The organism is Bradyrhizobium australafricanum, assembly GCF_020329495.1.
Classification (GTDB): domain Bacteria; phylum Pseudomonadota; class Alphaproteobacteria; order Rhizobiales; family Xanthobacteraceae; genus Bradyrhizobium; species Bradyrhizobium australafricanum.
In genome coordinates this window covers 1-57,671 of record NZ_JAGKJL010000041.1, presented here as the reverse complement: position 1 = coordinate 57,671, position 57,671 = coordinate 1, and the positions used below count along the sequence as shown (strand labels likewise).

Sequence of the window (57,671 nt, the reverse complement as noted above, 5' to 3'; positions counted from 1 at the left end):
CAAGCACAGACGGCGGCGGCGGTGGCGGCGGGATTGCGTGATTTTCGCGCCGGCGTGCGGCTTGCCGGCGTCGTCCTCAATCGCGTCGCGAGCGCACGGCATGAAGCCCTGGTGCGCAATGCCATGGCAGGCGCGGGCATCCCGGTGTTGGGATCGCTGCCGCGCCACGCCGAGATCGCCTTGCCGAAGCGTCATCTCGGACTGGTGCAGGCCGAAGAGCAGGCTCAGATCGACGGTCTGATTGACGAAGCCGCGCGCTTCGTCGCCGAGCATGTCGATCTCGACGCCGTGCTGCGCTCGGCGCGCGTTTGGTCGCCGCAATCCGCCGTGCCCAGCCTGGACATCACGCTGCCCGGCCAGCGCATCGCGCTGGCGCGCGACGCCGCATTCTCGTTCGTCTATCCGCACATGCTGGAAGCCTGGCGCGCGGCCGGCGCTGAGATCGTGACGTTCTCGCCGCTTGCCGACGAAGGCCCCGACGCGGACGCCGATGTGTGCTGGCTGCCCGGCGGCTATCCCGAACTGCATGCCGGCCGGCTTGCGGCCAACAGGCGATTTCTCGGGCAGCTCCGCGCCTTCGCCGAGACGCGGCCGGTGCATGGCGAATGCGGCGGCTACATGGTGCTGGGCACCGCGTTGACCGATGCTGACGGCGTGCGCCACGAGATGGCGGGCTTGCTCGGCCTTGAGACGAGCTATGCCAAGCGCCGCATGCATCTGGGCTACCGGCTCGCCGAGCTTGCCGCACCGATGCCCGGCCACGGCCCGGGCGCACGCCTGCGCGGCCACGAGTTTCACTATTCGACGATCATCGCGCAGCCCGACACGCCGCTCGCGGTGGTGCGTGATGCGACCGGTACGATCGTTGCGGAGACCGGATCGCGGCGCGGCTGTGCGACGGGTACATTCTTCCATCTGATTGCGGAGGACCGGTGAGCGGATTCGTTTCCTTCGTCTCGGCCGGTCCCGGCGATCCCGAGCTCCTGACCATGAAGGGAGCAACGCGGCTGCGCGAGGCCGATGTGGTGCTCTATGACGATCTTGCCTCGGGCGCGATCCTCGATCTCGCGCGCTCCGGCGCCAATCTCGTCGCGGTCGGCAAGCGTGCCGGCCGCCTGTCGGCGAAGCAGCACCATGTCAGCCGGCTGCTGGTCGATTATGCCGCCGCCGGCGTGCGGGTGGTGCGGCTGAAATCCGGTGACGCCGGCATTTTTGGGCGGCTCGAGGAGGAGATCGAAGCGCTGCGCGCGGCCGGCATCGGCTACGAGATCATTCCCGGCGTGACCTCGGCCTCGGTTGCCGCCGCGCAGGCCGGCATCCCGCTGACGCGCCGGCTGACCTCGCGCCGGGTCCAGTTCGTCACCGGCGCCGATGTGACGGGCGAACTGCCCGCGGACTTGAACTGGGCGGCGCTGGCCGATCCGGAAGCGACCACCGTCGTCTATATGGGGCGGCGGACCTTCCCGGCATTGGCCGCAAGGCTGATCGCGCATGGCCTCGCGCCCGACACGCCCGCACTGCTGGCGGAATCGCTCGGCCACGCCGACGAGCGGCTGCTTCGCACCACGATCGCAGCGCTGGCCGAACAGCTCACGCATGCCGGCGCGGCCACGGCGGCTGCCGTTATTCTGTTCGGCGCGCTGGCGCCGGAACGAGGGTGACGCGGCCATGTTGACGCTGTCCCTGATCGGCATCGGTTGTGGTGATCCCCGGCAGCTCACTTTCGCTGCGACCGCCGCGATCAATGCCGCCGACCTGATCCTGATCCCGCGCAAGGGGACGGCGAAGTCGGATCTCGCCGAGTTGCGTCGCACCATCTGCGCGGAAGCGTTGAGCAACGACGGCACACGCATTGCCGAGTTCGACCTGCCGGTGCGTGACGCCGGCGAAGAGGATTATCGCAAGGGCGTGGACGATTGGCACGATGCGATCGCCGCGACGTGGTCGCAGGAAATCGCGCGCCATCTCGGCAGGGAGGGACGCGTCGCCCTGCTGATCTGGGGCGATCCCTCGCTCTACGATTCGAGCCTGCGGATTGCGCGACGGCTCGATCCGTTGCCATCGATCGAGGTGATCCCGGGCATCACGTCGATCCAGGCGCTGTGCGCGGCGCATGCGCTGCCGCTCAACGAGATCGGCGAGCCGTTCCTCGTCACGACCGGCCGACGGCTGCGCGAAGGCGGTTGGCCGCCCGGCGTCGACACCGTGGTCGTGATGCTCGACGGCGGCGCCGCCTTCCAGACGCTGGATCCTGCCGGGCTGCAAATCTGGTGGGGCGCCTATCTCGGCATGCCCGATCAGATCATCATGGCGGGAGAACTGGCAGAGGTCGGCCCTCGCATCGTCGCCGCGCGACGCGAGGCACGTGAGCGGCACGGCTGGATCATGGATAGCTATGTCCTGAAGCGGAAATCGTGATCCAGATTTTGCTCCGGCATTCCATGCAGCGGGGCCGCTAGGTCTTCAACCCGCGAATCGAGGGTTGGATGGTCAGGCGGTAGGCGACGAGCCTGTCGCCATCGAACTGCTCGAGGGTCGTCTCGCAAACCGGGCAGCGATACTCGCCCTCACTTCCTGACCTGGATGCCAGCTCAAGGCGTCGGAATCCAGCCCCGCAACGCGGGCATGTGACGTCGTCCTTCTTCATCAACTCACCCCAGAACAACACCGGCGCTCCTTTTTAGCGCAGACCGCGCGGCGGAACTATGTTCATGGCCGGAGAGCTACCGGATCATTCGTGCATGGAAGCGGCGGTGCGTCGTCGAGCGGGCGACAGCGAAGCCGACGCGCGGAGCACGTGGCCGCAACGCATTATGCAAGTTCGGCAATGGGTTATGGCTCGGCCTTAAAGAGCAAGGGCCGCCGGACCCGTGCAACAATGGTGACTGCCATGTCGTTGTGTTCGAGAGAGATGCTGCGTCTGCTCAATACAACGCGCGATCGCCGGCACGCCCGAGGCCCACCGGCGATCAATCGCGATCAGCTATTGCCTGATCAGACGAACCACGTCCTGTCGCAGCAGGTAGAGCGAGACGGCGAGCAGAACGACGTCCTTCATCAGGAACGGCACGTTACCGGTCATCGCGGGGAAGCCACCGGCGGCAACGTCCCAGCCATCGGGCATGAACGGGATGATGGTGACCGTCGCGATGAAGGTGCCTGTCGAGCCGAGGGCGCCGAGCACGCCGAGCCGCTTGTCCCAGAAGCCCGCGAGCAGCAGCGAACCGAACGTCCACTCTGAGGCGCCAAGGAAGTAGCTGGCGCCGGCGTGGCCGAACGCTGGGTACAGCCACCAGATCAGCGGCCCGTTGCTGATGAACGGGACCAGCCGTTCGAACTCGTACGGAAACCACTTCTGGTAACCGAAGAACAGAAACATGATCACCATCGCGGCCCGGACGATGTGATAGTCGAGATCCGCCGCCAGCAGGCCGGACCTGTCGAGCGCGCGGACAAGCGGATTTTGTGTGGTGTTGGCAAGCGTGGTCATGGTCGTGATCCTTTCGCGTGACATCGCTCGGTCGCTTCAGGCGACTGCCGGGAAGTCGATGTCGGTGTCGTTGATGCGGTTGAAGACGTTGGTGAAGACCGTGGTCGCAAACGCCAGGCTGATCTCGACCAGCTGCGCGTCGCTGTAGCCGGCGGACTTGATCGCGGCGAAATCCTCGTCGCTGACGGTGCCGCTCGACTGCGCAAGCTTGCCGACGAAATGCACGAGCGCATCGCGCTTGGCGTCACCGGTCGGCGCGCCGTCGCGGATCTGCTTGAGCACATCGGCATTCACGCCGGCGAGCCTGGCGAGATGCGAATGCGCGGCGACACAATAATCGCAGCCGCCGGCTGCGCTGATCACGAGCTTGACGACCTCCAGGTCGCGCCGGGGCAGGCTGCCGCCGGTCAGCACGGCATCGGCCGCGAGGATCGACTTGAGCGCGGCCGGACCGTGGGCCGCAATCGCCGCGTAGGTGTTCGGGACGGCGCCGATCGCCTTCTTGATCTGGGCGTAGATCTGGCCCGACGGGCCGGTATCGGTTTCGAGATTGGGGGTTGAGAGACGAGACATGGTGGCACTCCTTGTTCGGGGCGGTGAACGATTGCGGAGTGACATTAGGATCGAGATTTGAGACATTGAATGTTCATATTGCTCGTTTATATGCTCAATCGTCTCAAGTGCTGCTTCAGGGGAATTTGGCTATGGATTGGCTGAGCCGGCTGTTCGAGATGATGCCGGTGCGCGGGCGGCTCGACCTGCGCTGCAGCTACAGCGTCCCCTGGCGCATCGAGCAGGGACCGGGTGTAACCAGTGAAATCCCCTATCATGCGGTGCTTGCCGGCTCGGCGATCCTGGACGACGCCGCGGGCGGACGGCCGTTGCTGCTGAAGGCTGGCGACATCCTCCTGCTTCCTGGCAACCCGCGACACGTGATGCACGATGGCAGCGGGGCGACACCGCTGCCGGCGCGCAACCGGGCGGCGGAGAATTTCACGATCAGCGAAAACCTCGGATCGGACGAACGGCTTGACCTGTTGTGCGGGCACTTCGCGATTGCACCGCCACACGACCGTCTGTTGCGCGGTTATCTTCCGCCGCGTCTTGTCGTGCATGCAGGCACGCGTGCGGGAAAGGGAACGGCTGCGCAGCTCGCCGGCCTCGTGTCGCTGATGCGCAGCGAAACGGCCGACGATCATTTGGGCGGCCACGCCATGCTGAATGCGCTGTCCACGGCAATGTTCGCGCTTGTGCTGCGGCTTGCCAGCGAGACCGATGCAACGTCACGGGGACTTCTCGCCCTGGTCGGTGATCCCAGGCTCGCGCCGGCCGTGGTCGCCATGTTCAAGGAGCCCGCGCGCGCGTGGTCGCTGCCGGAGCTCGCACGGCTTTGCAACATGTCGCGCGCGACGCTGGCGCGGCAGTTCCAGGACAAGCTCGGGCGATCGGCCAGCGATCTGCTCACCGATATCAGGATGACGCTTGCGGCGAACGAGTTGAAGGGATCATCGCTTTCGACCGGCGCCGTGGCAGAGATGGTCGGATATCAATCGGAGGCCGCCTTTCAGCGCGCCTTCAAGAGCCACATGGGCGTGACGCCGGCGCAGTGGCGAAAGACGCAGCACTCCGGGGAGGATGTGTTGGCCGGCGTCGGCGCGCCCGCCGATCCGGAGGGGAGTACGCCGGCCGCACATGCCTAGCCTGCGAGAGGAAAGCGGCCGATGGTCACTCGCCACCGGCCAGTCTGCGCGCTGTCATGCTTTCACGGTCGCCTGCTGGAGGACAGCGATCATGTCCTCGGGCTCGGGTCGGCGGGTATAGTCGGGGTTGACTTCGGAGTAGAGGATCACGCCGTCTCGTCCGATGACGTAGCGGGCCGGCATCGGCAGCGTCCAGCTCGGATCGTCGTTGAACGTCGGCAGATCGTTCTTCAGCTGCTTGTAGAGCTCGACCAGATAGTCGGGCAGGTGGAAGCGCAGTCCGAAGGCCTCGCCGACCTGACCCTTCACGTCGGACAGGATCGGGAAGGAGAGCTTGTTCTGGCGCACCGACTTGCGGCTGTTCGGCGCGGTCTGCGGCGACATCGCGACCAGCGCAGCGCCGTATCTATCGAATTCCGGCTTGGCCGCCTCGAGTGCCTGCAGCTCCATGTTGCAATATGGGCACCAGACGCCGCGGTAGAAGCTGAGCACCAGCGGGCCGCGCTTCAACAGATCGGTCGAGTTGACGATGTTGCCCTCGGGATCGCGGAGCGAGAAGGCGGGGGCGACATCGCCCGCCTTCCTGGCGCGCTGGGCGGCACCGGATGCGATCAGCTCCGCGGTGGCGCGGTGCATGATATCGATGACTGGTCGCGGAACGTTGTAGGGCGGCTTTCCGGCTTCGAAATCGGCCTTGAAAGCGTCGAGCCTGGCTTGCAGCGACATGACGGTTCTCCTTGGCTTCTGCGTGGTGGACGGCGGAGCCGTCCGGTTTGTTGAACTCACACGCAGGAAGCTAAAGGAGATGGCCACGTCGGGTAGCGCTGCCGTCCGACTAGCGCTTATTCCTGTCCAGAATAAGCATCGACCGCTTCAAGCGACCGATGACGCGTCATGCATTGAAGCCGCGCTCGAAGAAGCTCACGAATGCGCGTGCCTTGGCGGTCGCTGCACGTCCGGTCGGAAGCACGGCCCAGAGATCGAGGGCTGGGAGGCTCCATTCCCGCAGGACCGTGCGCACGATGCCCGATTTGAGCTCCGGGGTGAACATCCATTCCGATGCGATCGCGAGCCCGGCATCGGCGAGCACCGCAGCACGGACGCCTTCGGCTGCGGTCACCCGCAATCGGCTCCGCACGGTGACGGCCAATTCGGTACTTTCACGTTGAAAGGACCACACGCTACCCTCGCGAAGATAGACGACGGCCTGATGCCGGCTCAGTTCGCTTGGTGTCGACGGCGTGCCGGCGCGGTCGAAATAGGCAGGCGTGCCCAGCACGAAGCGCTGGCATCGCGCGATACGGCGCACGGTCAGCGTCGAATCCGTCATCTTGCCCATCCGAAGCGCGACATCGATGCCCTCCTGGACGAGGTCGATCTGGCGGTCATCGAGCACGACCTCGAGCTCCAGATCGGGATGCTGCGCGAGAAACCTCGGCAGCATCGGAATGAGATGGATGCGAGCGAAGGTGACGGCCGCGCAGACCCGCAATCGGCCCTTGAGGCCGGCCCCGGCGCCACGCGCCGCGAGTTCGGCTTCCGCAGCCTCTTCCAGCGCGCGCCGGGCACGCTCGAGATATCCAAGCCCCGCTTCCGTCGGCGTGAGGCCATGGGTCGAGCGGGTCAGCAGCTTGACCCCGAGAAACTCCTCGAGCTGCGCGACCGATTTCGAGACCGCCGGCTGGCCCACGCGAAGCTGCCGCGCTGCGCCGGAGAACGAGCCGGTCTCGACCACCCGCACGAATGTCTCCATCGCCGCCAGACGATCCATGCATATTCTCCGCGGGAATGAACGTGTCAGCCTATCCTGTCACGGTCTGGGGCGATTGGCCATGTCAGGACGTGTCCCGGGGCGGTGGAGGCAGCAGGCTAGGATTTGCGATGCCTTGCGTTGACCGCGATCGCGGCGGCGGCGGTGCGGTTCTCGACGCCGAGCTTGGCGTAGATCTGCTCGAGGTGCTTGTCGACGGTGCGCGGGCTGAGGCCGAGGATCTGCGCGATGTCGCGGTTGGTCTTGCCCTTGGAGAGCCAGGACAGCACCTCGCCCTCGCGGGTGGTCAGGCCGAGCTCGCTGGAGAACTCGGCCGGCATGTCGCCGCTGGTGTCCTTGGCCAGCCGCAGCAGGAATTCGTTGGGGCCGAGTTTGCCCATATATTGCAGCCGAAGCTGCTCGTTGCCGGGGAACGACGCCATGGTCGCGGTCTTCGATCCGGTCTTGCCTTTCTGCGCCTGTTCGAGCCATTGCGGCATCGGATCCGGCAGCACGAAATTGTCGGCGGCGTCGGCGAGCGTATCCGACAGCAGTCGCTGTGCCTGCGGCGTCGCCCACAGCAGCGCGCCGGCGCTGTTCACGGCGAGCAGATAGCGGCCGGAGACGTCGAGCGCCGCGCGGGCGCTTTGCGTCATCCGCGCATTGGCGAGATGGACCCGGATGCGCGCCAGCATCTCCTCGACCACGATCGGCTTCGTCACATAATCGACGCCGCCGGCCTCCAGCCCGCGCACGATGTGCTCGGTCTCGGCGAGCCCCGTCATGAAGATGATCGGCACGCCGTCGAGCCCGGCATCGCGCTTCAGCCGCTTGCAGGTCTCGAAACCGTCCATGCCGGGCATCACGGCATCCAGCAGCACGATATCGGGCGTGATCTGTTCGACGATGCGCATCGCGGAGGCCCCGTCAAGCGCGACCATCACGGTCATGCCGGCGCCGTCGAGCGCGTCGGTGAGCAGGCGCAACGTCTCGGGTGAGTCGTCGACGACGAGCGCGACGTCGCGCTTCTTCTGTTCAATGGTCATAGCTGTGCAATGTCTTCAACGTCGCCATATATTGATCGAGATCGAACCGGTCGATCAGCGTGCGCATCTGGCCGACGAAGTCGGCATGTTCGGGACACTCATTGCCGATCTCGTCGAGCTTGAGCTGGATCGCCCTGACATAGCCGAGCTGGCCAAGGCTGATCAGCTCTTCGACATATTTCACCGGCGGCCGCGAACCGCTCTCGGGCTTCCATTGCGGGGGCGGGGCCGGCTCGGCCTCATACTGCCACTCGATCTTGAGCAACTGGCGGATGGTCTCGAGCAGCCGCGGGATGTCGATCGGCTTCATCAGGTAGCCGTCATGGAATGGTTGCGCCAGCGGCGCGCCATGGGCCTCCAGCGCGCTCGCCGAGATCATCAGGATCCGTGCCTGGTGATGGCCTTCGGAGCGCAGGGTTTCGGCGACCGTCCAGCCGTCCATGCCCGCCATCGAGATGTCGAGCAGGAACAGGTCGGGGCGGCAATGCTGTGCGAGGGCAAGGCAGCCCGGTCCGTCCGGTGCGCTGAGCAGGATGAAGCTGAGCGGCGTCAGGATCTCGCGCAACAGGTCGCGATGGGTCGGGTCGTCGTCGGTGATCAGGATGGTCTTGCGCGGACCGTGATAGCCGTACACGGCAGCATCGACCGGCGCATCGCGCCGCGGATTGGTGACCTCCGACAGCAGCAGCTTGACGCGGAACGTGCTGCCGGTGCCGACCGTGCTCAAAACCTTGATGTCGCCGCCCATCACACCCGCGAGCAGGCGGCTGATGGTGAGGCCAAGCCCGGTGCCGGTCTGCGGCTGGCTGACACCGAGCGCGCCGCGCTCGAACGGCGCGAAGATCCGCTCGAGATCGTCGGGCTGGATCCCGGGTCCGGTATCGATCACCTCGAACTCTGCGACCGGGCTGCGGTAATGCACCACGAACTGCACCTGGCCGGATTGCGTGAACTTGATCGCATTCGACAGCAGGTTGATCAGGATCTGCCGCAGCCGCTTCTCGTCGGCATAGACGACGACGGGCAGCACGGCCGGCCGTTTGAACACGAAGTCGATGCCCTTTGCTGCGGCTTGCAGGCGGAACATGCCGACCAGCTGCTCGAGGAAATCGTTCAACCGCACTTCGTCGCGCGACAAATAGAGGCGGCCGGCCTCGATCTTGGAGATATCGAGGATGCCGTCGATCAGCCCCGACAGATGATCGGCGCTGCGGCGGACCACGCGCACTTGCTCGCGCGGCCGCACCTGCAGGCTATCGTCCTGCTCCAGCAATTGCGCGTAGCCGGAGATCGCATTCAGCGGCGAGCGAAGCTCGTGGCTGAGGCCCACGACGTACCGGCTCTTGGCGAGATTGGCCGATTCCGCGACCTCCTTGGCGCGCTGCAGTTCGGCATCGGTGCGTTTGTGGGCGTCGATCTCCTGGATCAGCAGCGTGGTCTGCCGCCGCGTTTCCGCTTCCGCGGCGCGCCGGCTCTGTTGCGCCAGCACGAACAGCCAGGCGACGACGCCGATGATCAGGGTCAGCGCAAAGAACACCTTCCAGAGCACGTCGGCCAGCAATTCGTTGGCATGCACGGCTGCCGTGGTCTGCAGGTAGATCAGGCCGAGCACCAACGCCACGAGGCCGGCCGAGACGGCGAACACGCCGAGATAATGCCCAAGCTGCGAGTTGATGCGGGCATAGATCGGCTGCGGCATCACCTTGCCCAGCGCGTCCGAGACCTGTGCGCCGATCCGGCCATGCGGCTTGCAGAGGTCATGGCAGCGTGCGTCGAGCGAGCAGCACAGTGAGCAGATCGGGCCGGCATAGGCGGGGCAGGAAGCCATGTCCTCGGGCTCGAACGCATGCTCGCAGATACAGCACTGGATCGATTCAATGTTCTGCCAGCTCCGCTTCGGCTTGCGCGCGATGTAGTACTTGCCGTCGGTGGCCCAGGCGATCAGGGGAGCCGTGACGAACGCGACCGCAAGCGCAACGAAGGCCGACAGCGCCTTCGCGGTCGGGCCGAACAGGCCGTAGAACGCGCTGATCGAGACCACGGTGGCGATCGTCATCGCGCCGACGCCGACCGGATTGATATCGCAGAGATGGGCGCGCTTGAACTCGATGTGCTGCGGACGCAGGCCGAGCGGCTTATTAACGACGAGATCGGCCACCAGCGCGCCGACCCAGGCGATCGCGACGTTGGAGTAGAGCGCAAGCGTCTGCTCCAGCGCCTTGTAGACGCCGATCTCCATCAGCAGCAGCGCGACGACGACATTGAACACCAGCCACACCACGCGGCCGGGATGCGAGTGGGTGAGGCGGGAGAAGAAGTTCGACCAGGCGATCGAGCCGGCATAGGCGTTGGTGACGTTGATCTTGACCTGCGACAGGATCACGAATGTCCCGGTCAGCGCCATTGCCAGATCCGGCTGCGACAGCACGTAGCGGAAGGCTTCGAGATACATGTTGGCCGGCTCGGCCGCGTGCTCGGCCGAGACGCCGTGGCTGAGCGCGAAGAAGGCGAGGAACGAGCCGGCCAGCAGCTTGAGCGCGCCGAGCACAATCCAGCCGGGACCGGCGCTCAGCAGCGCGATCCACCAGGCCTTGCGCGAGGTGCGGCGGTCGCGCGGCAGAAAGCGCAGGAAGTCGACCTGCTCGCCGATCTGCGCCACCAGCGCAAACACGACGGAGGCCGCGGTGCCGAACAGCAGCAGGTCGAGATTCCCTGCGGGATCGCCGTGATCGCCGGCGAATTTGCGCCATTCGGTGAAGGAATGCGGATTGGCCCAGGCGATCGCCGCGAACGGCATGATGTGGAGGACGATCCACAGCGGCTGGGTCCAGAGCTGGAAGCGGCTGATCAGCGTGATGCCGTAGATGACCAGCGGAATGATCACGACTGCGCTGATCAAATAGCCGATCGGCCGCGGGATGCCGAAGCACATGTCGAGCGCGCTGGCCAGGATCACGGCCTCGATCGCGAAGAAGATGAAGGTGAAGGAGGCGTAGATCAGCGAGGTGATGGTCGAGCCGATATAGCCGAAGCCGGCGCCGCGGGTCAGCAGATCGATGTCGATGCCGCTTTTCGCGGCATGGTAGGCGATCGGCAGCCCGCAGAGGAAGATGATGACGCTGACGACCAGGATCGCGGCGGAGGCATTCATCGCGCCATAGTTCAGCGTGATGGTGCCGCCGATCGCCTCAAGCGCGAGGAAGGAGATCGCGCCGAGCGCGGTGTTGGCGACGCGGGCGGCGGACCAGCGCCGCGCGCTCTTGGCGGTAAAGCGCAGCGCGTAGTCTTCCAGCGTCTGGTTGGCGACCCATTGATTGTACTGGCGCCTGACGCGGTCTATCCGCTGCCGCCCTGCCACTCGTTTGAACTCCTGGTCCACGATGCGCTGATCGCGGGCAAATCCCGTACCAAAAACCTACGTCGCTATTTTGCGGTGCAGTATACGCGATCTCACGTATCAGTGCGCTGCACAAAAGTGAGCAATCCTCGCCTGATCAATAAGCGTTCTCGAACCAGATGGGGTGCTCATGTCAGACGAACCAAAACCAGGCCTGAAGTCTCCGCTCCGGCGCAAGCTCTTGATGGGAATGGCGGCATTGCCGGCCGTTTCGATGCTGGGCCGTCCGGCATTTGCCGACGTCCCTGCAACCTCTGCGGTCAACACCACGGGTCTTGCAGTCACCGATAGCGAAGTCACGGTCGGCATCCTGCACTCCGTGACCGGCACCATGGCGATCTCCGAGACCGGGTCGGTCGAGGCCGAGAAGCTCGCGATCGAGCAGATCAATGCCGCCGGCGGCGTGCTCGGCCGCAAGATCAAGTTCATCCAGGAAGACGGCGCCAGCGACTGGCCGACCTTCGCGGAAAAGGCCAAGAAGCTGCTGGTCAACGACAAATGCGCGGCCGTAATGGGCTGCTGGACCTCGGCCTCGCGCAAGGCGGTGCTGCCGGTGTTCGAGCAGTACAACGGCATGCTGTACTACCCGACCTTCTATGAAGGCCTCGAGCAGTCCAAGAACGTGATCTACACCGGGCAGGAGGCGACCCAGCAGATCATCGCCGGTCTCGACTGGGTCAACAAGACCAAGGGCGCCAAGAGCTTCTACCTGCTCGGCTCGGACTACATCTGGCCGCGCACCTCGAACAAGATCGCGCGCAAGCACATCGAGAACCATCTGCAGGGCTGCAAGGTGGTCGGCGAGGAATACTTCCCGCTCGGCTCGACCCAGTTCAACTCGGTCATCAACAAGATCAAGCTGACCAAGCCCGACGTGATCTACGCGATCATCGTCGGCGGCTCGAACGTCGCATTCTACAAGCAGCTCAAGGCGGCCGGCATCGACCTGTCCAAGCAGACGCTGCTTACGATCTCGGTGACTGAAGACGAGATCGATGGTATCGGCGGCGAGAACATCGCCGGCGCCTATGCCTGCATGAAGTACTTCCAGTCGCTCGACAATCCGAACAACAAGGCCTTCGTGCCCGCATTCAAGAAGATGTGGGGCGAGAAGACGGTGATCGGCGACGTCACCCAGGCTGCCTATCTCGGTCCATGGCTGTGGAAGTTGACGGTTGAGAAGGCCGGCTCCTTCGACATCGACAAGGTGGCGGCCGCATCGCCCGGCGTCGAGTTCAAGGGCGCGCCGGAAGGTTACGTCCGGATCCACGAGAACCATCACCTCTGGTCGAAGACCCGCGTCGGACGCGCCAAGGCCGATGGCCAGTATGAGCTGATCTACGAGACCGCCGATCTCGTCGAGCCGGATCCGTTCCCCAAGGGCTACCAGTGAGCCAGTAGCCCGCATGAGCCAACGGGTCGCGCGAACGCGCGCCCGATGACAGGCTCAGCGATATGCGGGACCGTCCCGGGTATCGCACCTTCTCACCCGGGCTACGAAGCTCCACAACGCATCGCGGCGTAGACGTCATCGTCCACGCCACGGAACGAGCGTCGCTTGACCGGCGGCGCGTGCCCCTTGGAATGACGGAGGACCAGATGTTCGGCGACTATTCGATCAGCGATCTCGGCGCCATCCTCGCGATGCAGGGATTTGCCGGGCTCATCCTGTTCTCCGTCTATGTGCTGATGGCGCTGGGGCTTGCCATCATCTTCGGCCAGATGGGCGTCATCAACATGGCCCATGGCGAGTTCATGATCCTGGGGGCGTACGTCACCTGGATGACGTCGAACGCCGTGCAGCACGTCGCGCCCTGGCTGTTCCCCGGTTACTTCTTCATCGCAATGATCCTCGCGTTCATTGCGTCAGGCGCGCTCGGCATGCTGGTCGAGTGGGCGCTGATACGCCATCTCTACAAGCGTCCGCTCGACACGCTGCTGGCGACCTGGGGCCTCAGCCTGATCCTGCAGCAGGCCTATCGTTCGGTCTTCGGCGCGCGCGAGGTCGGCGTCGAACTGCCGGAATGGATGATGGGCTCCTGGCAGGCGACCGATTCCATCCAGATTCCGATCAACGGCATGTTCGTGATGGCGCTGACCATCCTGATCACGATCGCGGTCGCCTATGTGCTGTTCTGGTCAAGCTGGGGCAAGCAGGTACGCGCCGTGGTGCAGAACCGCGTGATGGCGGGCGCCGTCGGCATCAATACCGAGAAGGTCGATCGTTACACCTTTGGCCTCGGCTGCGGCATCGCCGGGATCGCCGGCTCGGCCTTCACCATGATCGGCTCGACCGGGCCGACCGCCGGCCAGCTTTACATCGTCGACACCTTCCTGGTGGTCGTGTTCGGCGGCGCCGCCTCGCTGTTCGGCACCATCGCCTCCGCCTTCTCGATCTCGCAGACCCAATCGACGCTGGAATTCTTCCTGTCGGGATCGATGGCCAAGGTGATCACGCTGCTGACGATCGTCGCGATCCTGATGGTGCGTCCGCAGGGGCTCTTCGCGCTCAAGGTCCGCAAATAAGAACAAGCAGGCTGGTCATGATCATCAACTCGCGCTTTTTCAATCGCTCCGAACTGCTCGGCTTCCTTGCGCTCGCGGTGCTGCTGTTTCTCATCCTGCCGCTGTCGCTCGATATCTTCCGCCTCAACCTGGTCGCCAAATATCTGACCTACGCCTTCGTCGGGATCGGCCTCGTGCTGTGCTGGGGCTATGGCGGCATCCTGAGCCTGGGGCAGGGCGTGTTCTTCGGCCTCGGCGGCTACTGCATGGCGATGTACCTGAAGCTCGAGGCGTCCACGGTCGCGAACACCAAGATCCAGTCGACGCCGGGCATTCCCGATTTCATGGATTGGAACCAGCTCACCTCGCTGCCTTTCTTCTGGAAGCCGTTTCACAGCTTCCCGGTCACGCTGCTGGCGATCTTGCTGGTTCCCGCGGTCTTCGCGCTGATCATCGGTGCCGCGATGTTCAAACGTCGGGTCGGCGGCGTGTACTTTGCCATCATCACGCAAGCGATCGCCGCGATCCTCACTATTCTGATTGTCGGGCAGCAAGGCTATACCGGCGGCATCAACGGCATTACCGACTTGCGCACGCTGCACGGCTGGGACATCCGCACCGATCACGCCAAGTTCATTCTGTATTTCGTCGAGGTTGTGCTGCTGTTCGGTTGCATCTGCGCCGCGCAGTACATCCGCCTGACAAAACTCGGGCGCATCCTGGTGGCAATGCGGGAGCAGGAGGATCGCGTGCGCTTCTCCGGTTACAGCGTCGCCAACTTCAAGATCTTCGCGTTCTGCGCCGCGGCGGTGTTCGCTGCGATCGGCGGCGCCATGTTCACGCTCGAGGTCGGCTTCATGTCGCCATCCTTCGTCGGCATCGTGCCGTCGATCGAGATGGTGATCTACACCGCGGTCGGCGGCCGGATGTCGATCTTCGGCGCAGTCTGGGGCGCGCTGCTGGTCAATTTCGCCAAGACCAGCCTCTCGGAGTCCTTCCCGCAGCTCTGGCTGTTTGGCCTCGGCGCGCTGTTCATCGCGGTCGTGCTCGCTTTCCCGAACGGGCTGTCCGGCATCTGGGCGGACCACGTCCAGCCGCGCATCGATCGCCTGCTGGCATCGCGCAAATCGAAATCGGCGGCCGGCCTGATCGCCGACGGCGCACCGGCCGAGTGAGGAGGGATCATCATGCTCGTCGGCCATCAGCCCAAGGACTTCCTGCTCGCGGTCTCCGGTCTCACTGTGTCGTTCGACGGCTTCAAGGCCGTGAACGATCTCTCCTTCTATGTCGAGGAGAACGAGATCCGCGTCATCATCGGCCCGAACGGCGCCGGCAAGACCACGGTGCTCGACCTGATCTGCGGCAAGACCAGGGCGACGTCAGGCTCGATCCAGTTCCGCGGCCAGGAGCTGACCAGGTTGCGCGAGAACGAGATCGTGCAAGCCGGGGTGGGGCGCAAGTTCCAGACGCCGTCGGTGTTCGAGGATCTCACCGTGTTCGAGAACCTCGAGATTTCCTTCCCGCGCGGCCGCACCGTGTTCGGCTCGCTGACCTTCCAGCGCGACGACACCGTCAGGCAGCGGGTCGAGGAGGTCGCCGAGATGATCTTCCTGAAGGATCGCCTCAACACGTTTGCCGACCAGCTGAGCCACGGCCAGAAGCAATGGCTCGAGATCGGCATGCTGCTGATCCAGGATCCGGACCTCTTGATGCTCGACGAGCCGGTCGCCGGCATGAGCGTGTCCGAGCGCGCCAAGACAGCCGAGCTGCTCAACCGCATCATCAAGGACCGTTCGGTGCTGGTGATCGAGCACGACATGAAGTTCGTCGAGGACATCGCGCACAAGGTCACGGTGCTGCACCAGGGACAGATCCTGTCCGAGGGGACGATGGAGCACGTCAAGAACGATCCGAAAGTCATCGAAGTGTATTTGGGCCACTGAGGAACTGGGACGATGCTGGCAATCAATGATCTTCACGTCGCCTACGGCCAGAGCGAGGTGCTGCACGGCCTCAACGTCTCGGTGGCACCCAACGAGATCGTCGCGATCATGGGCCGCAACGGCATGGGCAAGACCACGTTGATGAAGTCGCTGATGGGCATCCTGCCGGCCAAGAGCGGCAAGGTGACCATGGACGGCACCGAGCTCGGTGCGATGAAGAGCTACGAGCGGGTGGCGAAGGGTCTCGCCTACGTGCCGCAGGGCCGCATGATCTTCTCAACCATGACCGTCAAGGAGAACATCGAGACCGGGCTCGTGGTGTCAGGCGGCTCCGAGGTGCCGGGCGATATCTACGAACTGTTTCCGGTGCTGCTCGAGATGAAGGGCCGCCGCGGCGGCAATCTCTCGGGTGGACAGCAGCAGCAGCTCGCGATCGCCCGCGCGCTGGCGACCAAGCCGAAGGTGCTGCTGCTGGACGAGCCGACCGAAGGCATCCAGCCGTCGATCATCAAGGATATGGCGCGCACCCTGAAGCGGATCCGCGACGAGCGCGGGCTGTCGATCGTGGTCTCCGAACAGGTCCTGAGCTTCGCGCTCGACATCGCCGACCGCGTGCTCGTTATCGAGAACGGGGAGATCGTCCGCGACGATCCACGCGCCAGCGTCGATGCCGCGCAGATTTCCAAGTACTTGTCCGTCTAACTATCAGTAACCCAAGGGGAGCAATGCGATGCCAGATACACTGATCAAGGTCGACCTCAGCAAATCGGCCTATGAAAACGACAAGATCCACAATCGCTGGCATCCCGAGGTTCCGATCGTCGAGTGGGTCAGTCCCGGCGACGACTTCATCATCGAGACCGTCGACTGGACCGGCGGCTTCATCAAGAACAACGATTCAGCCGACGACGTGCGCGATATCGATCTGTCGATCGTGCACTTCCTGTCCGGCCCGATCGGCGTCAAGGGCGCCGAGCCCGGCGATCTCCTCGTCGTCGACCTGCTCGACGTTGGTCCGTTGAAGGAGAGTCTGTGGGGCTTCAATGGCTTCTTCTCCAAGCAGAATGGCGGCGGCTTCCTCACCGACCATTTCCCGCTGGCACAGAAGTCGATCTGGGACATCAAGGGCCTCTACACCTCGTCGCGGCACATTCCCGGCGTCAACTTCGCCGGCCTGATCCATCCCGGCCTGATCGGCTGTCTGCCCGATGCCAAGATGCTGGCGGCCTGGAACAAGCGCGAAGCCGAGCTGATCGCGACCAACCCGACCCGCGTGCCGGGCCTTGCCAACCCGCCGTTCGCGCCCACCGCGCATGCCGGCCAGGCCAAGGGCGACGTCAAAGCCAAGATCGGCCTCGAGGGCGCCCGCACCGTGCCGCCGCGCGAGCATGGCGGCAATTGCGACATCAAGGATTTGTCGCGCGGCTCGAAGATCTACTTCCCGGTCTATGTGCCGGGCGGCGGCCTCTCGATGGGCGATCTGCATTTCAGCCAGGGTGACGGCGAGATCACCTTCTGCGGCGCGATCGAAATGGCCGGCTGGCTGCACATCAAGGTCGACCTCATCAAGGACGGCGTTTCGAAATACGGCATCAAGAACCCCGTGTTCAAGCCGTCGCCGATCACGCCGAACTACAAGGACTATCTGATCTTCGAGGGCATCTCGGTCGACGAGGCCGGCAAGCAGCACTATCTCGACGTCCACATCGCCTATCGCCAGGCCTGCTTGAACGCGATCGAATATCTGAAGAAGTTCGGCTATTCCGGCGCCCAGGCCTATTCGATCCTCGGCACCGCGCCGTGCCAGGGTCACATCTCCGGCGTCGTCGACGTGCCGAATGCCTGCGCCACGTTGTGGCTGCCGACGGAGATCTTCGACTTCGACGTCATGCCGTCGTCGGCGGGACCGATCAGGCACATCAAGGGCGACGTGCAGATGCCGATCTCGCCGGACAAGTGATCCTTTAGGTGATCCCTGCGCGAAGGGTGCGGGACGGCTGCGTATTGGCCGCCCCGCATCCATCGCCGGACTTCACACGACTGCGCAAGGATTAAGGAAATGCCGATCTACGAATATCTCTGCAACGACTGCGGCCCGTTCACCGACATGCGGCCGATGGCGGAATGCGACCTGCCGCAGGACTGCCCGCAATGCGAGACGACGTCGCCACGCGTGATCCTGACTGCGCCGGCGTTCTTCTGCATGCCCTCCGACAAGCGCAAGGCGCACGCCACCAATGAGCAGAGCCGGCACGCGCCGAAGACGCTCGATCAATATAAGGCCGCGCACGGCCCGGGCTGCGGCTGCTGCTCGACGGGAAGGAAGAAGCCGGCACGGCTGATGACCAAGACCAAGAGCGGCGCCAAGGGGTTTCCCACCGCGCGTCCCTGGATGATCAGCCACTGACAGCGCAGCCAATCGTCGGCTTTCCTCAACTGGCGCTGCTTCGTCATGGCCGGGCTTGTCCCGGCCATCCACGTCTTTCTTGTCCGATTGAAGCAAAGACGTGGATGCCCGGCACAAGGCCTGGCATGACGGAGAAACAGGCTCTCAGGCCTGTTCGGCGACCTTCAGGGCCTCCGTGCGGATCTCTTCCACCAGCCGCTCCTTCAGGGCGACGAATTCGGGCGTGGTCTTGATCTTGTAGGACCGGGGATGCGGCAGGTCGACCGCGATCTCGGCCTTGATGCGGCCGGGCCGCGCGCTCATGACGATGACGCGGCCGCCGAGGAAGATCGCTTCCTCGATGTCATGCGTGACGAACAGCACCGTCTTCTGGTCGCGCTCCCAGATCCCGAGCAGCATCTCTTGCATCAGCGCGCGCGTCTGGTTGTCGAGCGCGCCGAACGGCTCGTCGAGCAGCAGGATCTTTGGATCGTTGGCCAGCGCGCGGGCGATCGCGGTGCGCTGCTGCATGCCGCCCGACAGCTGCTTGGGCCAGTGGTTTTCGAAGCCCGACAGCCCGACCCGCCGGATGAAAGCGTCGGCGATCTTGTGGCGTTCTTCTTGCGCAACGCCGCGCTCGCGCAGGCCGAAGGCGATGTTCTCCCGCACCGTCAGCCAGGGGAACAGAGTGTAGGACTGGAACACCATGCCACGGTCGGCGCCGGGGCCGGTGACCTCGCGCCCGTCGAGCGTGACCCGTCCGCTGGTCGGCCGGTCGAGCCCGGCGATGATCCGGAGCAGGGTGGATTTCCCGCATCCGGAGGGGCCGAGGATGGTGACGAAGTCGTTGTCGCCGACGTCGAGCGTGGTCGGCTCAAGCGCTCTCGTCGGCGCGTTGCCGGCACGAGCGGGGAAGGTTCGCGAGACCTGATCGATCCTGAGCGCGGTCATGCGAGCTTCCAGGGGAACAGCCAGGCGTTGAAGGCCTTGAACAGGAAATCGGAGATCAGGCCGATCAGCCCGATCACGATGATGCCGAAGATGATCTGGCCGGTGTTGAGCAGCGCCTGGCTGTCGGTGATCATGTGCCCGATGCCGGATGACGAGCCGATCAGCTCGGCTACGATGACGTAGGTCCAGGCCCAGCCCAGCACCAGCCGGAGGATTTCAGCGATCTCGGGCGCAGCGGAGGGCAGCAGCACGCGGCGGATGATGCCGCGGTCGCGGGCGCCGAGCGTATAGGCGGCCTCCACCAGGTCGCGCCTTGTGGCACCGACGGTGACGGCCACCATCAGGATGATCTGAAACACCGCGCCGATGAAGATCACAAGCAGCTTCTGCAACTCACCGATGCCCGCCCACAGGATCAGCAGCGGGATGAAGGCGGATGCCGGCAGGTAGCGCGCAAAGGACACAAACGGCTCGAGAAAGGCCTCGATTGGCTTGTAGGCTCCCATCAAAACGCCGAGCGGCACCGCGATGACGGCAGCAAGCACAAACCCGCCGATCACGCGCCAGATCGTCATCCCGATGTCGAACAGAAAGCCCTGCTTGGCGAGCAGCTCATAGCCTTCCTGCACCATGGTGAGCGGGTTGGCGAGGAAGGTCTTCGACACGTGGCCGCCGAACGTTGCCCAGGACCAGAGGGCGACGAACAGCACGAAGAAGGCGAGGCCATAGGCCACGCGCTGCTTCGATGTCGTGGGCTCGAGAGGACGCATCAGATGATCCGGGCGTAGCTTATGCGCCGGTCCCGCCCGCTGTGTCGCGATGCGGGACCGGTGGAAAGGGTTGCTGCGTTACTTGATGAAGCTGGCGTCGTAGATGTCCTCGACCTTCGGCGCGGCCTTGATGATGCCGACCTCGAGCAGCAACTCAGCGGCGTCCTTGTTAAAGGTGAGGAAGTCGCCGGCGAAGAATTTCTGGTTGGCGGCCTTGTCCTGCCAGCGCAGGTACTTTGCCGAGTTGCCGAACTGCTCGCCGGTCTGCTTCACGTCAGCGCCCATGATCTCGTAGGACTTGGCCTGGTCCTTGGCGATCATGTCGAGCGCCTCGAAATAGCTGTTGGCCAGCGCCTGCGCAGCTTTCGGATTGTCGGTCAGGAATTTCGGCGTGCAGCCGAAGGTATCCATCACGATCGGGTAGTCGAGCGTGGTCGCGATGATCTTGCCCTTGTCGGGAGCGGCGCGCACGGTCGACAGATAGGGTTCGTAGGTCATCGCGGCATCGTTCTGGCCGGAGACGAAGGCCTGCGCCGCGGCGGCGGGCTCCAGATTCACCACGGTGACGTCCTTCACCGTGAGGCCGTTCTTCTTCAGCATCCAGGCCAGCGCGAAATAGGGCGAGGTACCCGGCGCCGATGCCGCGACGGTCTTGCCCTTGAGGTCCTTGATCGCGGCGACGTCGTTGCGCACGGCCATGCCGTCGGCACCATAGCTCTTGTCGAGCTGGAAGATCTGCTTGGTCGCGACGCCGTTGGCGTTCCAGGAGATCCAAGTCTCGACCGTGGTGGCCGCGCACTGGATGTCGCCCGACGCAATCGCGAGATGGCGGTCCTTTTGCGGAATCTTCTTCAAGGTCACGTCGAGGCCGTTCTTCTTGAAGATGCCGGCCTTCTTGGCGAGCGTCAGCGGCGCGAAGCCGGTCCAACCGGAGATGCCGACGCCGACCTTGACGTCATCCGCAAACGCGCCCGTGGACGCGAGCAAGACTGCGATTGCGGGCAATAGCTTGAAGGAACGCATGATTGTCGACCCCTTGAACGATGGATTGAACCCAGTTGATGTCTTCACGTCAGTCGCGGCGGATTGCCGCATGAAGCATGTCGGCGGACGATGGCCGATGATGCATTGCATGAAATATGCCGCGCAAGGTGTCCTCAGCCTCCCTTGAAGCGAGCGACCAGGCGATGCGTCTCGCCTGGATAATGCAGCCGCACCGCCGTCACCGTGCGTGCGCTGCGCCAGGTGTAGCGGTCGATCACGAGGCACGGCGCGCCGACCGCGATGTCGAGCGCCTTCGCCGTGCGATCGTCCGCAACGATCGCGCTGATCGTATGCTCGGCTTCGGTCCACGGCACGTGGTGCAGCAGCCATGATCCCGGCGGTTCGCGGGCGAAGTCCGCGGTGGCAGCTTCCGGAACCGTGGAGAGATCGATCAGCCTGTCCTCGACGGCGAACGGCACGTTGTCGGCGCTGTGCCGGCAGGCGATCGCAACCACCTTGCCGGCCGTGCTGACGCCGAGCCGGGCGCGATCGGCCGATGTCGCGGTACGCCGCCGGCATTCGATCAGCTGATAGCCGTAGCTGCGGCCGAGCGCGGTGATCTCGGCGCGGATGTCGGCGATCTTGAGCACCGCCGACAGATGCTGCGGACGGCGCACGAAGGTGCCGGCACGGCGCCGCCGCTCTATCAGGTCGGCCTGCGCCAGTTCCGACAACGCCTTGTTCACCGTCATGCGCGAGCAGCGATAGCGCGCCATCAGCTGGTGCTCGAACGGGATGCGATGCCCGGGCGGCCATTCGCCGGTCAGGATCCGGGTCTCGATATCGAGCCTGATCCGCTTGTAGAGCGTCGGCTTGCCGGCCGCGGCAGGGCGGTCCCGATCGGAGGCAAGACTCATGCGACGAGCCTCCGGACGCTCGCATTGAACCGCTCGCGCGCCTTGTCGCGCTGCCGGTGCCGTCCGCCCGCGACCACCTTGTCGCCGGCGGCCCAGACGCAATCGATCGCGTCGCTGCCGGTTGCAAACAGCCAGCCGTCGAGAACCGCGTCGCCCGACCGTCCCGCGAGGGACGGATGCGCGGTGTCGAGGCTGACGATGTCGGCGCGCGCGCCGGGCGCAAGCCCGGCCTTGGTCTGTGCCAGAGCCTGCGCGCCGCCAGCGAGCGCCTGGTCGAACAGGGCGCGGCCGGTGGATGTGCCGGGACGCCCCGAGAGCACATTGCGCTCGCGGTGTTTCAGCCGCTGACCGTATTCGAGCTGGCGCAGCTCGTCGGCGACGCCGACCAGCACATTGGAATCGGTGCCGATGCCGAACCGGCCGCCCGCGGCGAGGAATTCGCGCGCCGAGAAGATGCCGTCGCCGAGACTTGCTTCGGTGACGGGGCAAAGGCCGGCAACCGCGCCGCTGCCGGCGAGTGCATTGACTTCCTGCTCCGTCATGTGGGTCGCGTGAATGAGGCACCAGCGTCGATCGACGGGCGCATGTTCGAGCAGCCATTGCACCGGCCGCTGTCCTGACCAGGCAAGGCAATCCTCCACCTCGCGCACCTGTTCGGCGGCGTGGATGTGGATCGGGTCCGCCCCGGCAAGCGGGATGATCGCCGCCAGCTCATCCGGCGCCACGGCGCGCAGGCTATGCGGAGCGATGCCGATGTTGGCGCCGGGAAGTTTTCGGATTGCCTCGCGCGAGGCGGCCATCAGCGCGGCGAACTGATCGACCGAGCAGATGAAGCGACGTTGCCCGGCATGCGGTGCGGCGCCGCCGAACGTGCTGTGAGCATAGAAACTCGGCAGCAGCGTGAGCCCGATGCCGGAGGCGCTGGCGGCCTCTGCGATGCGCACGGCCATCTCGGCGAGATTGGCGTAGGGCGCGCCGTCCCAATCATGATGCAGATAGTGAAACTCGCCGACACGGGTAAAGCCGCGCTCGAGCATCTCGACATAGAGCAATGTGGCGACGGCTGTGACGTCGTCCGGCGTCATGGTCAGCGCGAAGCGATACATCGTCTCACGCCAGGTCCAGAACGTATCGGTCGTGTTGCCGCGCAGTTCGGCAAGGCCGGCCATGCCGCGCTGAAACGCGTGGCTGTGCAGGCTCGCCAATCCCGGAACCGCCATTTGGTGACGTTCGTCGCCGGCGCCAGGCGCAACGCCCGCCGTCACCGAGGTGATCGCGCCATCGACAACGACGACCTGCACGTCATTGGCCCAGCCCGAAGGCAGCAGCGCGAATGCGAAATGCAGTCGTGTCATTTTTTCACGCCGGCTGGACAGAACCCGGACACGATTATATGTCTAGACATATAAGTCAAGCATCCCACCTTGAGGGGACGATCGCATGGCAGAGCGCTTCGACCGTATCTGGCACAACGCCCGGCTCGCCACGATGCGCAGCGACCGCACTGATCTCGGTGAGATCGAGCGAGGCCTGATCGCGGCGCGCGACGGCCGCATCGTCTATGCCGGCGTGCAGTCGGATTTTCCTGTGGATGCCGACGCCGTTGAACGGACCGATTGCGCCGGCCGCTGGATCACGCCCGGGCTGGTCGATTGCCACACCCATCTCGTCTTCGGCGGCAACCGCGCGCACGAGTTCGAGCTGCGCCTGAAGGGCGCGAGCTATGAGGAGATCGCGCGCGCCGGCGGCGGCATCGTCTCGACCGTTGCGGCGACGCGCAAGGCGACCGAGGCGGAGCTCGTCGCCGGCGCGCTGCCGCGGCTCGACGCGCTGATCGGCGAGGGCGCAACCACGGTCGAGATCAAGTCCGGCTATGGCCTCAATACCGAGACCGAGATGCGGCAGCTTGCGGCGGCACGCAGCCTTGCCCGCATGCGGCAGGTTGCGATCCGCACGTCGTTCCTCGGAGCGCATGCGCTGCCGCTGGAGGCCATCGGCGACAAGGACGGTTACATCGATCTGGTCTGCAACGAGATGCTGCCGGCCGTGGCCAAGGCCGGCCTCGCCGATGCCGTCGACGGCTTCATGGAGGGGATCGCGTTTTCCGGAGAGCAGACGGCACGGGTGTTCGAGGCGGCGCGTGCGCTCGGACTGCCGGTCAAGCTGCATGCGGATCAGCTGTCCAATCTCGGCGGCGCGGCGCTGGCCGCGAAATTCTCGGCGCTCTCGGCCGATCATCTCGAGCACACCGACGAAGCCGGCGCGGTGGCGATGGCGAAGGCCGGCACCGTCGCGGTCCTGCTGCCCGGCGCGTTCTATTTCATTTGTGAAACGCACAAGCCGCCGGTCGAGCTGTTCCGTAGCCACGGTGTGAACATGGCGCTGGCGACCGATTGCAATCCTGGCAGCTCGCCGCTCACCTCGCTCCTGCTGACGATGAACATGGGCGCAACGCTGTTCCGGATGACGGTCGCCGAATGCCTCACGGGGGTGACGCGGGAAGGCGCGCGTGCGCTGGGCATGCTCGCCGAGACCGGCACGCTCGAGGCCGGCAAGTGGTGCGATCTGGCGATCTGGGACATTGAGCGTCCGGCCGAACTGGTCTACCGCATCGGCTTCAACCCGCTGCACAGCCGGGTGTGGAGGGGGCAATGAACGATCGGGATTCGCCCGTCGTCGTAACGCCCGGAACCGTCGGCCTCGACGTCCTGGCGCGCGTGCTCGCCGGTGCGCCCATTGTGCTCGATCCATCGTGCTGGCCGCGCGTCGAGGCGGCCGCGGAGATCGTGGCGAAGGCGGCGCGCATCGACATTCCCGTCTACGGCATCAATACCGGCTTCGGGAAGCTGGCCTCGACGCGCATCGCGCCTGATCAAACCGCGCTGCTTCAGCGCAACCTCATCCTGTCGCATTGCTGCGGAGTCGGTCCGAACACGCCCGAGCCGATCGTGCGGCTGATGATGGCGTTGAAAGTGATTTCGCTCGGTCGCGGCGCATCCGGCGTGCGCCGCGAGGTGATCGAGCAGTTGCAGGGCATGCTGGCGCACGGCGTCACTCCGCTGGTGCCGCAGCAGGGCTCGGTCGGTGCCTCCGGCGATCTCGCGCCGCTCGCCCATATGACCGCGGTCATGATCGGGGAGGGGCAGGCATTCCTTGATGGCAGGATCGTGCCAGGCCGCGAAGCGCTTGCCGCTGCCGGCCTCGCGCCGTTGACGCTCGGCCCCAAGGAGGGGCTCGCGCTGATCAACGGCACGCAGTTTTCCACCGCCTATGCCATCTCTGGCCTGCTGCGTGCGCATCGTCTGGCGTGCGCCGCGCTGGTGACCGGCGCGCTGTCGGTCGATGCGGCGATGGCCTCCACGGTGCCGTTTCGTCCGGAGATCCAGTCCTTGCGTGGCCATGACGGGCAGATCGCCGCGGCTGCGGCGCTGACCGCGCTGCTCGACGGCAGCGACATCAGGCAATCGCATCTCGAAGGCGACGAGCGCGTGCAGGATCCATATTGCCTGCGCTGCCAGCCGCAGGTCGCGGGCGCCGTGCTCGACCTGCTGGCGCAGGCCGCGCGCGGGCTGACCATTGAGGCCAATGCCGTGACGGACAACCCGCTGGTGCTGGTCGAGACCGGCGAGATCGTGTCAGGCGGCAATTTCCACGCTGAACCGGTGGCGTTCGCCGCCGACCAGATTGCGCTGGCGCTTTCGGAGATCGGCGCGACCAGCGAGCGCCGGATCGCGACCCTTGTCGACCCCGCCTTGAACTTCGGCCTGCCACCGTTCCTGACGCCGGAGCCCGGCATCAACTCCGGATTCATGATCGCCGAGGTGACGGCGGCGGCGCTCTATGCCGAGAACAAGCAGCGTGCATTGCCGTGCTCGATCGACTCCACGCCGACCAGCGCCAATCAGGAGGATCACGTCTCGATGGCCGCCCATGCCGCGCGCCGGCTGTCGGACATGGCCGACAATCTCGCGGCTATCCTCGGCATCGAGCTGCTGGTCGCGGCGCAGGGCATCACGCTGCGCGCGCCGCATTCAACGAGCGCACCGCTCGCTGCGGTCATTGCCGCGCTCCGAGAGCAGGTTCCGGCGCTTGCCGCCGACCGCTACATGGCTGACGATCTCGCCAGGGCGGCCGCTCTGATCGAAGCCGACGCGCTGCCCGCCGCTGCGATCGCGGTGCTTCCGACCGATCCATTTCCAAGACTGACTTAGAAGACTTGCTTAGCAGGAACATCCGTCATGAACCGCCGACTGGATAACGAACGCATCATCCGTGCTCCCCGCGGCACCGACATCAGCGCCAAGAGCTGGCTGACGGAAGCACCGCTGCGCATGCTGATGAACAATCTGGACCCTGATGTCGCCGAGCGCCCGAGCGAGCTCGTGGTCTATGGCGGCATCGGCCGTGCGGCGCGCGACTGGGAGAGCTTTGATCGGATTGCGGCGTCCTTGCGCAAGCTCGAAGGCGACCAGACCCTGCTGGTGCAGTCCGGCAAGCCGGTCGGCATTTTCCGGACCCATGCCGACGCGCCGCGCGTGCTGATCGCGAACTCCAACCTGGTGCCGCATTGGGCAACGCTCGATCATTTCAACGAGCTCGACCGGCAGGGCCTGATGATGTTCGGCCAGATGACGGCAGGCTCCTGGATCTATATCGGCAGCCAGGGCATCGTGCAGGGGACCTACGAGACGTTCGTCGAGGTCGGCCGCCGGCACTATGGCGGCAGTCTCGCCGGCAAATGGATCCTGACGGCGGGCCTCGGCGGCATGGGCGGTGCCCAGCCGCTGGCCGCGACGATGGCCGGCGCCTCGATGCTCGCGGTCGAATGCCAGCCGAGCCGCATCGAGATGCGGCTCCGCACGGGTTATCTCGATCGCCAGGCGACGACGCTCGATGACGCGCTCGCGATCATTGCTGAGGCGGTCAAGAGCCAGAAGCCGGTGTCGGTCGGCCTGCTCGGCAATGCGGCCGAGATCTTTCCCGAGCTGGTGCGCCGCGGCGTGCGGCCTGACATCGTCACCGACCAGACCAGCGCGCATGATCCGATCAACGGCTATTTGCCGAAGGGATGGACGCTCGCAGATTGGGAAGCCAAACGCGCGGCCGATCCGAAGGCCGTTGAGACAGCGGCCAAGACCTCGATGGTCGATCACGTCCAGGCCATGCTGGATTTTCACGCGCAGGGAATTCCGACGCTCGATTACGGCAACAACATCCGCCAGATGGCCAAGGACATGGGCCTGAAGCAGGCGTTCGATTTCCCGGGATTCGTTCCGGCCTATATCCGTCCGCTGTTCTGCCGCGGCGTCGGACCGTTCCGCTGGGCGGCGCTGTCGGGCGATCCCGAGGACATCTTCAAGACCGATGCCAAGGTCAAGGAGCTGATGCCCAACGACAGCCACCTGCACAACTGGCTCGACATGGCCAAGGCGCGCATCAAGTTTCAGGGACTGCCGGCGCGAATTTGCTGGGTCGGGCTCGGCGACCGCCATCGGCTTGGCCTTGCCTTCAACGAGATGGTGGCGCGCGGCGAGCTCAAGGCGCCGATCGTGATCGGCCGCGATCATCTCGACAGCGGCTCGGTGGCGAGCCCGAACCGCGAGACCGAGGCGATGCGCGACGGCTCCGACGCGGTGTCCGACTGGCCGCTGCTCAATGCACTGCTCAACTGCGCGAGCGGCGCCACCTGGGTGTCGCTGCATCACGGCGGCGGCGTCGGCATCGGCTATTCGCAGCACGCCGGCATGGTGATCGTCGCTGACGGCACGCCGGAGGCGGCGCGCCGGCTCGAGCGTGTGCTATGGAACGACCCGGCGACAGGCGTGATGCGCCACGCCGACGCCGGCTATGACACGGCGGTTGAATGCGCGCGCGCCAACGGGCTCGATCTGCCCAGTCTGCGCTGATGGGACTTCCTCGATCGGGAGTTGCGGCATCTCCCGACCGGGGCGCAGGTTAACGAGCAATCCCGTTGCAGCTCTCAACCTTCCGGTTGATGGACGCGAGGTGACCGGCCGGACATGCCTTGATACGGGAAATCGGCGGTGCAGCTACCAGAGATAGGTGGTCCGTGGAGCGCTGCACCTGTGATCCGTCGCGGGTGACACATTAGTCTGCCTGCTTTCGCGTCAGCTTCGCTGACAGGATGAGCGGCCGGGGTCCTTGTCTCGCGGCAGATGGCATGCAATCTTCCGCAGCCGGCAATGCTGTTCGAGAGCAACAAGAACAATAATCCCTCTCGTCCCTCCAATTCTGTCGAGGGCCTGATCATGTCGAACCTTACCCAGACGACATCCGCTCCGTGGCGGATAGGAGTGCTGTTCTCGCGAACCGGCTTCATGTCGGTCATCGAGGAGACCCAGTATCAGGGCACGCAACTCGCGATCGAAGAGGTGAATGAAGCGGGCGGCGTCTGCGGCCGCGAGCTGGTTCCCGTTGCCTATGACCCCGGATCGGACTCGGCCGCCTATGGCCATTACGCCAAGCGGCTGATGATCGAGGATCAGGTCAGCACGATCTTCGGCTGCTACACCTCGTCGAGCCGCAAGGCGGTGCTGCCGGTAGTCGAACGGCTGAACGGCCTGCTCTGGTATCCGACGCTTTACGAAGGGTTCGAGGCGTCGCCCAACGTCATCTACACCGGCGCCTCGCCGAACCAGAACAGCCTCGCGCTGTGCCGCTATTTGATGGATACGTTCGGAACGCGGTTCTATTTCGTGGGGTCGGACTACATCTATCCGCGCGAGTCCAACCGGGTGATGCGGGAGCTGCTCAAGAGCAACGGCGGCTCGGTCGTTGGCGAGCGCTATGTCAATGTTTACGCGCGCTGGCAGGATTTTGTGCCGATCATCCAGGATATCAAGCGTGTCAGGCCCGACGTGATCTTCTCGACCGTCGTCGGCGAGGGCACGGTGTTCCTCTATCAGGCTTATGCCAATGTCGGGCTCGATCCAAAGCAGGTGCCGATCGCCAGCCTGACCACGACGGAAGCGGAAATCGCCGCCATGGGCTTCGACGTCGGCGAGGGACACGTCACGGCCGCATCGTATTTCCAGGGCGTCGAGGGCAGCGCCAACAATGCGTTTGTGCAGCGCTTCAAGAAGCGGTTCGGCGCCGATATCTCAACCAACATGTGCGCCGAAGCATCCTATTTCCAGCTGCATCTGTTCGCGAAGGCGCTCGAGCAGGTCAATTCACTCGACACCGAAGTTCTCCGCTCGATGGTGTTCGGCACCAGCTTTGATGCACCGCAAGGTGCCGTCACCGTCAACCCGATGTCGGGTCATACCGACCTCTGGACCCGCATCGGGCGCGCCAACCGCCAGGGGCAGTTCGATGTCGTCAGCCAGTCGAAGGAACCGGTGCATGCGGATCCGTTCCTGATCGGATATGGTCGTGCAACGCAAACAGGAAGCGTCCAATGAACGAAATGTCGCGTAAGCCGTCGCTGAGCCGAGACGTCGGCGGACGCAAGACCATGGTTCAGGAACTTGCCGATCTGTCGGCAGTGGTGGTCGCGCCGGTCGACGATCAGGTCGGCATATTGCTGCGCGAGTTGCAGCGGTTCCGGATGCGGGTGCGGCAGGTCTGGCCGATGCCCGAGAGCGTGCCGGCCGATGCGGACGTGGTGTACTGCGAATATTCCCCTGACCTCGCGCGGCGCCTGCCATGGATTCCCGGCGATGCACGCTCGGCGCTGGTTGTGATCCTGCCGGCGACGGAAACCGTTCACGCCGATGCGCTGTGTCATGCGACGCCGAACGCCGTGCTGCCACGGCCTTTCACGCAGAATGCCGTGCTGTCCAGCCTCGTGCTGGCGCGCAGTCAATTTGGTTATGAACGGCGGCTTCGCAGCAAGATAGAGAAGCTCGATGACAATCTGCGCTCGATGCGCACGGTGGAGCGCGCCAAGGCGATCCTGATGGCGACGCGGCAGATGCCGGAAACCGAAGCCTATGGCTTCATCAGACGACAGGCGATGGATCGTCGCGTGTCGGCAAGTGCAGTCGCCGCGGCGATTGTTGACTCGTTCGAACTGCTTGGCTACGATCATCAACAGTAAGCCCCAATAGCGGGGCCGGCGGCGACAGCGCCGCCTTCGACACAACCGGCAACAAAGCCCTCCCAATGCTCGCGTAAGCGCGCATCGGGAGGGCTTTTTGTTTTTCAGTCCTGAAGGGAGCTAGGGATGAGCATTTCACGGCGGACTTTGCTGAGGAATACCGCGGCGCTTGGCGCGTTTGCCGGCGCCGGACTGCCGCACATCTGGATCAAGAACGCCGACCTCGCTTACGCCGCCGGCGGCGAGATCAAGGTCGGCGTGCTGTTCTCGCTGACGGGAACGACCGCGATCATCGAGGAATCGCTCAACAAGGCGACGTTGCTCGCCATCGAGGAGATCAACGCCGCAGGCGGCATCAAGGGCAGCAAGATCGTGCCGATCGTCGAGGATCCCGCGTCCGATCCGGCGACGTTCTCGGAGAAGGCCCGCAAGCTCGTCGTCGGCGACAAATGCGTCAGTGTGTTCGGCTCCTACACCTCGGCAAGCCGCAAGGCGGTGCTCCCGGTGTTCGAGCGGCAGAACAATCTCTATTGGTATCCGACGCTCTATGAAGGCCGCGAGTGCTCGAAGAACGTCATCTACACCGGCGCGGTGCCGAACCAGCAGCAGGACGAGTTCGTGCCCTGGCTGGTCAAGAAGTTCGGCAAGAAGTTCTACCTGATCGGCTCCAACTACATCTATCCGAAGGAAGAGAACAACTACTGCAAGAAGCTGCTTGAGAAACTCGGCGGCGAGGTCGTGGCGGAAGAATATGTGCCGCTCGGCCATTCCGAATTCTCTTCCGTCATCAACAAGATCCGCTCGACGCAGCCGAACGTGATCTTTTCTACCGTGGTCGGCGATTCCGTGGTCGCGCTGCATCGTCAGTACAAGGCGGCCGGCCTCGATCCCGAGAAGATGCCGATGGCGAGCCTGACGACGTCAGAGAACGAGGTCGCGGCGATGGGCGGAGAGGCCGCCGCCGGTCACTTCACCTCGGCGCCGTACTTCATGGTGCACAAGTCGCCGGAGAACGAGAAGTTCGTCGAGGCCTACAAGAAGCGTTGGGGCGCCGACAAGGTGACGCATTTCGTGTCGGAGGCCTGCTACTTCCAGACCTACCTGTTCAAGCAGGCGGTCGAGAAGCTCGCGACCAGCGATCTCACACCGCCGAACATACGCGACACGGTCAAGGGCCAGGAAGTGATTGCACCGCAGGGCAAGGTCCGGATCGAGTCGGAAAACCTGCACACCTGGCTGTGGCCCAAGATCGCGCAGGCGAAGTCGAACGGACAGTTCGAGATTCTCGTCGAGGCCAAGGAGTGGCTGAAGCCGGTGCCTTACGCGGCCTATCCCGGACAGTCATGCACCGAGAAGGGCCTGGTCGAGAAGAGCTGACGACGGGGGCTGACGAAGGCCGTCGGCGTGCGGCGCCGGCGGCCAGCGTCCCGAAACGAATGCTGCCTCTCGCACGAACGGGTGCGAGGGGGCAAGGCGCACAACGCGAACATCGAAAGCGGACCCCGACGTGGACCAATTCATCGAACAAATCGTCACCGGCCTCAGCATCGGATCGATCCTGCTGCTGGTCGCGCTGGGCCTGTCGATCATCTACGGCTCGATGGGCATCATCAATCTCGCGCATGGCGAGTTCGTGATGCTGGGCGCTTACGCGGCCTGGGTGTTCCATACCTATCTCGGGCTCGGCCTGCTGGCGAGCCTGGTGCCGATCTTCCTCGTGGTCGCCGCGTTCGGCTGGGTCATCGAGCGTTATGTCCTAAGCCTGCTCAACAACCGGCCGCTGGACACGATCCTTGCGACCTGGGGCGTCGGCATCATGCTGCAGCAGGCGGTGCGGCTGATGGTCGGCAGCGAACTGCGCTACGTGCAGCTGCCGCCAGCGCTGTCCGACAGCATGGACGTGTTCGGCATCCCGGTATCGTCCTATCGGGTGTTCCTGTTCGTGGTGTCGATCGCACTGTTCGTGGCGACCTGGTTGCTGATGAACCGCACCACGGTCGGAATGAAGCTGCGCGCGATCATCCAGGACCGCTCGGTCGCTGCCTCGTTCGGCATCAACGCCAAACGGGTCTATGCGCTGACTTTCGCCTATGGCGCGGGGCTGGCCGGACTGGCCGGCGCGCTGGTGTCGCCGCTGAAGAGCGTGTCGCCCGATATGGGCACCGGCTATGTGGTCGATGCCTTCATGGTGGTCGTGCTCGGCGGCGTGCAGAGCCTCGCCGGCACCGTGGCGAGCGCCTTCATCCTCGGCGAGCTCTCCGGCGGCATTGCCTTCCTGCAGAACGACACTGTGGCCAAGGCGATCGTGCTGCTCGCCATCGTCGTGCTCATCCGTTTCCGCCCCGAGGGGCTTTTCACCGCACGCGTGCGGGCCTGAGACAGATCGCTCATCTATGCCGTCGCATGTTCCTAACTCCAGCGGATTGCAGCGCCTGATCGCGCAACTTGCGCCTCTGCTGATCGTCTGCGCCGTGGTGTTCGCGCTGCCGGTGATGCTCAACAACGACTTCCTGCTCAACAAGGTCGCACGTTATCTGGTGCTGGGCATCCTCACGGTGTCGCTTGGGCTGTCCTGGGGATTCGGCGGCATCCTGAATCTCGGCCAGGCGATGAGCTTCGGGCTCGGCTCCTACGCCATGGCAATGGCGCTCAAGCTCAAGACCGTGCCGGTGCATACCGGAGCGAGCGGACTGCCGGACTTCATGGTCTGGAACAATGTCCAGCATTTGCCGTGGTTCTGGGAGCCGTTCCGCTCGCTGACCTTCGCGATCGCCGCCGGCCTGATCGTACCGGCGCTGGTTGCGGCGGCGCTCGGCTGGTTCATGTTCCGCGGACGGGTCACCGGCGTCTATGTCTCGATCATCACGCTCGCCACCATGGTGGTGATCAATCTCGTGATCATCGACCAGCAGAGCTACACCGGCGGCTTCAACGGCATCACCGATCTCGCCCAGCTCGAGATCTTCGGCGTCGCGTTCGATGCCTATGGCCGCGCAACCTACTATCTCGTGGCCAGCTGTGTCCTGCTCAGCCTGCTTGTCGCCTTTGCCTTCACGAGAACCAAGGCCGGCCTGATCGTGCAGGCGATCCGCGACCATGAGAGCAGGGTGCGCTACTTCGGCTACGACGTCGCGCTCTACCAGATCTTTGTGTTCGCGCTGTCGGCGGCGATCGCGGGCCTTGCCGGCATGCTCTACACGGTGGTGATGGAGTTTGCCTCGCCGACCTTCCTCGGCGTGCAGCTCTCTCTTTCCGTGGTGGTGTGGTGCGCGGTCGGCGGCCGGCAGAGCCTGGTCGGTGCATTCCTTGGTGCGGTGCTGGTGGCGGGCATGCAGGGCGCGCTGTCGGAGTCAGCAGCGTTCCTGGAAACCTGGACGCTGGTGATGGGCGCGCTGTTCGTGCTCGTGGTGCTGTTCCTGCCGAAGGGGCTCGCCGGCCTCGCACAGGTCGTGCTGCGCTGGATCGTGCAGCGCCGCCATGCGGCCGCGGGCGGGGTGGCGCAAGGCGTCGGCCAGACGGAGGGCAGCACATGAGCTCCCATCTCGATCTCCGCGACGTCTCGGTCAGCTTCAACGGTTTCAAGGCGCTCAATTCACTCAACATGAGCGTGCGCAAGGGCGAGCTGCGCTGCCTGATCGGGCCGAACGGCGCCGGCAAGACCACCGCGCTGGACATCATCTGCGGCAAGGTCAAGCCGAGCGCCGGCACGGTGAGCTTCGATGGCACCGCGCTGCACGACCTTGAGGAATACGAAATCGCCCGCGCCGGCGTCGGCCGCAAATTCCAGGTGCCGAGCGTGTTCCGCGAGCTGTCGGTCTCCGAGAATCTTGAAGTGGCGCGGGCGCGTCGCACATCCGTGCTTGGCAATTTGCGCTGGAATATTGGCAATTCCGGGCGTGAGCATGTCGAGCGTCTGGCCGAGCTGGTCGGGCTCACCGAGCAGCTCGACCGGCCGGCCGCCTATCTGTCGCACGGTCAGACCCAGTGGCTGGAGATCGGCATGCTGGTCGCCCAGGACGCCGAGCTGATCCTGATGGACGAGCCCACCGCGGGCATGACGGCGCAGGAAACCCGCAAGACCGCCGAACTGTTCGCACGGCTGAAGGGCAAGCACACGCTGATCGTGGTCGAGCACGACATGGGCTTCGTCAAGGCGATCGGCGACATCATCTCCGTGATGCATATGGGCCAGATGCTGGCCGAGGGCACCGCGGCGGAAGTGGAAGCGCATCCGGAAGTGCGCCGCGCCTATCTCGGATCGGGAGGCATCAGCCATGCTTGAGCTGACCGACGTCGACGCCTTCTACGGCAACAGCCGCGCCCTGCAGGGCATCAACCTGATGGTCGGCAATGGCGAATTCCTCTCGGTGCTCGGCCGCAACGGCGTCGGCAAGACTACGCTGATGCGCAGCATCCTCGGCCTGATGGACCGGTGCACCGGACGGCTATCGCTCGACGGTGCCGACATCTCGCCGCTGCGGACCTATCAGCGCGCCAAGGCCGGTATTGCCTACGTGCCGCAGGGCCGCGGGATTTTGCCGAAGTTCACTGTGCGGGAAAACCTGACGCTCGGGACCTTTGCCGCGAGATCTGCCAACGGCATCGAGGAGTGGGTGCTCGAGCTGTTTCCGGTACTCAAGGACTTTCTCAATCGCTATGGCGGCAATCTCTCCGGCGGCCAGCAGCAGCAGCTTGCGATCGCGCGTGCGCTGCTGGCCAAGCCCAAGGTCATCCTGCTGGACGAGCCGACCGAGGGCATCCAGCCGAACATCGTCGAGCAGATCGAGGACGTGATCGTCAGTCTCAATCGCGAGCGCGGCATCACGGTCGTGCTGGTCGAACAGAATGTCGCGTTCGCGCGGCGTGCGTCTCATCGCTTCGCGCTGCTCGAAAAGGGACGCGTCGTCGCCAAGGGCGCGATCGGTGAGCTCACCGATGATCTCATCCAGCTGCACATGGCCGTGTAGCGGGAATTATCGCTCAGGAAAGGGAGTCGAGACATGTTGCATGGAGACATATCGAGCAGCAAGGACACGGTCGGCGTTGCCGTGGTGAATTACAAGATGCCGCGCCTGCACACCAAGGCCGAGGTGCTGGATAACGCGCGCAACATCGCCAAGATGGTCGAGGGCATGAAGCTTGGCCTGCCGGGTATGGACCTCGTGATCTTCCCGGAATACTCGACCCACGGCATCATGTACGACTCCAAGGAGATGTACGAGACGGCGTCGTCCGTGCCGGGCGAGGAAACCCGCATTTTCGCGGACGCCTGCCGCAAGGCGAAGGTCTGGGGGGTGTTCTCGCTGACCGGCGAGCGCCACGAGGAGCACCCCAACAAGGCGCCGTACAACACCCTGATCCTGATGAACGACAAGGGCGAGATCGTCCAGAAGTATCGCAAGATCATGCCGTGGGTGCCGATCGAGGGTTGGTATCCCGGCGATTGCACCTACGTCTCGGACGGGCCCAAGGGACTGAAGATCAGCCTGATCATCTGCGACGACGGCAACTATCCGGAAATCTGGCGGGACTGCGCGATGCGCGGCGCCGAACTGATCGTCCGTTGCCAGGGCTACATGTATCCGGCCAAGGAGCAGCAGATCCAGATCTCGAAGTCGATGGCCTGGGCCAACAACTGCTACGTCGCGGTCGCCAACGCCTCTGGCTTCGACGGCGTCTATTCCTACTTCGGCCATTCCGCGCTCATCGGTTTCGACGGAAGGACGCTCGGCGAGTGCGGCACGGAGGAGAACGGCATCCAGTACGCGCAGCTCTCGGTGTCGCTGATCCGCGACGCCCGCCGCAACATGCAGTCGCAGAACCATCTCTTCAAGCTGATGCACCGCGGCTATACCGGCCTGATTAACTCCGGCGACGGCGATCGCGGCCACGCGGTCTGCCCCTACACCTTCTACAAGAACTGGATCACCGACCCCGAGGGGACACGGGAAATGGTCGAGGCCATGACCCGTCCGACTGTCGGAACCGACGAATGCCCGATCGAGGGCATTCCGAACCAGAAAGTCGCACATCGTTGAGTGACATCGATGATCGGCGCCGGCGCGATGTTTCGCGCCGGCGTGGTTCGATGCAACGGCGGACACTTCCTCGCGGAGGAAACAGGGGGGACATCATGAGCGGTCAATCGAATAGCGGGCTGGTTCAGCAGACCGAAGGGCAGATCGACGACCTTCTCGGCCATGAATTCGAGCACGAGCCGGTGCCGATGAGCGCCCGGCGCAGCGCCTTCTCGGTCACGATGGTGTGGCTGGGCTTTCCGATGATCATCACCGGCGCGATGACCGGATCGCTGTTGGTGCTGGGCATGGGGTTCAAGAATGCACTGGTGGCGATGATCGTCGGCAATTTGATCATGTTCGCCTATGTGGGCGCACTCGGCCTGATCGGCACCCGGCGCGGCATGAACTTCGCGCTGATCGCCAGCATCGTGTTCGGAAAGAAGGGCTACGTGCTGGCGTCGGGCCTGCTGTCGACCCTGCTGCTCGGCTGGTATGCGGTGCAGACCGGCATCACCGGCGCATTGATCTCCTCGACCTACGGCCTCAACTATGTGGCGATGACCATCGTCGCCGGCGTGCTCTATATCGGGATCACCTTCGTCGGCGTGAAGGGATTGCACTGGATCGGGCTGGCGTCGGTGCCGCTGTTTGTCGTGCTTGGCCTCTGGGTCGCGGCCGATGCCGCCTCGACCACGACGTCGGCGGCGATCTTCGGCTATGCCGGCAACAATGGCGTCGCCAGCATGTCGATGGGCGTCGGGCTTACCGTGGTGCTCGCGCTGTTCATCGACGCAGGCACGGTGACGGCGGACTTCAATCGCTGGGCGCCGAGCACGCGGTCCTCGCTGTTTGCCACGTTCAGCGCGTTTCCGTTCGCCAATCTGGTCGCGATGCTGGTCGGCGGCGTGATGACGGCGGCGCTCGCCGTGCCGAACGCCAACCCGTTCGGTGTCGACAACATGTTCGGCTACATGAACGGCAAGCAGCTCACCTGGCTCAGCATCCTCGCGTTCATCTTCCTCTATGCCAATTTAGGCTCGGTCTGCTCGCATTGCCTGTACAATGCGGCGACCGGCTGGTCGCGCATCCTCGGGACCAATATGCGGCTGATGGCGGTGGTGCTCGGCGCGCTTGGTATCCTGGTCGCTGCCGGCAATGTCTGGGCGTTCTTCATCCAGTGGCTGTCGCTGCTCGGCATCCTCGTGCCGCCGATCGGTGCGATCATTCTGGTCGATCAGTATCTGCTACGGGCCGAGGCGCGCGCGGACGTCGACTGGCGTGCGAAGCCGTTCATCGCCTGGGGCATCGGGTCGCTGTTTGCCTTTGCGGTTGAAAACCTGATGCCGGGACTGTCCACTGCGATCTCCGCCGCGGTGGTCGCAGGCATCGTGTACGGTGCGATCGCACGGGTGGAGTCTCCGACTGAAAAGGTGGCGCGTCCGGCGTAAGCGATCAGCTCGATCAAGCAAGAAGGGTACATCAATGAGCGTCGACTATCAGATCCATGATCTCGGCAATTTGACCTTGCAGCGCGGCGCGACCATTCGCGACTGCAAGCTCGCCTACAAGACCTATGGCCAGCTCAACGCAGCCAAGGACAACGTCATCGTCTATCCGACCTGGTACTCCGGCCAGCACTACGACAATGAATGGCTGATCGGACCGGGCAGGGCGCTCGACCCGGCAAAGTACTTCATCATCATTCCGAACATGCTCGGCAACGGGCTGTCGTCGTCGCCGAGTAACACACCGGAACCGTATAACGGACCGCGTTTCCCGCAGGTGACGGCCTATGACAATGTGCGCGCCCAGCATCGGCTCGTGACCGAGAAATTCGGCATCAAGCACATCCGTCTCGTGGTCGGCTGGTCGATGGGCGCGCTGCAGACGTTCCATTGGGGCGCGCTCTATCCGGATATGATGGATCTGTTGGCGCCGTTCTGCGGCTCGGCCAAATGCTCGCGCCACAACTTCGTGTTCCTCGAAGGCGTGAAGGCGGCACTCACGGCGGATGCTGCGTGGAAGGAGGGCTGGTACACCGACAAGCCGGCCCGCGGCCTGCGCGCCGCCGCGCGTGTCTATGCCGGCTGGGGCTTTTCGCAGGCCTTCTACCGCGAGCAGCTCGACATCAAGACGCTGGGCTATTCGTCGCTGGAGGATTTCCTGGTGGCGTTCTGGGAGGGTTTCTTCCTGCCGAAGGATCCCAACAACCTGCTGACCATGCTGTGGACCTGGCAGCACGGCGACATCAGCGACAACGAAATCTACAACGGCGACTTCAAGGCCGCGCTGCGGGCGATCAAGGCCAAGGCCTATGTCATGCCGGGTCAGACCGATCTCTATTTCCCGCCGGAGGACAGTGCGTTCGAGGTCGAGAACATGCCGAACGCCAAGCTCGTGCCGGTACCGTCGATCTGGGGCCACTTCGCTGGCGGGCCCGGGACCAATCCGGTCGATGTCGACTTTATCGACGGCAAGCTCAAGGAGCTGCTCGCATCGTGATATCGACCGGTTGCGAACGGCTGCCTGCGCGATCATGGGAGGCGTGAGCTTGTCCAATCCCGCTTTGCTGCTTGACCAGTACCGCATCCGGGAAGAGCCCTATTACCGGCCGCTCAAGGATGAGGTCGAACTGTTCGGTGCAGCCTATGCCAACCGCATGCCGGTGATGCTGAAAGGCCCCACCGGCTGCGGCAAGACTCGCTTCATAGAATATATGGCGTGGCGGCTGGGCCGCCCGCTGATTACGGTCGCCTGCCACGAGGACATGACGGCGGCGGATCTGGTGGGACGCTGGTTGCTCGATGCAGAGGGCACGGTGTGGAGTGACGGGCCACTCACCACCGCCGTGCGTCTTGGCGCGATCTGTTACCTCGACGAGATCGTCGAGGCGCGCCAGGACACGACGGTCGTGATCCATCCCTTGACCGACGATCGTCGTGTGCTGCCGCTGGAAAAGCGTGGTGAACTGATCCACGCCCATTCCGACTTCCAGCTCGTGATCTCCTACAATCCGGGCTACCAGAGCGCGATCAAGGACCTCAAGGAATCCACCAAGCAGCGCTTCGCGGCGCTGGATTTCGGCTATCCTGATCGGCCGGCCGAAACCGAGGTGGTGTCGCGCGAAGCCGGTATCGAGCCGAACCTCGCCGATCTCCTGGTGAAGATCGCCCAGCACAGCCGCAACCTGAAAGGCCAGGGGCTCGACGAAGGTGCCTCGACCCGGATGCTGGTCAATGCCGGCCGACTGATCGGATGCGGCATCAGCCTCGAAAAGGCCTGCGAGACCACGATCGTCGTTCCCTTGACCGATGATGCGGACACCAGGAACACGTTGCGCGACGTGATCTCGGCCTGTGGGTAAGTGGAAGATTGCAGGTGGCGGTCGCGCAAATCAGTTCGCTCGATAGCTTCCGGTCCGGACGTCGGCTTGCGGCACTGTTGCGCGGCCATGACGATGTAGCTGCGGCCGTGCAGGCGGCGCGCGCCGCTTTGCAGCGAACCGGTTGGTTCGATCATTTGGCGGTCTGGGACGAGGCCGTGCACGCCCTGTTCGAGGCCAATCTCGGTCAAGCCGTGGTGCAGGGCTTTCTGCGTCTATCGGAGCAATGGCCGGCGCAGCGATCGGCCGATGATCTGATCGCGATCGGCCGCGCGGTCAGGGACATCGGCTGCAGTGCCGGAAGCCGCGTCGCTCATGCCTTGCTGACCGAATTGTCCAAGGTGCTGCCCCGGCTTGCGGGTGCAGGAGAACTCACCGCGGTTCTCGCCGCGCTCGACGAACTCGCAGCCACCGGGCCGGAGTCGGCGGGGCTCGCGATCGGCCGGCTGGGGCAGTTTCTGACGCATGCCGGCGGCGAGGAGTTTGCGGCGTGGGTCTCCGCTGGCTTGCGCGCCAGTGGCAGTCGCGCATCGCGCCGCCGCGCCTATTTCGCGCTCGACGATCAGCTTTCGGCGCAGCTGTTCGCAGCCGGTCGGAGCGGGGATGATTTCGCGCGGCTGGAGAAGCGCCTCGCTGCAACCACGATCGCGTTGTGGAACAGAAAGCCGCGTTTCCGCAAACTTGCCGTTGCACCGACGCCGGTGCCGCGGCGGACCTCGCTCGCCGCCGGCCTCGTCGGTCTTCCGCAGACCTTTCCCGGCTTCGAGGGCGAGGCGGCCGACGCCGTCTATCTCGCGGCGGTCGCGCATGCCGGCGCGCATCTGGTGCATTCCACCGTCCGCTTTCCGGTGGGACGACTGAAGGCGCTGCAGATCGCGCTGGTCTCGCTGATCGAGGATGCCCGGGTCGAGGCGCTGGCGCTCCACCAGATGCCGGGGCTGCGCCGGCTGTGGCTGCCATTTCACAGCGCGACGCCAGCCGGCCAGGCAACCGCAGCCGGACTGATGATGCGGCTGGCGCGGGCGCTGATTGATCCCGATTGTCAGGATCCGGATGCGTGGGTGACCAAGGGGCGGACGCTGTTTGCCGCTGCCGCCGGCCGTTGGACCGATCCCGCCATCAGCCGCGAGATCGGCGGTTTGCTCGGCAACGACATCGGGCAGATGCGGCTGCAGTTCAACGCCAAGAGCTACGTCGTCGAACCCGCCTATCGCGACGATAATCTGGCGCTGTGGGATTTCGGTGACCAGCCGGACAGTCCGGCCGAGACGATCGAACTTGCCGTCGATTCCGTCCGGATCGAGCGGCGCGACGATGCGGGTGGTCAGCCGGCCGACGACAACGCCAAGCCGGACGAGACGCTGCGCGCGAAGGCCAGCGCGGTAACGCTGCTGGACGGGTTTCCGGTGGCGACCTACCCGGAATGGGACTATGCGGCGCGTACCGAGCGGCCGGACTGGACCACGATTCTGGAAGCCGATGCAGCCGTTTCCGCGCAGCCCTTCGATTCCTCGACGGACGCCGACGCGATGCGCTGGATCACGGAGTTGACCCGCGACGCGTCGATCGGCCGCCGGATCAGACACAAGGGCCAGCGCGACGGCGACGCACTCGACATCGACGCGGCGATCGCTCTGACGATCGAGCGGCGCACCGGCAATATCAGCGAGCTCAGGGTCTACCAGCGCGATGCGCCGGGACCGCGCGATCTCGCCATCCTGCTGCTCTTGGACCTGTCGCAATCGACCGCCGACCGTGACCGCCGCGGCCGGACGGTCCTCGACGTCGAACGCAAGGCGGCTGCGATCATGGCGGCGGCGGTCGAGGCCGCCAATGATGCGATCGCGGTGCATGGTTTCAGCTCCGACGGCCGCGAGCGCGTGCGCTATCTGCGCATCAAGGGCTTTGCGGAGCCGATGGATGCCGTGGTTCGTTCACGTCTCGCGGGTCTTGGCAGCAGCCATTCCACGCGCCTCGGCGCGGCATTGCGCCATGCCGGGGGCTACCTCGCGGAACGACGCGCGTTCCGGAAAGTGCTGCTGGTTCTGACCGACGGCGAGCCGTCCGACGTCGACGTGCCGGATGCGCAATATCTCGTCGAGGACGCTCGCCGGGCCGCGCAGCAGCTGCGGCGGCGCGGCACCGATATTTTCGCCTTTGGTATCGGTGAGCACAGGTTTCCCCAGCTCGATCGGATTTTCGGCGAGCGCTATGCGCTCCGCGTGCCGCGCATCGAGGTGCTGCCGCAACGGGTGATGCAGCTCTACGCGGAACTGAAGAAATAGTCCCCGGCTCTATCCGGTTGCCCGGGGCAGGGAGCCCTTTGCCGTGATCTCCGCCGAGAGTTCCTCGATCGTCTTGCGCTGCTCCATGGCGGCGCGGCGGATCAGCGCAAAGGCAGCCGGCTCGGCCAGCGCATGGGTGTGCATGACCTGAAGGACCGCGGCGAGCACGACGCGGCGGGATCGCAGGCGCTGCTCCAGCTTGAGCACCTGCTGCTTCAACTCGCTGGTGCGCTCGCTTCGCTCGAAAGCCAGGACGAGCGCGGCATAGATGCCGGCCGAGCGCAGCGGCTTCACCAGGAATGACGCCGGATCGAGGTCGAGCACCAGCTTCAGACGGCTCGGCGTCTCGGTGCCGAGCAGGGCGATGACCGGGCTTCGTCCAAGCGACGTCCGCTGTGCCGGCGAGGTGAGCGGCAGGAACTCATCATCGATCAGCGTCACGTCGGGACGGCAGTCGATACTGGCACCGGGCTCCCATGTGACGATCTCGATCCCGAGACGCTCGAACTGACGCCTGACGATCGAGGCATCGCGCTCATCCTTGATGGCGACGAGCGCCTTGCGCCCGCGCAGCGAAAATGAAGACGGTTTGCTCATTTCACAACCCGCAAATGCGGCGCATTCGGCAACGTTCCATCCCTTGCCGGGCTGGCGGCGATGTCGAGCTGCGTCAGATAAGGATCCGGTCTAACCGGCGCTTCAGCTTCCCAGAAGATGTCAAACTGTCCTTCGGCGTTCGAGACGGCCAGCCGCGGCGTCAGGACGCAGTGGTTGTTGCTGCCGTCGATCCAGACCGGACCTTGCGGCGAATTGTAGCGATGGCCGGCCGCGGCGCGCCGCACCTCGCCGATATCGGATGTGCCGGCGCGCTGCAGCGCGCGGGCCAGCAGATAGACCGCGACATAGGCGGATTGCCCGTCGACGGACGGGCTGCTGTGCTCGCCGTAGCGCGCCTTCCAGCGCGCCACGAAGGCCCGGTTCTCGGGCAGGCGAATGCTTTCGAAATAGGCCGACGAGGTGATGCATCCGGCCGATGCGGGACCCGCGATCTTGAGCTCGGGCTCGCACAGGCTGCAGCTCAGCATCGGGATGTCGAGGCCGGCCGCGGCAGTCGCCGCATGAAAGGCGCGGATGAAGTCGTAACTCGAACTGCCGACCAGCGTGTTGAAGACGACCGGCGGCCGGCGGCGCACGATCTCGTCCACGATGTGCGTGACCGCGCTCTCACCGAGTTCGAGCAGGCGTTCGGCGAGAATGCGTCCTTTGGCCGCCGTCACCAGCTCGCGGGTGACGCGATTGGTTTCCCAGGTCCAGACATAGTTGGAGCCGACACAGAAGATCTCGCGCGACAGATTATCGAGCACGTAACGCACCAGCGGCAGCACGTTGTGATTGGGTGAGGCGCCGACATAGATGACGTTGTCGGAGCATTCGAACCCCTCGTAGCGCGCCGGATACCAGAGCAGGCGATCGGTACGCTCGACGATCGGCAGCACCTGCTTGCGCGAGGCCGAGGTGTAGCAGCCGATGATGTGCTCGACGCCGACGTTGCGAATGAGGTCGTCGCAGACCGTGTGATACTCCGAAATGATTCCGCGGGGATCGCGGACATGCGCAGATATCGCGAAGTCGAATTCGTCCTGATTGTTGATTTCGTCGACTGCCATCATGGCGCTCTTCAGGATCTCGCGTCCCATGGCCTGATAGGGCCCGTGCTGCGAGCAGATGATGCCAACTGGAATGGAGGGCTTGGTCATTGAGTACTTTCGGCGGCGCAACGCATCAAGGAAATCATCTTCGCAGAGGTCGGTGCAAGAGGTCATGCCGATTTGCTGCGCATGCACCTCGCGAAATTTGTGCAGCCAGCCTCGTTGACAACGCGCTGCACACCTCCTTAGAATTTTCTCCTACAGGGCTTCCTGTCGAACCTTGCGTGCGTCGATTTGGCCGATGACGTCCCGATCGCCGCGCAGAGTGCTCCGTTCGACTTCGGACCCATGCGATAGTTCATAGCCGCGGCATTTGGGCCATTCGTCACCTTCGTTTCGGAGGGGCGGGTGGTTTTTTGCTTTTGCCGCTAAACAAATTGGCGACACGTCCGTGCCGCCAAGCCGGAGGCGCATGCGCGGTGATGGGCAGTGCCTGCGCTTGCGTCATGTCAAGTGCGGGGATGAGAAACGATGCCGACGACGGATCTTCACTATCTCGGGCTCATTGAGATCGGGCAGCAAATCCAGGCCAAAAAGCTCTCGCCGGTCGAGGTGACGAAGGCGATGCTCGGGCGGATCGAGCAGCTCGACGGCAAGCTCAAGAGCTACGCCTATGTGATGGGCGAGGCGGCGCTGGCCGAGGCCGCAGCGGCCGAGAAGGACATCGCGTCCGGCAAGATCAAGGGACCGCTCCACGGCGTGCCGATCGCCGTCAAGGATTTGTGCTGGGCGAAGGGCGCGCCGGCCGCGCATGGCATGACCATTCACCGGGACTTCCGGCCGAGCGAGGATGCCACGGTCGTCGCGCGGTTGAAGGATGCCGGCGCTGTCATTCTCGGCAAGCTGCAGCAGACTGAGGGCGCCTATGCCGACCACCACCCGAAGATCGATCCGCCGAAGAATCCGTGGAATGCGGATTTGTGGTCGGGCGCATCGTCGAGCGGTTCCGGCGTCGCCACCGCCGCGGGGCTTTGCTTCGGCTCGCTTGGCACCGATACGGGCGGCTCGATCCGCTTTCCATCAGCCGCCAACGGCATCACCGGGCTGAAGCCGACCTGGGGACGCGTGAGCCGTTATGGCGCGTTCGAACTCGCAGCAACGCTCGATCACATCGGGCCGATGGCGCGCAGCGCGGCCGATTGTGGCGCGATCCTCACCGTGATTGCCGGCCAGGATCCCAAGGACACGACCTCCGTGCCGCTGCCCGTGCCGAACTATCTCGCCGGCCTGTCCGGCGATTTGCGCGGCGTGACGATCGGGGTCGATCGGCGCTGGACCAGCGAAGGAACCGACGAGGCTGCCGGCAAGGTGCTCAGCGAAGGGCTACGCGTTGCTGCCGATCTGGGCGCGAAGATCAAGGACATCACATTCCCCGATCCCAAGGCTGTGATCGAGGATTGGTTCCCGCTGTGCGGCATCGAAGTGGCCGTCGCGCATGAACAGACCTATCCGGCCCGCAAGGACGAATATGGTCCGGCGCTCGCCGGCCTGCTCGATCTCGGCCGGGCGCAATCCGGCATGAACTATCAGAAGATCGTGCTGCGGCGCGAAGCGTTCCGCGGCGCGGTGCGGCTGTTGTTCGAGACGGTCGATCTGATCGCCGTCCCGGCCCAGGCATTCGCTGCGCCGACATTGGCCAAGATGGCGGCTCTGGGTGAGGACCCGTCGCTGATTACCGGGCTGCTGCGCTTCACCTGTCCGTTCGACATGACCGGCAGCCCGACCGTGACGCTTCCCGGTGGCTTCGCGCCGAACGGCGGGCCGATCGCCTTCCAGTTCGTCGGCCGTCACTTCGACGAAGCAAGCCTCGTTCGCGCGGGCGATGCCTTCCAGCGCGTCACCGACTGGCACAAGCGCCATCCCGCGATCTGAATTGAGGAGCCGTTCGCATGACCGAGGATTGGTTGAAGAGTTCCATCATGGCCAAGCGCGCCCTTGCCAAGGGCGCGACCGGCACGACCCATAGCCTGACGATCGAGCAGCAGGGCGGCTTCCATTACGTCTATGGGCCCTATGCCAAGCCGACCCTTTCGATCGACCCAGGTGGGGTCGTCGTTGTCGAAACCGAAGACGCCTTCGGCGGCGTGCTCACCAGCGAAAGCGACAGCCCTACGGCGAAGCTGAACTTCCCCTATCTGAACCCGCAATGCGGGCCGATCGCGGTCAAAGGCGCCAAGAAGGGCGATTGCCTCGCCGTCTATATCCGCGACGTCGAGACCCGCGGCGCGCAGCCGGCCGGAACGACCTGCATCATTCCGGAGTTCGGCGGCCTGGTCGGGACCGCATCCACGGCGCTGCTCAATCCGCCGCTGCCGGAACGCGTCAGGAAGCTGCATGTCGACCGTAACGGCGTGCGCTGGAATGACAAGATCACGCTGCCCTATGAACCGTTCATCGGCACGATCGGCGTCTCGCCAGAGATCGAGGCGATCTCCTCGCTGCAGCCCGATTATCACGGCGGCAACATGGACCTGCCCGACGTTGCACCGGGCGCGATTATCTATCTGCCGGTGCATGCCGAAGGCGGGCTGCTCTATGTCGGCGACTGCCACGCCACGCAGGGCGACGGCGAGCTCTCGGGCGTCGCGCTGGAGCAGCGCGCGACGGTGACGCTGCAGATCGATCTGATCAAGAACTGGAGCTTCGCCTGGCCGCGGCTGGAGACGCGCGACTTCATCATGACGATCGGCAGCGCACGCCCGCTCGAGGACGCTGCGCGTATCGCCTATCGCGAGCTCGTGCGCTGGATGAGCGCCGATTACGGCTTCGACGAAATCGACGCCTACATGCTGCTCAGCCAGGCCGGCCGCATGCGGCTCGGCAACATGGTCGATCCCAAATACACGATGGGGGCGTCGATCCTGAAGAATTACCTCAAGGCGTGACTTCAAACATCCTTCAACGACAGAGGACATCGCGATGTATTCGGGGCGTATAGTCGGAATGGCTTTGCTTGGTGCAATGCTCGGGACCGCGGCAATAGGTGCTGCCCAGGCGGCTGAACCGCCGCTGAAGGTCGGCTTGCTGGAGGACGTCTCCGGCGATCTCGCCTTCATGGGCATGCCGAAGCTGCACGGCTCGCAGCTGGCGGTCGAGGAGATCAACAAGAGCGGCGGCATTCTCGGCCGGCAGATCGAGCTGATCCATCTCGATCCCCAGGGTGACAATGCCCGCTATCAGGAGTTCGGCCGACGGCTGCTCAATCGCGACAAGGTCGACGTGCTGATCGGCGGCATCACCTCGGCATCGCGCGAGGCGCTGCGTCCGATCGTCGATCGCACCACCACGCCGTACTTCTATACGAACCAGTATGAAGGCGGTGTCTGCGACGCCAGCATGATCAGCATGGGCGCGGTGCCGGAGCAGCAGTTCTCGACCCTGATCCCCTGGATGGTCCAGAAGTTCGGCAAGAAGGTCTATGTCATCGCAGCCGACTACAATTTCGGCCAGATCTCCGCGGAGTGGAACCGCAAGATCATGAAGGACCTCGGCGGCGAGGTCGTGGGCGAGGAATTCATCCCGCTCGGCGTGTCGCAATTCGCGCAGACGATCCAGAACATCCAGAAGGCGAAGCCGGACTGGTTGTTGACGATCAATGTCGGCGCCGCCCAGGACTCGTTCTTCGAGCAGGCGGCCGCGGCCAACCTCAACCTGCCGATGGGCTCTTCGATCAAGATCATGCTCGGCTTCGAGCACAAGCGGTTCAAGCCGCCGGCGCTCAACAACATGCATGCGACCGCGAACTGGTTCGAGGAGATCGATACCCCCGAAGCCAATGACTTCAAGAAGCGCTGGCACGCAAAATTCCCCGATGAGCTTTACATCAACGACATGGGCTACAACGCCTATAACGCGCTCTACATGTACAAGGCGCTGGTCGAGAAGGCCAAGTCGACCAAGCTCGAGGACATGCGCAAGGTAATCGCAACGGGTGATGCCTGCATCGAGGCTCCCGAGGGCAAGGTCTGCATCGACCCGAAGAGCCAGCATACGTCGCACCGCATGCGCCTGATCTCGGTCGGGCCCAAGCATGAGGTGACGGTGGAGAAGGACTACGGCACGATCCAGCCTTACTGGCTTGGCGAGATCGGCTGCGACCTCACCAAGAAGAACGACAAGGACCAGTACACGCCGAGTCATCTTCCCAGCAAGTCGTGATGCGCGCAGGCACGAATCTTGCTCGTGTTTGCATCGCGGCTTTGAAGCGAGCCGGCGCCGCAATGATGCGGCGCCGCGATCAGGGAGACCGGAATGTCGGCTGAACTCTTCTCGGTATTCTATCAGTTCGCCGATGTCTTCGCGTTCCTGATCCTGTCGGCGGCGGGCCTGGCCATCGTGTTCGGCATGATGGGCGTCATCAACATGGCGCATGGCGAGTTCATTATGTGCGGTGCCTACGTCACCGTAGGGCTCGTGAATCTCGGCGTGCCGCTTCCGATCGCGCAGATCCTGGCCGCGCTGACGGCGGGGATCATCGGCATGATCGTCGAGTACCTCGTCGTGCGGCGCTTCTACAAGCGACCGCTCGACTCGCTACTCGCGACCTGGGGCCTCAGTCTGATCGTGACGCAGTCGATGCTGCTGATCGTCGGCTCCGCGGTGCGGGGTATTGGCACGCCGGAAGGAAGCTTCGCGATCGGGGGCTACACGTTTTCGACCTACCGGCTGGTGCTGTTTGCCTGTGCGGTAGCGGTCCTGGCGGGCCTCTACATCATCTTCATGAAGACGCGCTTCGGCGTGATCGCGCGCGCCACGATGCAGAATGCGGCGATGGCCAAGGCGCTCGGCGCGCGCACGGGGCGGATTTATTCCATCAGCTTCGGCATCGGCACCGCGCTCGCGGGGCTCTGCGGCGCGCTCTACGCACCGACCATGACGCTGATCCCGACCATGGGCGCGACCTTTGTGGTCGAGAGCTTCGTCACCGTGGTGATCGGCGGCGCCAATGTCCTGCTTGGAACTGCGCCGGCCGCGGTGTTCCTGGCGATGATCCGAATGGCATTGAATGCCAGCTACGGGCAGATCATCGGGCAGATCGGCATGCTGTTTGCTGTCATCCTGATCATACGTGTGCTGCCTGAGGGACTATCCAGCGTGCTGGTTCGTCGTGGGCGCTAGACGGGAATTTCTGATGTTGAAGCTGCTCGAGGGCCCGCAGACGCTCGGACGCGGGAAGATCTTCTGGTCCTGCTTCCTCGCCGTGCTGGCGGGGGCACTGATCTATCCGCTGTTCGCCGATTCCTATGACGTCGGCAATTTCGCCTACTTCCTGATCTGGATATTCATGGCGCTCGGTCTCTGCCTGATGTGGGGATACGGCGGCATGCTGTCGTTCGGCCAGACCTTCTTCTTTGGCATCGCCGGCTACGGCTATGGCGTGCTCGCCATCAATATGGGCGGGGGAACGACCACGATCGCCGCGCTGGTTCTCTCCGTGGTCATCGCGATGATCGCGGCCGGGATCCTCGGTTACTTCATGATCTGGGGCGGCATCAGCGGGATTTTCTTCGGCATCGTGACGTTGTCGGCGACGCTAGTGCTTGCCTTCTTCCTCGGGCAGACGGCGGGGCCGGAATGGCATATCGGTCCGGCCCGGCTGAACGGCTTCAACGGCATGAAGGGGATGGACCCGCTCACCGTCGGCGACTTCGACATCGAGGGCTCGGCGCTCTATTATGTCATGATCGCGTTGATCGTGATCGTCTACATCGCGCTGCGCATGCTGGTGAACTCGAGCGTCGGCAATGTGATCGTGGCGACGCGGGAAAACCCGCAGCGCGCCGAGATGCTCGGCTACGACGTCCGCAAGTATCAGCTTCTGACCTTCGTGATCGGCAGCGGGCTCGCAGGCCTCAGCGGCGCACTGTACACGTCGTGGGGGCAGTTCATCACGCCATCCAGCATCGGCCTGCCGGCGGCGGCGATGCCGATCGTGTGGGTGGCGTTCTCCGGACGCAACGATCTGACCGCGACCTTGGTCGGATCGTTCCTGCTGCTGTTCGGCTTTCAGACCATCACGGTCTACAGCCAGCAAGCGGCGCTGGTGCTGATGGGCGTGCTGCTGCTCGCCACCGTGATGCTGGCGCCGCAGGGCTTCGTGCTCGGCATCGGCAAGCTCGTCGTCGATTGGTGGACCAGGCGTCGGCGCCGCGACGAAGCCCCCGCGCTGGCCGATACCGCCCGCCTGCAATCGGATGAGACCTGAATCATGGCGCTGGTCGATGTGAAAGGTGTCTCCAAGCGTTTCGGTGGTTTGACCGCCGTCTCCGACGTCGACCTGACGGTCAATGCCGGCGAGGTGCACTGCCTGATCGGGCCCAACGGGGCCGGGAAGAGCACGCTGTTCAAATTGATCGTCGGGCTCTATCCGCCGACCACGGGCAGCATCTTCTTCGACTCGATCGATATCACCGCCGAGCGGCCCTACGCGCGGGTGCAGCGCGGCATGAGCATCAAGATGCAGGCGCCGAGCGTGTTCAAGGAGCTGCCGGTGCGGCAGAACATCCAGATCGCGCTGCAGGAACGCATTTCGGGCGCGGAATGCCGTGATGAAGAGGAGCGGCTGCTCGCGTTGCTCAATCTCGCTGACGATAGCGGCAAGCTCGCCGGTGCGCTGTCGCACGGCCAGCAGCAATGGCTGGAGATCGGGATGGCGCTGGCGCTGCAGCCGCAGCTGCTGCTGCTGGACGAGCCGACCGCCGGCATGTCGCCGGAAGAGACTTTCAAGACCGGCGAGCTGATCAAGTCGTTCAATGCCGAGGGCATGACCGTCCTGGTCGTCGAGCACGACATGGCGTTCGTGCGTCAGGTCGCCCAGCGCGTCACCGTTCTGCATCTTGGCAAGATCTTCGCGCGCGGCAGCTTGGAGGCGATTTTGGAAGACGAGAAGGTCGCGGAAATCTACCTGGGTAAGACCCATGCCCACTGATCGCATCCTGGACGTGTCGGGACTTTGGGCGGGTTACGGCGCGACGCCGATCCTGCAGGGCGTCAGCATGTCGGTCTCGCGCGGCGAGATCGTCGGCGTGATCGGCCGCAACGGCGTCGGCAAGTCGACCCTGATGCGGTGCCTGATAGGTCTGCTGCAGACCTGGCGCGGCACCATCAGCTTCATGGATCAGGACGTCACGCAGCTCGAGGCCGATGCGCGGGCGCGCGCCGGCTTCGGCTACATCCCGCAGGGCCGCGACGTGTTTCCGCAAATGAGCGTCGAGGAGAATTTGCAGGTCGGCGAGTTGATCGGCGGGCCCGAAGGCAAGAAGTTGCCCGAGCTCGTCTACGAGTATTTTCCACGCCTGAGGGAGCGCCGGCGGCAGATCGCGGGCACCATGTCGGGCGGCGAGCAGCAGCAGCTTGCGATCGGCCGCGCGCTGATCGGCAATCCGGCGCTGATGATCCTCGACGAGCCGTCGGAGGGCATCCAGCCGTCGATCGTGCAGCATATTTGCGAGGCGCTGAAATCGTTCCGAGCGGAGCTCGGGACCACGATCGTGTTCGTGGAGCAGAATCTCGACACCATCCTGGATATCGCGCAGCGCTGCTACATCATGGAGAAGGGCAAGATCACGCGATCGCTGGCCGGTGAGGAGGTCAACGCGGACAACGTTCGCGCGCAGCTGTTATTGTGATCGACCGCGCGATGCGGTGAGGATCAATGCGTTGCATAATTGATAATAACGGAGGGAATGGACATGGATCTCGGACTCAAGGGAGCAAAGGTTCTCGTTACCGGCAGCACCAAGGGCATCGGCAGGGCGATCGCCGACACGTTCGCCGCCGAGGGCGCCAATGTCGGCATCTGTGCGCGCAACCAGGGCGACGTCGACGCTGCGGTCACAGCGCTCAAGGCCAAGGGCGTTTCGGCGTTCGGTAGTGCCGTCGACGTCTCAAACGGGCCGGCCCTGAAGGCCTGGGTCGCCGACATGGCGTCCAAGCTCGGCGGCATCGATGTCGTGGTCGCCAATGTCAGCGCGCTGTCGATCGGGCAGGACGAGGAGAGCTGGGAGAAGGAATTCTCCACCGACATGATGGGGACGGTGCGCCTCGTCAACGCGGCGATGCCGTATCTGGAGAAGAGCGGCGCCGCCGCGATCGTCACCATCTCGAGCGTGTCGGGACGCGAGGTCGATTTTGCCAGCGGTCCCTACGGAACGTTCAAGGCGGCGATCATCCACTACACGCAGGGTCTCGCCTACCAGCTCGCAGCCAAGGGCATCCGGGCCAATTCGGTGTCGCCGGGCAACACCTACTTCGAAGGTGGTGTCTGGAACATGATCAAGGACGGCAATCCCGAACTGTACAAGACCGCACTGGCGCTCAACCCGACCGGCCGCATGGGCACGCCGCAAGAGATGGCGAACGCCGCCGTGTTCCTGGCCAGCAAAGCGGCGAGCTTCATCACGGGGACCAACCTCGTGGTGGACGGCGCGTTGACGCGCGGCGTCCAGTTCTAGGCGGGGCGCGCCGTCAGCAGAGTCGCGAGATCGCCGCCCGCGGCGGCGGTCCGGACAGGCATATTCCGATAACAGCAGGGCGTCAGATGTCAGCGGATTCATTGCACTACAAATCCATCACCGAAATCTCCGAGCTCATTCGCCGCAAGGAGGTGAAGCCCTCGGAGATCACCGAGGCGATGCTGGGCCGGATTGCGAAGCTGGATGGACAGTTTCACGGCTATGCGCTGGTCCTTGCGGAGCGGGCGATGGCCCAGGCCAAGCAGTACGATGCGGAGATCGCCAAGGGTGTCTGGCGTGGCCCGCTGCATGGCGTTCCGATCGGGCTGAAGGACCTCTGCTACACCTCGTTTGCGCCGACCACGGGCGGCACCACGATCCACGCCAAATTCGTACCGTCCTTCAATGCCACGATCGTGGACCGGCTCGAAGTCGCCGGCGCGGTGACGCTCGGCAAGCTGAAGATGACGGAGGGGGCCTATACCAGCCACCATCCTGCAATCCCGGCCCCGCTCAACCCGTGGAATGTGAACTACTGGGTCGGCTCCTCATCGACCGGATCGGGCGTCGCGACCGCGGCGGGGCTCTGCTACGGCTCGATCGGCAGCGACACCGGCGGCTCGATCCGCTTTCCGTCGGCGACCTGCGGGGTGACCGGGATCAAGCCGACCTGGGGGCGGGTCAGCCGCTACGGCGTCTTCCCGCTGGCCGACTCGCTCGATCACGTCGGGCCGATGTGCCGGAGCGCTGCGGATGCCGCGGCGATGCTCGGCGTCATCGCGGGCGCTGATATCAACGACCCGACCGCCTTGCGGGTTCCGGTGCCGAACTATCTGGCTGGAGCGGGCGACGGCATCAGGGGCCTCAGGATCGGTGTTGACCGCAGGTACACCCAGGAGGGCATCGATCGGCAGGTCGTCGCTGCGCTGGTGCAAGCCGAGCGCACGCTCGCCGATCTCGGCGCCGACATCCGCGAGGTGCATTTCCCGCCTTACCAGAAGCTCGTCAGCCAGTGGATTGCGATGTGCTCGGTGGAGACGGCTGAGGCGCATCTGGACACCTACCCGTCGCGGAAGTCGGAATACGGACCCGACCTCGCGCAGCTGATCGAGCAGGGCAGGGCGACGAGCGGCGTCGATATTGCCGCGATCCATCATGAACGGCTGAAGTTCAGCGGCAGCCTTGCCGCCATGTTCGAAGATATCGACCTGCTGCTGATCCCGACGATGCCGGTGCCGATCCCGACGCTCACCAAGATGAGCGAATACGGTGCCGACCCCAATATCCTCCTGAGCATTCTGCGCTTCACGGCGGTGTTCGATTTCTCGGGCAGCCCGACCATTACCTTGCCGATGGGCATGGCCTCGGACCAGATGCCGCTCAGCATGCAATTGGTCGGCCCGCATCTGTCCGAAGACGTGCTGGTCCGCGCCGGCGCCGCGTTCCAGTCGGCGACGGATTGGCACACGCGGCGGCCGCCGATCGAATAAGGGCCCTCAACCGGTCTTGTCGACATTCCAGAACAGCGGCACCGGCGCACGGACGATGTCCTTCAGCGCCTTGCGCGTCGCGGCCGGCTGATTGTACTGCCCGGTCGGGACGTGGGTGACCACCTCGTAGGCGCGTGCCTGGATCTTGTCGGCCAGCGCCTTCTGGTCCGGCGGCGCCGCGGTGCGGGCAAAGCTGTCGCGCAGCCGCTCGAGCTCGGCGTCCTCGACCCAGCCGAAGAAGCCGCCGTTCTTGCCCTTGCCGTTGACGCAGGCGTTGCCGATCGGATTGACGAGGTCGGCGCTGGCCCAGGTCGAATGGTAGAGCGACCAGCCGCCCTCGGCCGGCATCGACTGCTTGGCGCGCCGCGCCACCACCGAACCCCAATCCATCGCGAGCAGGTTGACGTTCATGCCGATCGAACGCAGCGCCTCGGCGGTGACCGTGCCGAGCGCGGTGATGATAGGCGCGTCGGTCGCGTGCAGGATCGTGATCGGCTCGCCCTTGTAGCCGCCCTGCTTGAGTAGATCCCTGGCTTTCGCGGTGTCCGCCTTGGTCGACCATCCGACCGCACTTTCGAACGGCGTGCCGGCGACGAAGATCGCCGGCGTGATCTTGTAGTAATCGGGATTGCCGATCTGGGTGTCGAGCCAGTCCTTCTGGTTCACCGCGTGCAGCACGGCCTGGCGGATCTCTGGCCGGTCGAACGGCGGCACCAGCCAGTTCATCCGGCACATGCCGGAGAAGCCCAGCGTGTTGTAATCGGTCAGCTCGACATTCGCTGCGCGCGCGAGCATCGGATGATGGTCGTGCGGCGGCACCTCGAAATAGTCGATCTCGTCGTTCATCAGCGCGTTGGTCGCGATCTGGAAATCTGGCACGCTGATCCATTCGTAGCGGCCGATCTTGACGACCTTGCCGCCGCCGGTGCCGTCGGACGGCTCGTCGCGGGAAACGTAGTCTGGGTTCTTCTCATAGGCGGCCTTGAGGCCGGGCTGGAATTCCGCCGTCACGAAGCGGAACGGTCCGGAGCCGAGATGATCTGATATGGCCTGGTCGGCGGGCGTCGCGGCGATCCGCGCCGGCACGATGAAGGGCACGTTGGCGGTCGGCTTCCCGAGCGCCGCCAGAACGAAGCCGCACGGCTCCTTCAGCGCCATGCGAAAGGTGCGCTCGTCGACCGCCTTCAGCTCGGCAACGAATTCGAAGAGTTTTTGGCCCATCGTGTCGCGCCTGGCCCAGCGCTGCAGCGAAGGGATGACGTCGGCCGACGTCACCGCGCTGCCGTCATGGAATTTGAGGCCGGGCCGCAGGCGGAAGGTGTAGGTCAAGTTGTCGGTGGAGACATCCCAGGCCTCGACCATCTGCGGCTTGATTTCGAATTTCGAATTGGTCGAGAACAGCGTGTCATAGATCATGTAGCCGTGGTTGCGCGCGGTCCACGCCGTCGTCATGATCGGGTCGGTGGCGCGCAGCGGCGCGTGCATGACGGCCGTGATCGTCTTCGAACTGGCCCGCGCGATGCGCGGCATCGCAATGCCGAGGCTTGCTCCCGCGCTAATCTGCAGCAGACGGCGGCGGTTGATCGATGGTCCCATGGTGTCCCCCTGTCGCAATCGGTCAGCTCTTGCCGGCAAGCCTGGCCGCGATCGCGCGATAGCCGCGCATCCACATGTGATCGAGATCGAGATCCATCGGCAGCGGCTGCGAGGAGACGCGTGCGATCACGGTCTCATTGGCCGGATCGATGTAGATCCACTGGCCATGGATGCCGACCGCGGCAAAACGCGTTTCGCGCCGGTCGAGCGTGTACCACTTGTTGCGGTAATTGCCGTGGAAACACTTTCGTCAGGTCGCCGCGCGACCAGGCCTCGGCATTGCCGTTCTGCCTGATGTCGTCGATCCACCAGCCGGGGACGACCTGTCGTCCGTTGCTGATGCCGTGATTGCGCATCATCTCGCCGAAGCGGGCGAGATCCCGCAGCGTCGCGCAGATGCCGCCGGCGACGCGGCCTGCGCCGCGTGAATCGACCGTGATGTAGGCGTCGTGCTCGGCGCCCATCGGCTGCCACAGATAGTGGGAGAGGATCTTTGCGTAGGACAGGCCGCAGGCGCGCTCGTAAACCCAGCCGAGCACATCGGTGTTGGTCGAGACGTAGTGGAAGGTCTCTCCATGCGGTGCGCCGTTCGGCCGCAGCGTGCGCAGATAGTCGCGCAGATTGCTCGGCGGAATCGCCGGATCGGGCAGCTCCCAGCCGGTCGAGCGCCGGTAGTTCATGACGTCGCCGTCGCGCGCCATGTAATCCTCGTCGAAGCGGATGCCGACGCTCATGTCGAGCAGATGCCGCACCCTGCAGCTGCCGCCATAGACCGAGCTTTCCATCTCCGGGATGTAGCGCGTCACCGGCGCGTCGGGGTCGAGCTTGCCGTGATCGGCGAGGATGCCGCCGAGCGTTCCGGCGACCGACTTGCTGACGGAGAAGATCAGGTGCGGGGTATCGGGCGTCAGGCCATGGGCATACCATTCGAACGCGACCTGTCCGCGATGCGACACGACGATGCCGTCGGTGTGGCTGGCGCGCAGCGCCTCGCCGACGCCGACCGTCTCGCCGCGCGGGTTGGCGAAGCTGAGGTCGTCGAGATAGCGCGGCGCAAAGGACAGTGGCGCCGGCGCTGCGGCGCGCGCGATGTTCGCGGTGGGCAGCAATTCGCGGACATTGCGGAATGCCCACTCGTTGAAGGGATGTTGGCGCCAGTTGGCGAGCGTGACCTGTTCGTCGGCCGCCGACGGGAAGGCGGCCATGATGCGACGCGAATTCATTCTTGATCCAGCAATGACATCGGATGATGCGCGAAAGTTCCGCATGGCTCGCGTCGCTCGCAATCAACCGGATGGTGGAGGGGGCCGTTGGGTTACTTCGGCGTAACCGTTTCCCCGGATCTGCGCTTCGTGCGTTTGGCCCGCAATTTGCTTGACTATGGCTCGCGCGTGCCTCAGCGTGACGGTTACGCGACGCGCAGACGTTCGCCATCGGGAAACATCGGGAGGTAGGTCATGATCGCGCTTCTGGGCCGACCGGATCCGGCAACCACGCAGGCCATTCAGTTCGCGCGCGGCATTCTCGAGGGGTCGGCGACCGCGTTTTACGAGGTCGACGGCAATTTGACCCTCAACCGCTTCGTGCTCAGCAGCAACGTGCCGCCGAGTTTCCACGACCAGTATCTTGCCGGCATGAACCGGCTCGATCCGTTACATCCGCGCTCGGCGAGCAACCGGCCGATTGCGCGGCTGAGCACGGCGCTCGACCAATGCGCGACCCAGGAGGCGGCGACCTACCGCGCCTTCGCCGGCCAATGCGGCGTCGCCGATATGATCGAGTTCTTCTTCCGCCGCAACGACCGCATCGTCGCCGGAATGAGCGTGCTGTGGGCGCCGGGCTGCGCGATCCCCGACGGCAGCATGCACATTGCGGAGAAGATCCACGACTATCTCGAGTTCAACCTCACCAGCCGCCTGTCGTCGAATGCCGACGAGCCGGCGCGCTTTGGCCTGACCTCGCGCGAGATGGAAGTCGTCGAGCTATTGTGCTGCGGCCGAACCAACCGCGAGATCGGCGAGTGCCTGAACATCGGCCTAGCGACGGTGAAGACGCATCTGATCCATATCTTCGAAAAGCTCGGCGTCGAGACCCGCTCCGCCGTCGTGGCAATGATGTCGCGGCCGCATTGAGGCGCGGGCTGTCGATTAGAGCCCGCGGCTCTTCCAGCACGTCGTCCCTGCGAAAGCAGGGACCCATACGCCGCGGAGGATGTTGTGAATGGGATTCGTCACTCCAGCGTCGTGAAACGATAAACATCGGTGGTTATGGGTCCCTGCTTTCGCAGGGACGACGATGAGGATCGTTCTCGCGCGAGACAACGCACCGTCATTGCGCTCCCATCTTCGGTGTCATCACCCGCGCATGCGAGTGATCCAGTACTTCAGAGATGCCTGTGCTTGAATCGAGAGGCCGCGGCGTACTGGATCGCCCGGTCCCGTCTCCGCCAAGGCTTCAACGAGGCCATGCATCCTTGGCGCGCCGAAGCTTTAGCGGAGGCGGCGAGCCGGGCAATGACAGTGCGGATGCGACACACGATCGTCGTCCTGGCGAAAGCCAGGACCCATATGTGGACGGCCCCCGTGGCACAAGAGCTGTTTGGTGAGATCGGATCGCTTGCATCCATATGTCCGGCCTGTTGGGTGCGATCGAATGGATCGCTGGCCAAGATGGTTTGCGCGATGCGAGTTCCAAACAACCACGCGGCCTGTTGGCGGCCGATGGGTCCTGCGGACTGTCTCGCATCGTTGCTCGATCGATCGCTCCATCTGCTCTTGCAGCTCCGGTCGGCCGGCGAGCGAGCCCGCCGGCTAATCGATTAGGCGGCGGCTGTCA

General features: G+C 64.4%; 51 protein-coding genes (1 of these 51 running past the window's edge). 36 read left to right on the top strand and 15 right to left on the bottom strand.

The features are described 5' to 3' along the window. The 3 genes in view from J6525_RS30375 to cobF are tightly spaced (at most 7 nt apart) and all read left to right on the top strand, a layout consistent with a single transcriptional unit that may run on beyond the window. Window positions 1–936: the 3' portion of a cobyrinic acid a,c-diamide synthase CobB gene (locus tag J6525_RS30375; RefSeq protein ID WP_092079960.1), read on the top strand. It extends 375 nt beyond the left edge of the window; the window shows 936 of its 1,311 coding nt (coding positions 376–1,311); its start codon lies off the left edge, out of view; its stop codon occupies window positions 934–936. Next, the gene (gene cobA / locus J6525_RS30370) at window positions 933–1,661 is read left to right on the top strand and encodes a uroporphyrinogen-III C-methyltransferase (RefSeq protein WP_092079963.1); all 729 of its coding nucleotides are present in this window, start codon (window positions 933–935) and stop codon (window positions 1,659–1,661) included. Before J6525_RS30375 ends, cobA begins: the two co-directional genes overlap by 4 nt. A 7-nt stretch (window positions 1,662–1,668) precedes the next feature. Next, the gene (gene cobF, locus J6525_RS30365) at window positions 1,669–2,418 is read left to right on the top strand and encodes a precorrin-6A synthase (deacetylating) (RefSeq protein ID WP_092079967.1); all 750 of its coding nucleotides are present in this window, start codon (window positions 1,669–1,671) and stop codon (window positions 2,416–2,418) included. Window positions 2,419–2,983: 565 nt separating this feature from the next. On the opposite strand, the gene J6525_RS30360 is transcribed toward cobF, so the two are convergent. Then, the gene (locus J6525_RS30360; RefSeq protein WP_092080144.1) at window positions 2,984–3,490 is read right to left on the bottom strand and encodes a YkgB family protein; all 507 of its coding nucleotides are present in this window, start codon (window positions 3,488–3,490) and stop codon (window positions 2,984–2,986) included. Between the two features lie 36 nt (window positions 3,491–3,526). Further along, entirely contained in the window at window positions 3,527–4,063 is a 537-nt protein-coding gene (locus tag J6525_RS30355; RefSeq protein ID WP_092079970.1) for a carboxymuconolactone decarboxylase family protein, read from the bottom strand. A 131-nt stretch (window positions 4,064–4,194) separates the two neighbouring features. On the opposite strand from J6525_RS30355, the gene J6525_RS30350 reads away from it, so the two are divergent. Continuing rightward, window positions 4,195–5,190, top strand: a complete 996-nt coding sequence (locus tag J6525_RS30350; protein ID WP_225647423.1) for an AraC family transcriptional regulator — start codon at window positions 4,195–4,197, stop codon at window positions 5,188–5,190. 54 nt (window positions 5,191–5,244) lie between these two features. Here the strand turns inward: J6525_RS30350 and J6525_RS30345 are convergent, their stop codons facing one another. From J6525_RS30345 to J6525_RS30330, 4 genes are all read right to left on the bottom strand, one after another. Beyond that, window positions 5,245–5,916, bottom strand: coding sequence for a peroxiredoxin-like family protein (locus tag J6525_RS30345; protein WP_092079975.1), 672 nt, complete (start codon window positions 5,914–5,916; stop codon window positions 5,245–5,247). 166 nt (window positions 5,917–6,082) lie between these two features. Next, the gene (locus J6525_RS30340) at window positions 6,083–6,961 is read right to left on the bottom strand and encodes a LysR family transcriptional regulator (protein WP_225647422.1); all 879 of its coding nucleotides are present in this window, start codon (window positions 6,959–6,961) and stop codon (window positions 6,083–6,085) included. A gap of 98 nt (window positions 6,962–7,059) precedes the next feature. Then, window positions 7,060–7,986 carry a response regulator gene (locus J6525_RS30335; RefSeq protein WP_092079980.1) on the bottom strand — a complete coding sequence of 309 codons (927 nt, stop codon included), beginning with the start codon at window positions 7,984–7,986 and terminating at the stop codon, window positions 7,060–7,062. Then, entirely contained in the window at window positions 7,976–11,344 is a 3,369-nt protein-coding gene (locus tag J6525_RS30330; protein ID WP_225647421.1) for a hybrid sensor histidine kinase/response regulator, read from the bottom strand. The genes J6525_RS30335 and J6525_RS30330 overlap by 11 nt, the downstream gene beginning before the upstream one ends. 169 nt (window positions 11,345–11,513) lie before the next feature. Between J6525_RS30330 and urtA the strand changes: the two genes are divergently transcribed. The 7 genes from urtA (at window position 11,514) to J6525_RS30295 (ending at window position 18,238) form a co-directional block, all read left to right on the top strand. Next, complete coding sequence (urtA, locus tag J6525_RS30325; RefSeq protein WP_057015907.1) at window positions 11,514–12,776, top strand: urea ABC transporter substrate-binding protein; 1,263 nt, start codon at window positions 11,514–11,516, stop codon at window positions 12,774–12,776. A gap of 206 nt (window positions 12,777–12,982) precedes the next feature. After that, window positions 12,983–13,909, top strand: coding sequence for an urea ABC transporter permease subunit UrtB (urtB, locus tag J6525_RS30320; RefSeq protein ID WP_076833517.1), 927 nt, complete (start codon window positions 12,983–12,985; stop codon window positions 13,907–13,909). A gap of 17 nt (window positions 13,910–13,926) precedes the next feature. After that, entirely contained in the window at window positions 13,927–15,063 is a 1,137-nt protein-coding gene (gene urtC / locus J6525_RS30315; RefSeq protein WP_225647420.1) for an urea ABC transporter permease subunit UrtC, read from the top strand. Between the two features lie 12 nt (window positions 15,064–15,075). Then, window positions 15,076–15,831, top strand: coding sequence for an urea ABC transporter ATP-binding protein UrtD (urtD, locus tag J6525_RS30310; RefSeq protein WP_225647419.1), 756 nt, complete (start codon window positions 15,076–15,078; stop codon window positions 15,829–15,831). Window positions 15,832–15,843: 12 nt separating this feature from the next. Next, window positions 15,844–16,533, top strand: a complete 690-nt coding sequence (urtE, locus tag J6525_RS30305; RefSeq protein WP_050400072.1) for an urea ABC transporter ATP-binding subunit UrtE — start codon at window positions 15,844–15,846, stop codon at window positions 16,531–16,533. Window positions 16,534–16,561: 28 nt separating this feature from the next. Beyond that, a complete protein-coding gene (fmdA, locus tag J6525_RS30300) occupies window positions 16,562–17,791 on the top strand; it encodes a formamidase (RefSeq protein ID WP_225647418.1) in 1,230 nt (409 codons plus the stop codon). A 99-nt stretch (window positions 17,792–17,890) separates the two neighbouring features. Then, window positions 17,891–18,238, top strand: coding sequence for an FmdB family zinc ribbon protein (locus J6525_RS30295; protein WP_057015943.1), 348 nt, complete (start codon window positions 17,891–17,893; stop codon window positions 18,236–18,238). 144 nt (window positions 18,239–18,382) lie between these two features. Here J6525_RS30295 and J6525_RS30290 read toward each other — a convergent pair whose 3' ends face one another. From J6525_RS30290 to J6525_RS30270, 5 genes are all read right to left on the bottom strand, one after another. Then, window positions 18,383–19,168, bottom strand: a complete 786-nt coding sequence (locus J6525_RS30290; protein WP_225647417.1) for an ABC transporter ATP-binding protein — start codon at window positions 19,166–19,168, stop codon at window positions 18,383–18,385. Next, complete coding sequence (locus J6525_RS30285; RefSeq protein WP_018270830.1) at window positions 19,165–19,938, bottom strand: ABC transporter permease; 774 nt, start codon at window positions 19,936–19,938, stop codon at window positions 19,165–19,167. Before J6525_RS30285 ends, J6525_RS30290 begins: the two co-directional genes overlap by 4 nt. Window positions 19,939–20,016: 78 nt before the next feature. After that, entirely contained in the window at window positions 20,017–20,961 is a 945-nt protein-coding gene (locus J6525_RS30280; protein ID WP_225647415.1) for an ABC transporter substrate-binding protein, read from the bottom strand. Window positions 20,962–21,095: 134 nt separating this feature from the next. Next, entirely contained in the window at window positions 21,096–21,839 is a 744-nt protein-coding gene (gene hutC / locus J6525_RS30275; protein ID WP_225647414.1) for a histidine utilization transcriptional repressor HutC, read from the bottom strand. Beyond that, window positions 21,836–23,194 (bottom strand): formimidoylglutamate deiminase, encoded by a 1,359-nt coding sequence (locus J6525_RS30270; protein WP_225647413.1) that lies wholly within the window; start codon window positions 23,192–23,194, stop codon window positions 21,836–21,838. The genes hutC and J6525_RS30270 overlap by 4 nt, the downstream gene beginning before the upstream one ends. Before the next feature lie 85 nt (window positions 23,195–23,279). Between J6525_RS30270 and hutI the strand changes: the two genes are divergently transcribed. From hutI to J6525_RS47310, 15 genes are all read left to right on the top strand, one after another. Then, window positions 23,280–24,494 carry an imidazolonepropionase gene (hutI, locus tag J6525_RS30265; protein ID WP_225647412.1) on the top strand — a complete coding sequence of 405 codons (1,215 nt, stop codon included), beginning with the start codon at window positions 23,280–23,282 and terminating at the stop codon, window positions 24,492–24,494. Then, on the top strand, window positions 24,491–26,050 hold the full coding sequence (gene hutH, locus J6525_RS30260; RefSeq protein WP_225647411.1) for a histidine ammonia-lyase: 1,560 nt from the start codon (window positions 24,491–24,493) through the stop codon (window positions 26,048–26,050). The genes hutI and hutH overlap by 4 nt, the downstream gene beginning before the upstream one ends. 27 nt (window positions 26,051–26,077) lie before the next feature. Then, entirely contained in the window at window positions 26,078–27,745 is a 1,668-nt protein-coding gene (gene hutU / locus J6525_RS30255) for a urocanate hydratase (RefSeq protein ID WP_225647410.1), read from the top strand. Between the two features lie 363 nt (window positions 27,746–28,108). Next, the gene (locus tag J6525_RS30250; RefSeq protein WP_028331424.1) at window positions 28,109–29,263 is read left to right on the top strand and encodes a transporter substrate-binding domain-containing protein; all 1,155 of its coding nucleotides are present in this window, start codon (window positions 28,109–28,111) and stop codon (window positions 29,261–29,263) included. An 83-nt stretch (window positions 29,264–29,346) separates the two neighbouring features. Continuing rightward, on the top strand, window positions 29,347–29,901 hold the full coding sequence (locus J6525_RS30245) for an ANTAR domain-containing response regulator (protein WP_225647409.1): 555 nt from the start codon (window positions 29,347–29,349) through the stop codon (window positions 29,899–29,901). 126 nt (window positions 29,902–30,027) lie between these two features. Further along, window positions 30,028–31,278 (top strand): transporter substrate-binding domain-containing protein, encoded by a 1,251-nt coding sequence (locus tag J6525_RS30240; RefSeq protein ID WP_225647408.1) that lies wholly within the window; start codon window positions 30,028–30,030, stop codon window positions 31,276–31,278. Between the two features lie 130 nt (window positions 31,279–31,408). Further along, window positions 31,409–32,278: an urea ABC transporter permease subunit UrtB gene (gene urtB, locus J6525_RS30235; RefSeq protein WP_092080021.1), complete on the top strand. Its 870-nt coding sequence runs from the start codon at window positions 31,409–31,411 to the stop codon at window positions 32,276–32,278. A gap of 16 nt (window positions 32,279–32,294) precedes the next feature. Then, on the top strand, window positions 32,295–33,434 hold the full coding sequence (gene urtC, locus J6525_RS30230; RefSeq protein WP_225647406.1) for an urea ABC transporter permease subunit UrtC: 1,140 nt from the start codon (window positions 32,295–32,297) through the stop codon (window positions 33,432–33,434). Then, window positions 33,431–34,183: an urea ABC transporter ATP-binding protein UrtD gene (urtD, locus tag J6525_RS30225; RefSeq protein ID WP_225647405.1), complete on the top strand. Its 753-nt coding sequence runs from the start codon at window positions 33,431–33,433 to the stop codon at window positions 34,181–34,183. The genes urtC (J6525_RS30230) and urtD (J6525_RS30225) overlap by 4 nt, the downstream gene beginning before the upstream one ends. Continuing rightward, window positions 34,176–34,868 carry an urea ABC transporter ATP-binding subunit UrtE gene (urtE, locus tag J6525_RS30220; RefSeq protein ID WP_057015923.1) on the top strand — a complete coding sequence of 231 codons (693 nt, stop codon included), beginning with the start codon at window positions 34,176–34,178 and terminating at the stop codon, window positions 34,866–34,868. The genes urtD (J6525_RS30225) and urtE (J6525_RS30220) overlap by 8 nt, the downstream gene beginning before the upstream one ends. Window positions 34,869–34,901: 33 nt before the next feature. Next, window positions 34,902–35,939 carry an aliphatic amidase gene (locus J6525_RS30215; RefSeq protein WP_028331418.1) on the top strand — a complete coding sequence of 346 codons (1,038 nt, stop codon included), beginning with the start codon at window positions 34,902–34,904 and terminating at the stop codon, window positions 35,937–35,939. Between the two features lie 95 nt (window positions 35,940–36,034). After that, window positions 36,035–37,369 carry a purine-cytosine permease family protein gene (locus J6525_RS30210; protein WP_225647403.1) on the top strand — a complete coding sequence of 445 codons (1,335 nt, stop codon included), beginning with the start codon at window positions 36,035–36,037 and terminating at the stop codon, window positions 37,367–37,369. A gap of 34 nt (window positions 37,370–37,403) precedes the next feature. Further along, window positions 37,404–38,423 carry an alpha/beta fold hydrolase gene (locus J6525_RS30205; protein ID WP_225647402.1) on the top strand — a complete coding sequence of 340 codons (1,020 nt, stop codon included), beginning with the start codon at window positions 37,404–37,406 and terminating at the stop codon, window positions 38,421–38,423. Between the two features lie 34 nt (window positions 38,424–38,457). Further along, window positions 38,458–39,285: a CbbQ/NirQ/NorQ/GpvN family protein gene (locus J6525_RS30200; protein WP_051002629.1), complete on the top strand. Its 828-nt coding sequence runs from the start codon at window positions 38,458–38,460 to the stop codon at window positions 39,283–39,285. Window positions 39,286–39,299: 14 nt separating this feature from the next. After that, entirely contained in the window at window positions 39,300–41,588 is a 2,289-nt protein-coding gene (locus tag J6525_RS47310) for a nitric oxide reductase activation protein NorD (protein WP_225647401.1), read from the top strand. Window positions 41,589–41,597: 9 nt separating this feature from the next. Here J6525_RS47310 and J6525_RS30190 read toward each other — a convergent pair whose 3' ends face one another. Further along, entirely contained in the window at window positions 41,598–42,185 is a 588-nt protein-coding gene (locus J6525_RS30190) for an ANTAR domain-containing response regulator (RefSeq protein WP_225647400.1), read from the bottom strand. Then, entirely contained in the window at window positions 42,182–43,345 is a 1,164-nt protein-coding gene (locus J6525_RS30185) for a transporter substrate-binding domain-containing protein (RefSeq protein ID WP_157346087.1), read from the bottom strand. Before J6525_RS30185 ends, J6525_RS30190 begins: the two co-directional genes overlap by 4 nt. A 423-nt stretch (window positions 43,346–43,768) precedes the next feature. Here J6525_RS30185 and J6525_RS30180 point away from each other — a divergent pair, with 423 nt between their 5' ends. From J6525_RS30180 to J6525_RS30140, 9 genes are all read left to right on the top strand, one after another. Then, on the top strand, window positions 43,769–45,169 hold the full coding sequence (locus J6525_RS30180; protein ID WP_225647399.1) for an amidase: 1,401 nt from the start codon (window positions 43,769–43,771) through the stop codon (window positions 45,167–45,169). A gap of 17 nt (window positions 45,170–45,186) precedes the next feature. Beyond that, on the top strand, window positions 45,187–46,182 hold the full coding sequence (locus J6525_RS30175) for an acetamidase/formamidase family protein (protein ID WP_057015930.1): 996 nt from the start codon (window positions 45,187–45,189) through the stop codon (window positions 46,180–46,182). A gap of 58 nt (window positions 46,183–46,240) precedes the next feature. Next, window positions 46,241–47,455, top strand: coding sequence for an urea ABC transporter substrate-binding protein (locus tag J6525_RS30170; RefSeq protein ID WP_141339913.1), 1,215 nt, complete (start codon window positions 46,241–46,243; stop codon window positions 47,453–47,455). Window positions 47,456–47,548: 93 nt separating this feature from the next. Beyond that, window positions 47,549–48,415: an ABC transporter permease subunit gene (locus J6525_RS30165; protein ID WP_016845722.1), complete on the top strand. Its 867-nt coding sequence runs from the start codon at window positions 47,549–47,551 to the stop codon at window positions 48,413–48,415. A gap of 13 nt (window positions 48,416–48,428) precedes the next feature. After that, window positions 48,429–49,502: a branched-chain amino acid ABC transporter permease gene (locus tag J6525_RS30160; protein ID WP_057015931.1), complete on the top strand. Its 1,074-nt coding sequence runs from the start codon at window positions 48,429–48,431 to the stop codon at window positions 49,500–49,502. 3 nt (window positions 49,503–49,505) lie between these two features. Then, window positions 49,506–50,225 (top strand): ATP-binding cassette domain-containing protein, encoded by a 720-nt coding sequence (locus tag J6525_RS30155; protein WP_225647398.1) that lies wholly within the window; start codon window positions 49,506–49,508, stop codon window positions 50,223–50,225. After that, window positions 50,215–50,925, top strand: coding sequence for an ABC transporter ATP-binding protein (locus tag J6525_RS30150; RefSeq protein ID WP_225647397.1), 711 nt, complete (start codon window positions 50,215–50,217; stop codon window positions 50,923–50,925). The genes J6525_RS30155 and J6525_RS30150 overlap by 11 nt, the downstream gene beginning before the upstream one ends. A 63-nt stretch (window positions 50,926–50,988) precedes the next feature. Continuing rightward, complete coding sequence (locus J6525_RS30145) at window positions 50,989–51,750, top strand: SDR family NAD(P)-dependent oxidoreductase (protein WP_225647396.1); 762 nt, start codon at window positions 50,989–50,991, stop codon at window positions 51,748–51,750. An 86-nt stretch (window positions 51,751–51,836) separates the two neighbouring features. Beyond that, window positions 51,837–53,240 carry an amidase gene (locus J6525_RS30140; protein WP_225647395.1) on the top strand — a complete coding sequence of 468 codons (1,404 nt, stop codon included), beginning with the start codon at window positions 51,837–51,839 and terminating at the stop codon, window positions 53,238–53,240. 6 nt (window positions 53,241–53,246) lie between these two features. Here J6525_RS30140 and J6525_RS30135 read toward each other — a convergent pair whose 3' ends face one another. Next, the gene (locus tag J6525_RS30135) at window positions 53,247–54,836 is read right to left on the bottom strand and encodes an ABC transporter substrate-binding protein (RefSeq protein ID WP_225647394.1); all 1,590 of its coding nucleotides are present in this window, start codon (window positions 54,834–54,836) and stop codon (window positions 53,247–53,249) included. Window positions 54,837–54,970: 134 nt separating this feature from the next. Then, window positions 54,971–56,059: a serine hydrolase domain-containing protein gene (locus J6525_RS30130; RefSeq protein ID WP_312009960.1), complete on the bottom strand. Its 1,089-nt coding sequence runs from the start codon at window positions 56,057–56,059 to the stop codon at window positions 54,971–54,973. 234 nt (window positions 56,060–56,293) lie between these two features. Between J6525_RS30130 and J6525_RS30125 the strand changes: the two genes are divergently transcribed. Next, entirely contained in the window at window positions 56,294–56,968 is a 675-nt protein-coding gene (locus tag J6525_RS30125) for a helix-turn-helix transcriptional regulator (protein ID WP_028345120.1), read from the top strand. Window positions 56,969–57,671 lie beyond the last annotated feature (703 nt).

Coding starts and splice junctions, on each gene's coding strand:
- cobF (WP_092079967.1), top strand. CDS start 1,669: ATGTTGACGCTGTCCCTGATCGGCATCGGTTGTGGTGATCCCCGGCAG.
- J6525_RS30360 (WP_092080144.1), bottom strand. CDS start 3,490: ATGACCACGCTTGCCAACACCACACAAAATCCGCTTGTCCGCGCGCTC.
- J6525_RS30355 (WP_092079970.1), bottom strand. CDS start 4,063: ATGTCTCGTCTCTCAACCCCCAATCTCGAAACCGATACCGGCCCGTCG.
- J6525_RS30350 (WP_225647423.1), top strand. CDS start 4,195: ATGGATTGGCTGAGCCGGCTGTTCGAGATGATGCCGGTGCGCGGGCGG.
- J6525_RS30345 (WP_092079975.1), bottom strand. CDS start 5,916: ATGTCGCTGCAAGCCAGGCTCGACGCTTTCAAGGCCGATTTCGAAGCC.
- J6525_RS30340 (WP_225647422.1), bottom strand. CDS start 6,961: ATGGATCGTCTGGCGGCGATGGAGACATTCGTGCGGGTGGTCGAGACC.
- J6525_RS30335 (WP_092079980.1), bottom strand. CDS start 7,986: ATGACCATTGAACAGAAGAAGCGCGACGTCGCGCTCGTCGTCGACGAC.
- urtA (WP_057015907.1), top strand. CDS start 11,514: ATGTCAGACGAACCAAAACCAGGCCTGAAGTCTCCGCTCCGGCGCAAG.
- urtB (WP_076833517.1), top strand. CDS start 12,983: ATGTTCGGCGACTATTCGATCAGCGATCTCGGCGCCATCCTCGCGATG.
- urtC (WP_225647420.1), top strand. CDS start 13,927: ATGATCATCAACTCGCGCTTTTTCAATCGCTCCGAACTGCTCGGCTTC.
- urtD (WP_225647419.1), top strand. CDS start 15,076: ATGCTCGTCGGCCATCAGCCCAAGGACTTCCTGCTCGCGGTCTCCGGT.
- urtE (WP_050400072.1), top strand. CDS start 15,844: ATGCTGGCAATCAATGATCTTCACGTCGCCTACGGCCAGAGCGAGGTG.
- fmdA (WP_225647418.1), top strand. CDS start 16,562: ATGCCAGATACACTGATCAAGGTCGACCTCAGCAAATCGGCCTATGAA.
- J6525_RS30295 (WP_057015943.1), top strand. CDS start 17,891: ATGCCGATCTACGAATATCTCTGCAACGACTGCGGCCCGTTCACCGAC.
- J6525_RS30290 (WP_225647417.1), bottom strand. CDS start 19,168: ATGACCGCGCTCAGGATCGATCAGGTCTCGCGAACCTTCCCCGCTCGT.
- J6525_RS30285 (WP_018270830.1), bottom strand. CDS start 19,938: ATGCGTCCTCTCGAGCCCACGACATCGAAGCAGCGCGTGGCCTATGGC.
- J6525_RS30280 (WP_225647415.1), bottom strand. CDS start 20,961: ATGCGTTCCTTCAAGCTATTGCCCGCAATCGCAGTCTTGCTCGCGTCC.
- hutC (WP_225647414.1), bottom strand. CDS start 21,839: ATGAGTCTTGCCTCCGATCGGGACCGCCCTGCCGCGGCCGGCAAGCCG.
- J6525_RS30270 (WP_225647413.1), bottom strand. CDS start 23,194: ATGACACGACTGCATTTCGCATTCGCGCTGCTGCCTTCGGGCTGGGCC.
- hutI (WP_225647412.1), top strand. CDS start 23,280: ATGGCAGAGCGCTTCGACCGTATCTGGCACAACGCCCGGCTCGCCACG.
- hutH (WP_225647411.1), top strand. CDS start 24,491: ATGAACGATCGGGATTCGCCCGTCGTCGTAACGCCCGGAACCGTCGGC.
- hutU (WP_225647410.1), top strand. CDS start 26,078: ATGAACCGCCGACTGGATAACGAACGCATCATCCGTGCTCCCCGCGGC.
- J6525_RS30250 (WP_028331424.1), top strand. CDS start 28,109: ATGTCGAACCTTACCCAGACGACATCCGCTCCGTGGCGGATAGGAGTG.
- J6525_RS30240 (WP_225647408.1), top strand. CDS start 30,028: ATGAGCATTTCACGGCGGACTTTGCTGAGGAATACCGCGGCGCTTGGC.
- urtC (WP_225647406.1), top strand. CDS start 32,295: ATGCCGTCGCATGTTCCTAACTCCAGCGGATTGCAGCGCCTGATCGCG.
- urtD (WP_225647405.1), top strand. CDS start 33,431: ATGAGCTCCCATCTCGATCTCCGCGACGTCTCGGTCAGCTTCAACGGT.
- urtE (WP_057015923.1), top strand. CDS start 34,176: ATGCTTGAGCTGACCGACGTCGACGCCTTCTACGGCAACAGCCGCGCC.
- J6525_RS30215 (WP_028331418.1), top strand. CDS start 34,902: ATGTTGCATGGAGACATATCGAGCAGCAAGGACACGGTCGGCGTTGCC.
- J6525_RS30210 (WP_225647403.1), top strand. CDS start 36,035: ATGAGCGGTCAATCGAATAGCGGGCTGGTTCAGCAGACCGAAGGGCAG.
- J6525_RS30205 (WP_225647402.1), top strand. CDS start 37,404: ATGAGCGTCGACTATCAGATCCATGATCTCGGCAATTTGACCTTGCAG.
- J6525_RS30200 (WP_051002629.1), top strand. CDS start 38,458: ATGGGAGGCGTGAGCTTGTCCAATCCCGCTTTGCTGCTTGACCAGTAC.
- J6525_RS30190 (WP_225647400.1), bottom strand. CDS start 42,185: ATGAGCAAACCGTCTTCATTTTCGCTGCGCGGGCGCAAGGCGCTCGTC.
- J6525_RS30185 (WP_157346087.1), bottom strand. CDS start 43,345: ATGACCAAGCCCTCCATTCCAGTTGGCATCATCTGCTCGCAGCACGGG.
- J6525_RS30180 (WP_225647399.1), top strand. CDS start 43,769: ATGCCGACGACGGATCTTCACTATCTCGGGCTCATTGAGATCGGGCAG.
- J6525_RS30175 (WP_057015930.1), top strand. CDS start 45,187: ATGACCGAGGATTGGTTGAAGAGTTCCATCATGGCCAAGCGCGCCCTT.
- J6525_RS30170 (WP_141339913.1), top strand. CDS start 46,241: ATGGCTTTGCTTGGTGCAATGCTCGGGACCGCGGCAATAGGTGCTGCC.
- J6525_RS30165 (WP_016845722.1), top strand. CDS start 47,549: ATGTCGGCTGAACTCTTCTCGGTATTCTATCAGTTCGCCGATGTCTTC.
- J6525_RS30160 (WP_057015931.1), top strand. CDS start 48,429: ATGTTGAAGCTGCTCGAGGGCCCGCAGACGCTCGGACGCGGGAAGATC.
- J6525_RS30155 (WP_225647398.1), top strand. CDS start 49,506: ATGGCGCTGGTCGATGTGAAAGGTGTCTCCAAGCGTTTCGGTGGTTTG.
- J6525_RS30150 (WP_225647397.1), top strand. CDS start 50,215: ATGCCCACTGATCGCATCCTGGACGTGTCGGGACTTTGGGCGGGTTAC.
- J6525_RS30145 (WP_225647396.1), top strand. CDS start 50,989: ATGGATCTCGGACTCAAGGGAGCAAAGGTTCTCGTTACCGGCAGCACC.
- J6525_RS30140 (WP_225647395.1), top strand. CDS start 51,837: ATGTCAGCGGATTCATTGCACTACAAATCCATCACCGAAATCTCCGAG.
- J6525_RS30135 (WP_225647394.1), bottom strand. CDS start 54,836: ATGGGACCATCGATCAACCGCCGCCGTCTGCTGCAGATTAGCGCGGGA.
- J6525_RS30130 (WP_312009960.1), bottom strand. CDS start 56,059: ATGAATTCGCGTCGCATCATGGCCGCCTTCCCGTCGGCGGCCGACGAA.
- J6525_RS30125 (WP_028345120.1), top strand. CDS start 56,294: ATGATCGCGCTTCTGGGCCGACCGGATCCGGCAACCACGCAGGCCATT.